The sequence below is a fragment of the Hymenobacter elongatus genome, assembly GCF_004745955.1.
Classification (GTDB): Bacteria; Bacteroidota; Bacteroidia; order Cytophagales; family Hymenobacteraceae; genus Hymenobacter; species Hymenobacter elongatus.
Genome location: NZ_SRLD01000003.1, coordinates 1 through 57,671, shown reverse-complemented (window position 1 = coordinate 57,671; position 57,671 = coordinate 1). Strand labels below are relative to the sequence as shown.

The 57,671-nt window shown below is 56.5% G+C and carries 49 protein-coding genes and 1 pseudogene (1 of these 50 running past the window's edge); 33 read left to right on the top strand and 17 right to left on the bottom strand.

The window, feature by feature from the left end:
- The 5 genes from E5J99_RS02560 to E5J99_RS02540 all read left to right on the top strand — a co-directional run.
- On the top strand, nucleotides 1–1,198 hold the 3' portion of the coding sequence (locus tag E5J99_RS02560) for a hypothetical protein (RefSeq protein WP_135496149.1). It extends 260 nt beyond the left edge of the window; 1,198 of the gene's 1,458 nt are visible here — the last part of the coding sequence; its start codon lies off the left edge, out of view; the stop codon is at nucleotides 1,196–1,198.
- Between the two features lie 211 nt (nucleotides 1,199–1,409).
- On the top strand, nucleotides 1,410–2,087 hold the full coding sequence (locus E5J99_RS02555; protein ID WP_135496148.1) for a hypothetical protein: 678 nt from the start codon (nucleotides 1,410–1,412) through the stop codon (nucleotides 2,085–2,087).
- 326 nt (nucleotides 2,088–2,413) lie between these two features.
- Nucleotides 2,414–4,654, top strand: coding sequence for a prolyl oligopeptidase family serine peptidase (locus E5J99_RS02550; RefSeq protein ID WP_135496147.1), 2,241 nt, complete (start codon nucleotides 2,414–2,416; stop codon nucleotides 4,652–4,654).
- A 79-nt stretch (nucleotides 4,655–4,733) separates the two neighbouring features.
- Complete coding sequence (locus E5J99_RS02545; protein WP_135496146.1) at nucleotides 4,734–4,973, top strand: hypothetical protein; 240 nt, start codon at nucleotides 4,734–4,736, stop codon at nucleotides 4,971–4,973.
- Between the two features lie 223 nt (nucleotides 4,974–5,196).
- The gene (locus E5J99_RS02540; RefSeq protein WP_135496145.1) at nucleotides 5,197–5,724 is read left to right on the top strand and encodes a GNAT family N-acetyltransferase; all 528 of its coding nucleotides are present in this window, start codon (nucleotides 5,197–5,199) and stop codon (nucleotides 5,722–5,724) included.
- Here E5J99_RS02540 and E5J99_RS02535 read toward each other — a convergent pair.
- From E5J99_RS02535 to E5J99_RS02510, 6 genes are all read right to left on the bottom strand, one after another.
- Nucleotides 5,658–6,911, bottom strand: a complete 1,254-nt coding sequence (locus E5J99_RS02535; RefSeq protein ID WP_135496144.1) for a sterol desaturase family protein — start codon at nucleotides 6,909–6,911, stop codon at nucleotides 5,658–5,660. The two genes, E5J99_RS02540 and E5J99_RS02535, sit on opposite strands and share 67 nt — an antisense overlap.
- Nucleotides 6,912–7,027: 116 nt before the next feature.
- Entirely contained in the window at nucleotides 7,028–7,330 is a 303-nt protein-coding gene (locus E5J99_RS02530; protein WP_135496143.1) for a DUF4286 family protein, read from the bottom strand.
- Between the two features lie 157 nt (nucleotides 7,331–7,487).
- Nucleotides 7,488–7,937, bottom strand: a complete 450-nt coding sequence (locus tag E5J99_RS02525) for a DUF6526 family protein (protein WP_135496142.1) — start codon at nucleotides 7,935–7,937, stop codon at nucleotides 7,488–7,490.
- A gap of 105 nt (nucleotides 7,938–8,042) precedes the next feature.
- Nucleotides 8,043–8,402, bottom strand: coding sequence for a hypothetical protein (locus E5J99_RS02520; protein ID WP_135496141.1), 360 nt, complete (start codon nucleotides 8,400–8,402; stop codon nucleotides 8,043–8,045).
- Nucleotides 8,403–8,468: 66 nt separating this feature from the next.
- The gene (locus tag E5J99_RS02515) at nucleotides 8,469–9,737 is read right to left on the bottom strand and encodes an MFS transporter (RefSeq protein WP_135496140.1); all 1,269 of its coding nucleotides are present in this window, start codon (nucleotides 9,735–9,737) and stop codon (nucleotides 8,469–8,471) included.
- A 38-nt stretch (nucleotides 9,738–9,775) separates the two neighbouring features.
- Entirely contained in the window at nucleotides 9,776–10,741 is a 966-nt protein-coding gene (locus E5J99_RS02510; protein WP_135496139.1) for a cation diffusion facilitator family transporter, read from the bottom strand.
- Between the two features lie 1,167 nt (nucleotides 10,742–11,908).
- Here E5J99_RS02510 and E5J99_RS02505 point away from each other — a divergent pair.
- The 3 genes from E5J99_RS02505 (at nucleotide 11,909) to E5J99_RS02495 (ending at nucleotide 14,821) form a co-directional block, all read left to right on the top strand.
- Nucleotides 11,909–12,343 carry a hypothetical protein gene (locus E5J99_RS02505; RefSeq protein ID WP_210114396.1) on the top strand — a complete coding sequence of 145 codons (435 nt, stop codon included), beginning with the start codon at nucleotides 11,909–11,911 and terminating at the stop codon, nucleotides 12,341–12,343.
- A gap of 526 nt (nucleotides 12,344–12,869) precedes the next feature.
- Nucleotides 12,870–13,895: a hypothetical protein gene (locus tag E5J99_RS02500; protein WP_135496137.1), complete on the top strand. Its 1,026-nt coding sequence runs from the start codon at nucleotides 12,870–12,872 to the stop codon at nucleotides 13,893–13,895.
- Between the two features lie 155 nt (nucleotides 13,896–14,050).
- A complete protein-coding gene (locus tag E5J99_RS02495) occupies nucleotides 14,051–14,821 on the top strand; it encodes a hypothetical protein (RefSeq protein ID WP_135496136.1) in 771 nt (256 codons plus the stop codon).
- Between the two features lie 146 nt (nucleotides 14,822–14,967).
- Here the strand turns inward: E5J99_RS02495 and E5J99_RS02490 are convergent, their stop codons facing one another.
- The 6 genes from E5J99_RS02490 to E5J99_RS02465 form a co-directional block, all read right to left on the bottom strand.
- Nucleotides 14,968–15,636 carry a hypothetical protein gene (locus E5J99_RS02490; protein ID WP_135496135.1) on the bottom strand — a complete coding sequence of 223 codons (669 nt, stop codon included), beginning with the start codon at nucleotides 15,634–15,636 and terminating at the stop codon, nucleotides 14,968–14,970.
- Between the two features lie 650 nt (nucleotides 15,637–16,286).
- The gene (locus tag E5J99_RS02485) at nucleotides 16,287–16,775 is read right to left on the bottom strand and encodes a hypothetical protein (RefSeq protein WP_135496134.1); all 489 of its coding nucleotides are present in this window, start codon (nucleotides 16,773–16,775) and stop codon (nucleotides 16,287–16,289) included.
- Between the two features lie 275 nt (nucleotides 16,776–17,050).
- Nucleotides 17,051–19,513, bottom strand: a complete 2,463-nt coding sequence (locus E5J99_RS02480) for a TonB-dependent receptor (protein ID WP_135496133.1) — start codon at nucleotides 19,511–19,513, stop codon at nucleotides 17,051–17,053.
- Between the two features lie 170 nt (nucleotides 19,514–19,683).
- Nucleotides 19,684–20,247, bottom strand: a complete 564-nt coding sequence (locus tag E5J99_RS02475; RefSeq protein ID WP_135496132.1) for a hypothetical protein — start codon at nucleotides 20,245–20,247, stop codon at nucleotides 19,684–19,686.
- Between the two features lie 30 nt (nucleotides 20,248–20,277).
- The gene (locus E5J99_RS02470) at nucleotides 20,278–22,629 is read right to left on the bottom strand and encodes a TonB-dependent receptor (RefSeq protein ID WP_167851945.1); all 2,352 of its coding nucleotides are present in this window, start codon (nucleotides 22,627–22,629) and stop codon (nucleotides 20,278–20,280) included.
- A 182-nt stretch (nucleotides 22,630–22,811) separates the two neighbouring features.
- Nucleotides 22,812–23,162: a hypothetical protein gene (locus tag E5J99_RS02465; protein ID WP_135496130.1), complete on the bottom strand. Its 351-nt coding sequence runs from the start codon at nucleotides 23,160–23,162 to the stop codon at nucleotides 22,812–22,814.
- A gap of 578 nt (nucleotides 23,163–23,740) precedes the next feature.
- On the opposite strand from E5J99_RS02465, the gene E5J99_RS02460 reads away from it, so the two are divergent.
- From E5J99_RS02460 to E5J99_RS02445, 4 genes are all read left to right on the top strand, one after another.
- Nucleotides 23,741–24,253, top strand: a complete 513-nt coding sequence (locus E5J99_RS02460; protein ID WP_135496129.1) for a hypothetical protein — start codon at nucleotides 23,741–23,743, stop codon at nucleotides 24,251–24,253.
- A 158-nt stretch (nucleotides 24,254–24,411) separates the two neighbouring features.
- The gene (locus tag E5J99_RS02455) at nucleotides 24,412–24,810 is read left to right on the top strand and encodes a hypothetical protein (protein ID WP_135496128.1); all 399 of its coding nucleotides are present in this window, start codon (nucleotides 24,412–24,414) and stop codon (nucleotides 24,808–24,810) included.
- 155 nt (nucleotides 24,811–24,965) lie between these two features.
- Entirely contained in the window at nucleotides 24,966–26,798 is a 1,833-nt protein-coding gene (htpG, locus tag E5J99_RS02450; protein WP_135496127.1) for a molecular chaperone HtpG, read from the top strand.
- Between the two features lie 255 nt (nucleotides 26,799–27,053).
- Complete coding sequence (locus E5J99_RS02445; RefSeq protein ID WP_449549180.1) at nucleotides 27,054–27,977, top strand: toxin-antitoxin system YwqK family antitoxin; 924 nt, start codon at nucleotides 27,054–27,056, stop codon at nucleotides 27,975–27,977.
- A 107-nt stretch (nucleotides 27,978–28,084) separates the two neighbouring features.
- Here the strand turns inward: E5J99_RS02445 and E5J99_RS02440 are convergent, their stop codons facing one another.
- Nucleotides 28,085–28,444: a YraN family protein gene (locus tag E5J99_RS02440; protein WP_135496125.1), complete on the bottom strand. Its 360-nt coding sequence runs from the start codon at nucleotides 28,442–28,444 to the stop codon at nucleotides 28,085–28,087.
- Nucleotides 28,445–28,667: 223 nt separating this feature from the next.
- Between E5J99_RS02440 and lipB the strand changes: the two genes are divergently transcribed.
- The 10 genes from lipB to porN all read left to right on the top strand — a co-directional run bounded on the left by lipB (nucleotide 28,668) and on the right by porN (nucleotide 38,932).
- Entirely contained in the window at nucleotides 28,668–29,465 is a 798-nt protein-coding gene (gene lipB / locus E5J99_RS02435) for a lipoyl(octanoyl) transferase LipB (protein WP_135496124.1), read from the top strand.
- A complete protein-coding gene (locus E5J99_RS02430; protein WP_135496123.1) occupies nucleotides 29,462–29,878 on the top strand; it encodes a hypothetical protein in 417 nt (138 codons plus the stop codon). Before lipB ends, E5J99_RS02430 begins: the two co-directional genes overlap by 4 nt.
- 68 nt (nucleotides 29,879–29,946) lie before the next feature.
- Entirely contained in the window at nucleotides 29,947–31,014 is a 1,068-nt protein-coding gene (locus E5J99_RS02425; protein ID WP_135496122.1) for an MraY family glycosyltransferase, read from the top strand.
- Between the two features lie 15 nt (nucleotides 31,015–31,029).
- The gene (locus E5J99_RS02420) at nucleotides 31,030–32,211 is read left to right on the top strand and encodes a DUF4271 domain-containing protein (protein WP_135496121.1); all 1,182 of its coding nucleotides are present in this window, start codon (nucleotides 31,030–31,032) and stop codon (nucleotides 32,209–32,211) included.
- Between the two features lie 74 nt (nucleotides 32,212–32,285).
- Nucleotides 32,286–33,116, top strand: a complete 831-nt coding sequence (locus tag E5J99_RS02415) for a uroporphyrinogen-III synthase (protein ID WP_135496120.1) — start codon at nucleotides 32,286–32,288, stop codon at nucleotides 33,114–33,116.
- Between the two features lie 141 nt (nucleotides 33,117–33,257).
- Nucleotides 33,258–34,250 (top strand): PorP/SprF family type IX secretion system membrane protein, encoded by a 993-nt coding sequence (locus E5J99_RS02410; RefSeq protein ID WP_135496119.1) that lies wholly within the window; start codon nucleotides 33,258–33,260, stop codon nucleotides 34,248–34,250.
- A 237-nt stretch (nucleotides 34,251–34,487) separates the two neighbouring features.
- Complete coding sequence (gene porK, locus E5J99_RS02405) at nucleotides 34,488–35,492, top strand: T9SS ring complex lipoprotein PorK/GldK (RefSeq protein WP_135496118.1); 1,005 nt, start codon at nucleotides 34,488–34,490, stop codon at nucleotides 35,490–35,492.
- A gap of 70 nt (nucleotides 35,493–35,562) precedes the next feature.
- Complete coding sequence (gene porL, locus E5J99_RS02400) at nucleotides 35,563–36,363, top strand: type IX secretion system motor protein PorL/GldL (RefSeq protein ID WP_135496117.1); 801 nt, start codon at nucleotides 35,563–35,565, stop codon at nucleotides 36,361–36,363.
- A gap of 56 nt (nucleotides 36,364–36,419) precedes the next feature.
- Nucleotides 36,420–38,000: a type IX secretion system motor protein PorM/GldM gene (gene porM, locus E5J99_RS02395; RefSeq protein WP_135496116.1), complete on the top strand. Its 1,581-nt coding sequence runs from the start codon at nucleotides 36,420–36,422 to the stop codon at nucleotides 37,998–38,000.
- Between the two features lie 47 nt (nucleotides 38,001–38,047).
- On the top strand, nucleotides 38,048–38,932 hold the full coding sequence (gene porN / locus E5J99_RS02390; RefSeq protein WP_135496115.1) for a type IX secretion system ring subunit PorN/GldN: 885 nt from the start codon (nucleotides 38,048–38,050) through the stop codon (nucleotides 38,930–38,932).
- Nucleotides 38,933–39,038: 106 nt separating this feature from the next.
- On the opposite strand, the gene uvrC is transcribed toward porN, so the two are convergent.
- The 3 genes from uvrC to porW form a co-directional block, all read right to left on the bottom strand.
- Nucleotides 39,039–40,847, bottom strand: coding sequence for an excinuclease ABC subunit UvrC (gene uvrC / locus E5J99_RS02385; RefSeq protein WP_135496114.1), 1,809 nt, complete (start codon nucleotides 40,845–40,847; stop codon nucleotides 39,039–39,041).
- Nucleotides 40,848–41,010: 163 nt separating this feature from the next.
- On the bottom strand, nucleotides 41,011–43,344 hold the full coding sequence (locus E5J99_RS02380) for a penicillin-binding protein 1A (RefSeq protein ID WP_135496113.1): 2,334 nt from the start codon (nucleotides 43,342–43,344) through the stop codon (nucleotides 41,011–41,013).
- A gap of 9 nt (nucleotides 43,345–43,353) precedes the next feature.
- Nucleotides 43,354–46,377: a type IX secretion system periplasmic lipoprotein PorW/SprE gene (gene porW / locus E5J99_RS02375; RefSeq protein WP_135496112.1), complete on the bottom strand. Its 3,024-nt coding sequence runs from the start codon at nucleotides 46,375–46,377 to the stop codon at nucleotides 43,354–43,356.
- A gap of 219 nt (nucleotides 46,378–46,596) precedes the next feature.
- On the opposite strand from porW, the gene E5J99_RS02370 reads away from it, so the two are divergent.
- The 8 genes from E5J99_RS02370 (at nucleotide 46,597) to atpG (ending at nucleotide 52,570) form a co-directional block, all read left to right on the top strand.
- Nucleotides 46,597–46,836, top strand: a complete 240-nt coding sequence (locus E5J99_RS02370; protein ID WP_135496111.1) for an AtpZ/AtpI family protein — start codon at nucleotides 46,597–46,599, stop codon at nucleotides 46,834–46,836.
- A 30-nt stretch (nucleotides 46,837–46,866) separates the two neighbouring features.
- Nucleotides 46,867–47,247: a hypothetical protein gene (locus E5J99_RS02365; protein ID WP_135496110.1), complete on the top strand. Its 381-nt coding sequence runs from the start codon at nucleotides 46,867–46,869 to the stop codon at nucleotides 47,245–47,247.
- A gap of 36 nt (nucleotides 47,248–47,283) precedes the next feature.
- Nucleotides 47,284–48,348 (top strand): F0F1 ATP synthase subunit A, encoded by a 1,065-nt coding sequence (gene atpB, locus E5J99_RS02360; protein ID WP_135496109.1) that lies wholly within the window; start codon nucleotides 47,284–47,286, stop codon nucleotides 48,346–48,348.
- Between the two features lie 51 nt (nucleotides 48,349–48,399).
- On the top strand, nucleotides 48,400–48,660 hold the full coding sequence (gene atpE, locus E5J99_RS02355) for an ATP synthase F0 subunit C (RefSeq protein WP_135496108.1): 261 nt from the start codon (nucleotides 48,400–48,402) through the stop codon (nucleotides 48,658–48,660).
- 139 nt (nucleotides 48,661–48,799) lie between these two features.
- Complete coding sequence (locus E5J99_RS02350; protein WP_135496107.1) at nucleotides 48,800–49,294, top strand: F0F1 ATP synthase subunit B; 495 nt, start codon at nucleotides 48,800–48,802, stop codon at nucleotides 49,292–49,294.
- A 120-nt stretch (nucleotides 49,295–49,414) separates the two neighbouring features.
- Nucleotides 49,415–49,978, top strand: a complete 564-nt coding sequence (atpH, locus tag E5J99_RS02345; protein WP_135496106.1) for an ATP synthase F1 subunit delta — start codon at nucleotides 49,415–49,417, stop codon at nucleotides 49,976–49,978.
- A 4-nt stretch (nucleotides 49,979–49,982) separates the two neighbouring features.
- A complete protein-coding gene (gene atpA / locus E5J99_RS02340) occupies nucleotides 49,983–51,566 on the top strand; it encodes a F0F1 ATP synthase subunit alpha (protein WP_135496105.1) in 1,584 nt (527 codons plus the stop codon).
- Nucleotides 51,567–51,676: 110 nt separating this feature from the next.
- Nucleotides 51,677–52,570, top strand: a complete 894-nt coding sequence (gene atpG, locus E5J99_RS02335; protein WP_135496104.1) for an ATP synthase F1 subunit gamma — start codon at nucleotides 51,677–51,679, stop codon at nucleotides 52,568–52,570.
- Nucleotides 52,571–52,917: 347 nt separating this feature from the next.
- Here the strand turns inward: atpG and E5J99_RS02330 are convergent, their stop codons facing one another.
- Nucleotides 52,918–53,496, bottom strand: a complete 579-nt coding sequence (locus E5J99_RS02330; protein WP_135496103.1) for a transposase — start codon at nucleotides 53,494–53,496, stop codon at nucleotides 52,918–52,920.
- A gap of 371 nt (nucleotides 53,497–53,867) precedes the next feature.
- Here E5J99_RS02330 and E5J99_RS21745 point away from each other — a divergent pair, with 371 nt between their 5' ends.
- From E5J99_RS21745 to E5J99_RS02315, 3 genes and pseudogenes are all read left to right on the top strand, one after another.
- Complete coding sequence (locus tag E5J99_RS21745; protein ID WP_245318673.1) at nucleotides 53,868–55,934, top strand: DUF7149 domain-containing protein; 2,067 nt, start codon at nucleotides 53,868–53,870, stop codon at nucleotides 55,932–55,934.
- Entirely contained in the window at nucleotides 55,861–57,447 is a 1,587-nt protein-coding gene (locus tag E5J99_RS21740; protein WP_317128816.1) for an Eco57I restriction-modification methylase domain-containing protein, read from the top strand. Before E5J99_RS21745 ends, E5J99_RS21740 begins: the two co-directional genes overlap by 74 nt.
- Before the next feature lie 40 nt (nucleotides 57,448–57,487).
- Nucleotides 57,488–57,671: pseudogene (locus tag E5J99_RS02315) on the top strand (hypothetical protein); the annotation flags it as partial.

Genomic DNA, 57,671 nt, shown 5'->3' with positions numbered 1-57,671 from the left:
CGATACCAACGGCTACCTGCGCTACAACAAGGGCGCGGCCGACTTCAGCATCCTGAAGGACATTTCGGAGCGCCAGAGTCAGGTGATGGAAAACGCGGTGCAGGCCAACGTGGCCACTCCCCTCTACCTGGGTTTGCTGGGCACGTTCCTGGGCGTGATTCTGGGCCTCGTGGGCATTGCCCGCAACGGCGTATCCGACGACGAGGCACTGACGCCCTTCCTGACCGGCGTACTCATTGCCATGGCCGGCTCCTTCGTCGGGCTGCTGCTCACGCTGCTCGGCAACGGCCTCGTGCGCAACGCCCACCAGCGCCTCGACCAGGCCCAGAACAACTACTACACCTTTTTGCAGGCCCGCCTGCTGCCCATCCTGCACTCCGACATGGCCGGCAGCCTGTCGAATTTGAAAGGCGTGCTCGACGCGTTCAACCAGGATTTCGTGAGCAAAGTCGTCCTCTTCGAGCCCGTGATTGGCACGCTGACGGAGAACGTAAAAGTGCAGCGCGACTTCCTGCTGCGGCTCAACGAAATCGGCTTCGACAAGATGGCCAACGCCAACGTGGCCGTGTTTGAGAAAGTGAGCCAGTCGGCCGAGCTGTTCGGGCAATTCGTGGGCTACCAGCAGCGGCTGAATGAGATGCTGGAAGACGGCACTGCTACCGCCCAGGCCGTGAGCAGCATCCTCGACCGACTCGTGGGCTTCGAGCGGGGCATCAACAACGTGGGCCAGTACATCGGCCAGCACGACAACCTGGTGCAGGCCCAGCTCGACTTCTTCCAGCGCCACCAGAAGGAAATGACCAACGTGGCCGCCCGCACCGAGCAGTACTTCGACGAAGCTACCGGCCGCCTCACCGACCTGATGCAGCAGCGCCTGAGCTTCCACGAGCGCGACGCCCAGCAGGCCTACGAAAAGTGGAGCCAGCATTTCCAGGAGCTCAACAAGGACAACGTCTTCGACCGGATTCGGCAGTACCTGGAGCCTTTCAAGAACCTCAACGCCCAGCAGGACGTGCTCGGTCGCGAAGTATCGGCCACCCAGCGGGAGCTGCTGCGCAAAATCGAGCTGGACTCCCAGATTCAGGCCAAGCTGCTGCTCGAATTGTCAAACCTGAATACGGTGCTGGTAAAGGCGACTTCTAAGAACCGTTTCCAGCGGTTTATGGACAGTTTGTTTGGAGGGGTGAAGCCGGTGTAATGATCTAAAAAACCCTCTGAAACGTCATGCTGAGCTTGCCGAAGCATCTCGCGTGCTGACGTTGGATTACTACTCAGACGTCAGCACGCGAGATGCTTCGGCAAGCTCAGCATGACAATACCGTTACAACGACGCTGTGCGAGATGCCTCGGTCTCTGCTTGATGCGCAGAATGCTCAGAATGACGTTCAGCTAGAACACCAATAAAAACCATGAACGACCCGCAAAACCGCTCTTCCAACGACTTCTTCTGGCCCAGCTACGTGGATCTGATGACGTCGCTCTTCGTGGTGATGCTGGTACTGTTCGTGTATAGCTTCAAACTGTTCAAGGAGCGCGAAAACGACCTGAAAAAAGCCAACGGGGAGCTGAAAGCCAAGGCCGAGGAGCTGGAGCAGATAACCAAGATTCGCCGCTCGTTGCAGCGCCTGGAAGGCACGTACTTTAAGTACGACCCCACGCTGGAGCGCCACGAGCTGCTGGTGCCGGTGCAGTTCAAGGCCGGGCGCGACGAGATTCAGGATGCCTATAAGCCTGCCTTGCTCCAGGCTGGCCGCACGCTGCGCTCGGTGCTCAAAACCATCAAAACCGAGCAGCCCGTGCGCTACCTCGTGATTGTGGAGGGCATGGCCGCGCGCTACGCCGGCAACAATGCCCGCAACCGGGCTGAGGAGCAGCTCACCTATCAGCTCAGCTACCGCCGGGCCCTAAACCTGCTCAACTTCTGGAAGCAGAACGGCCTCGACTTCAGCCAGGACCGCGGCGTGGAGCTCATCATCGGCGGCAGCGGCTTCTTCGGCACCGGCCGCTACGCCGGGGCCCGCGAAGGGCAGAACAAGCGCTTCCTGATTCAGGTCATTCCCAAGATTGGGCGCATGACGCAGCTGTAAGTAGTGGTTGAGGAGTAGTGGTGCTCGAGCAACAAGGCGTCCTGCCGAGCAACACGAGACACCTCGCGTGCAAATGTTGCCACAGTACCCGTCAGGCTTGACTCCCTATTTGTGCAATCCGGACTAGCAGTTTCGAAGTAATGGCCGCTGCTTACCGCAGTACGCGAGACGTCTCGTGTTGCTCGACAGGGCTGCTTTTTTAACCTCAATACAAGCTCCCGTCAGCATCGGTAAAGAGAGGGAGCAGAAACAAAAAGCTCAAGCTGTGCTTTTGCTGGGTTATGGGTTTATATTCGGGCCATTCTTTTTCCCGCCCTTCCTATCGTATGCGCAAACTATCCTACCCGCTGCTGGCCCTGACGACCCTGGCGGCTTGCCGCTCCACCCAACCGGCCAACGACGTTGCTGGTCGTCGGCCCGTTACGGAAATGCCTACCGCTGAAACCAATGGCCCCAGCCGCCGCACGGCGGCGGCGGCCGAGCTGCCCCGACTCACCGTGGAATACCCCAAAACCCGCAAAACCGACCATACCGACGACTACCACGGCACGCCCGTCACGGACCCGTACCGCTGGCTCGAAGACCTCGACTCGCCCGAAACCAAAGCCTGGGTAACGGAGCAAAACAAAGTGGCATTCGGCTACTTGGAGAAAATTCCGTTCCGCGACCAGATGAAGGCGCGGCTCACCAAGCTCTGGAACTACGAGCGGTTCGGCGTGCCGCAGGTGGAAGGCGAAAATCTATACTTCTCTAAAAACGACGGCCTGCAAAACCAGGCAGTGCTCTACACCCAGCAGAATGGGCAGGAAGGTCAGCCGGATGTGCTGCTCGACCCCAACAAGTTTTCGGCCGATGGCACTACCGCGTTGGCTGGCACCTATTTCTCCAACGACCACCGCTACATGGCCTACGCCACCTCCGGCGGCGGCTCCGACTGGCAGAAGCTGAAAGTGGTGGACCTCAAAACCCGGCAGCCGCTCAAAGACGAGCTGCAGTGGGTGAAAGTATCGGGCGCGGCCTGGGCCAAAGACGGCTTTTACTACAGCCGCTACGACGCGCCCAAGGCCGGGCAAAACCAGCTGTCGGGTAAAAATGAGTTCCACAAAGTCTATTTCCACAAGCTAGGCACGGCCCAAAGTGCCGACAAGCTGGTGTATGAGGATAAAACGATGCCCCTGGGGTTCCGCACCGTGGGCACTACCGAGGATGAGCGGTTTCTGGTGCTCTACCTCACCGATGGCAAAGCCGATGGCAACCGCCTGCTGGTGCGCGACCTCACGGACCCGAAGCAGGCCACTAAGTTCACCACGCTCATGTCGAGCTACGAGTATAACACCTCGGTTGTCGGCAACGTGGGCGGGCAGCTGCTGGTGCTGACCAACTACAAGGCTCCGCGCTACCGCATTGTGCTCGTCGACCCCAAAAAGCCGCAGGAAGCTAACTGGAAAGAAGTGGTGAAGCAGGGCGAAAACAAGCTGGAAAACGTGGAGCACGTCGGCGGCCGCTTGTTCGTGACCTACCTGAAGGATGCCAGCAGCCAGGTGAAAGTGTACAGTGAGCAGGGCGAATTCCAGAACGATGTGGTGCTGCCGGCCATCGGCACGGCCTCGGGCTTCGGGGGCCGGCGCGATGCCAAGAGCGTGTACTATGCCTTCACTTCTTTTGCCTACCCCACCACCATCTACCGCTACGACCTCGAATCGAAGCAAAGTACCGTGTTCCGGGCGCCGAAAGTAGACGTGAACCCGCAGGACTACGTGACTACGCAGGTATTCTACGCCAGCAAGGACGGCACGAAGATTCCGATGTTTATCGTGCACAAGAAGGGCGTGAGGCTGAACGGCCAGAACCCGACGTATCTGTATGCTTACGGGGGCTTCAATATTTCCCTGACGCCCGGCTTCAGCGTGGCCCGTATGCTGTGGCTCGAAAACGGCGGTATCCTGGCTATTCCCAACCTGCGCGGGGGAGGCGAGTACGGCGAAGCCTGGCACCAGGCCGGCATGACGCCCAACAAGCAGAACGTGTTCGACGACTTTATTGCCGCCGCCGAATACCTCACGGTGCAGAGCTACACCGATGCCCAACACCTGGCCATTGCCGGCGGCTCCAACGGCGGCCTGCTCGTGGGCGCTATTATGACGCAGCGGCCCGAGCTGGCGCACGTGGCCTTTCCGGCGGTGGGCGTAATGGACATGCTGCGCTACCAGAAGTTCACCATCGGCTGGAACTGGGCACCCGAATACGGCACTTCCGACAACTTTGAGCAGTTCAAAAACCTCTACAAATTCTCGCCTCTGCACAACCTGCGGGCCGGCACTACCTACCCGGCTACCATGATTACCACCGCCGACCACGACGACCGGGTAGTGCCCGCGCACTCGTTCAAATTCGCGGCTACGCTCCAGGAAAAAAATGCCGGCCCGAACCCCCAGCTGATTCGGGTGGACGTGAATGCGGGCCACGGCGCGGGGAAGAGTACGGCCCTGCAGATTCAGGAGTGGGCCGACGTGTGGTCGTTTGCCTTCCACAATATGGGCGTCAATCCGTATCCGATGGGGCGCTAAGTCCGTAGGAGGGTTTCGCGACCCGCTTCGTATCTTGCGGCCCCAAAGTCCCAAACGCCTGTCTTATTTCGGCTTACATATGAACAAAAAGTTCCTGCTCGGTCTGCTGACCGGCGCTTCGCTGCTCACGCTGTCTGTTACCTCCTGCAAAAACCCCGATTACGAAACCAGTGATGACGTAGCCACCGAGGCGTTGCCCCCCATTCCGGCGGCTCCCGACACTACCGGCGGCAAAACCGCCACCCAAACCCCGGCCACCCGCGAAATTAACGCCGTGAATGCCACCGAGGACATCAAGAAAATGCAGCCTCAGATGTAATTTCCGCCTTCGGGCTTTCTTGCCAACGCCCATCTGCCCACGTCTGAGCAGGTGGGCGTTGGTGTGTAAGGCGATGGTGTGTTGCAGTTGACGGTCATTCCGAGCTTGCCGAGGAATCTCGCCTGGTGTCATTGAGTTGGTAATCAGACGTCAGCACGCGAGATTCCTCGATAAGCTCGGAATGACGTTCTTTTATAGTTCCCCACCCCATAAAAAAACTCTTATGTCAACCATCACCATCCGGCGCGGCAAGGCCGACGATTTGGCCCGCGTCCACGAGCTTATCGTAGAGCTGGCTATTTATGAGCGGGCTCCCGACGAAGTCACCAACACGCTGGTCGATATGCACCGCGACGGGTTTGGTCCGGACCCGATTTTTGGCTTTTTCGTGGCCGAAACTGCGGAGCAGGGTATTCTGGGTATTGCCCTGTTTTATACGGCTTACTCCACCTGGAAGGGGCGCATGCTCTACCTCGAAGACTTAGTGGTGACGGAAGCCGCACGCGGCACGGGTTTGGGCAAAAAGCTCTTCGATGCTGTGGTGGCCGAAGCCCGGCGCACGGGCGCTTACCGCCTCAAATGGCAGGTGCTGGAGTGGAATGAGCCTGCTATTGGCTTCTACAAAAAAATCGGGGCCAACCTCGATCCGGAGTGGTTCAACGGCAATATGACGGCCGAGCAGCTTCAGGCATACGCGTGCGAAGCGGCGGTGGTAGCAGCAGTGGAGGCAAACACTTTTCGGAACGAGTAGACCCACACGAGCGACCCCGCCAGCCACGCGGTGCCAGCCGCTGCGGCCGGCAGAAACAAGGCCGACTCGCGCAGGGCAAACAGCAGCAGCGCCAGCGAAGCGGCCATCCGCACGGGTTCGAGCAGGTAGCCCAGGCGCTTGGCTTCAAACAGGGCTCCGCAGGCTACGGCCGCCCACATGCACCAGCCTGCCACGAGGTAGCGCGTGGCGGGCTCCATGTTTTTCTGGGTGAACATGAACACGGCCGCCACGCCCATGAGCACCACGTAGTGCATCAGCACGTAGAAATTGACGGTGCGTGGGGCGCTGGTGGTGTATTTCTGCGCGGTGGCCCGGTCTACTTCGGGTATCTGGTGGGGGCCGCCCAATTCGGCGGGACGCCAGCCGGGCTTGCCAAACGTCACCCGGAGCTTGTTCCAGGTGCCGGGCGTTTCGCGCAGCTGGTCGCGTAGCTGGAAGTAGTGCCCAAAGTTGACCCACAGCGGATTCCAGGAGCGCACGGGCGTGGTGATACCGTATACCGGCGTCTCTTCCTCGACCTGAAAGGTGCCGAACAGCCGGTCCCAGATAATGAAGGTGCCCGCGTAGTTTTTGTCGATATACTTGGGGTTGCGGCCGTGGTGCACGCGGTGGTGCGAAGGCGTATTGAGCACCCATTCCAGCGGACCCAGCTTACCAATGAACTCAGTATGAATCCAGAACTGGTAGAGCGTAACCAGGGCCGAAACGTAGACGAAAAACTCGGTTTCGAAGCCCAGAATGGCCAGCGGCAGATAAAACAGAAAAGTGAAAAATCCTTGCAGCGAGCTTTGCCGCAACGCCACCGATAGGTTATAGTCCTCGCTTTGGTGGTGCACCACGTGGCCGCCCCAGAAAAAGTTGATTTCGTGGGAGTAGCGGTGGGCAAAGTAATAGCACAAATCGGCCAGCACAAACAGCACGATACCCCAGGCCCAGGTGCGCGGAATCTGGAACAGGGCCGCATGCGTGTAGAGCAGCTCATACATTCCGATAACGCCCACCTTGAGCAGCACGCCTGAAATCTGGGACGTCATGCCGCAGCTGATGTTGGTAATGGCATCGTGGAAACGGTAGCGCTCCGTGTGCTGCATCCGCTCGACGAGCAGCTCCACTCCGATGAGGGTGAAGTAAATCGGAATCGATAAGACTATCGGGTTGAGGCTCATAACGGGTAGCAGTGAAGGCGAGTAGTTCAGGCTTGGGAAGAGAAATATACTAAAAAGGGGACGTTCCGGCCGGAACGTCCCCTACTACAGCACCCGACGCGCGCCGGGCGTTCGGCTTAGCTAATTACTTCCAGCATTGTTCGGAACGAGACGTAGCGCCCCGCGAAATGCTTTTCCATTTCGGCCCGCAGAGCAGGTGCGGCTAGGCGCTGGTACTCTTCCAATTGCTCCATGCTCACGCAGTAGTATTGCGTGGCGTAGGTAATGCCGTCGTCTTCTTCGTTGAGCAGGCGGCACAGCTGGCTTTTGAGGAAGAAGCCGGTGGCCAATACTTCCGGAATATGCGTCTCGCGCATGTAGGCAAGCCATTCTTCCGCAATTTCCGGTTCGAGGCTTGTCGTGACGTTGTACAGAATCATAAAAAGAAGGAAACTAAGGGACTGAAGGTCTTGAATTGCGAAGGTGCCAAGTGTAGCGGCTAGGTTGTCGGTTGCAGCCTGGCACCAGCCTACGCAAACACAAAAGTCGGCGGAAAAATCCAAGCTCCTGCGTTTTCCGGCCCACGGAGGCCGTACATCAGACGCGCATCGAATCGAATTGGAAATCCTGAATCCGGGCCTGAATGTCTTTCGGGCTAAGGTTTTCCTTGGCGGCAGCTTCTACCAACGCCGGTAGCTCCGCGTCGCCGGCAAAACGCAGGGACAGAATCTGCCGGAGCTGCAGCTGGGCTTCCCAGGCGCGCAGGCTCTTGCCGGTCAGCTCGAAGTAGCGCTGGCGCACCTCCAGCCGAATCAAACGGTCTTGCAGCGTGAGGGCATAGTGCTGCCGCAGCATAATCAGCGTGCCCAGCCCCACCACGGCCAGCAGCATGACGGTAAACCACAGCCGTGAGATTTCAGAGTCGTCGCCGGCCACGGCTAGATAGCGCCGGATGCCGTAGCCGGCCAGCAGCAGTGCTGCCGGTAGCAGCACGAAATGGTGCCACGCATACAGCATGGGCGTGTTTTTGGTTGGTTTTGGGGCCATACAGTGGTGTTAAAAGAAAGAGTAAAGGACACAAAAAACTCCGACCCGTGGGCCGGAGTTTCCAAAAATGCTACAACGGGGGCTTGGTGACGGCCGCCGGAATGCTTAGCCCATTTTAGAAGCCTTCTTGGCTTCGCGGGCACGACGCTTTTCGTCGCGGGCTATTTTCTGGGCTTCTTTTTCTTTGCGCCGCGACGCTTTGGCTACTGCCTGCTGCTCTTTCAGCTGTAGCTTCTGCTGCTTGAGCTGCTGCTGCTGATCCTTTATCTGGGCCTTAGAGTCGGTGACGGCCCCACGGCTGGCGCTGGACTCCTGCTTCTGCGTGTTCAGGGCGGCTTTGGCGTCGATGGCGCGCTGCTGCTGCATTTGCAGGCGCGCCTGCGCCGTGTCGATAGGAGTGGTTTGGGCTTGCGTTTGGCTAATGGACAGAGCGGCAAAGGCAAGTATGGCGACGATCTTTTTCATGGCTATGTGTGGTTACAGGTTTGGCCTATAACGGCGCGCAAGGGGCATAGTTGGTGATTTTGCCGCTTATTCTTCCAGATAGTCCAGGTCTTTGCCGTAGCTCTCGGGCAGGGTGCTCACGGCCCAGAAGGCTATCAGCAGCGACACAACCCCGATAATGGCCGCGCTGCCTACGATGCCCAGCGGCTGTCCACCCACCTTCAGCCCCGAAAGCCCTTTGAACAAAGGCACCAGCATCACCACCGAGCCGCGGGCAAAGTTGGGCGCTGTGGTAGCCACCGTCGCCCGCAGGTTGGTGCCAAACTGCTCGGCGGCCACCGTCACAAACAGCGCCCAGAAGCCCACCGTGAAACCCAGCACGAAGCATACCGTGTAGAAAGCCGTGGGCGACGCGCCGCGAATGGCAAACAGATACACGCCGCACAGTACCCCGCACAGCACCAGAAACAGCTGCAGCGCCCGGTTGCGGCTGCGCAATAATTGGCTGAGCGTGCCGCTGGCAAAGTCGCCGAAGACGAGGCCGAAGTAGCACCAGAACACGCCCAGGCCCGCCGTAACCGGCCCGGTGATGCCCAGCTCCCGGCCAAATTCCGGTGCCAGCGTAATCAGAATGCCGACCACGAACCACAGCGGCACGCCGATGAGCAGGCACTTCACATAGCGCGCCAGGCGGGGGCCGTTCGTGAACAAGCTCAGGAAATTGCCCCGCACCACTGCTGACTGCTTCACTTGCTCAAACATGCCGGACTCGTAAACGCCCACCCGCAAGGCCAGCAGTGCCAACCCCAGGCCACCGCCCACGAAGTACGCGTTGCGCCAGCCCAGGGCCTCACCCACCCAGTAGGCCAGCATCGCGCCCGATACGCCGACCGTGGCCACAATCATGGTGCCGTAGCCGCGCTTTTCCTTGGGCAGCGTTTCCGACACCAGCGTGATGCCCGCCCCCAATTCGCCGGCCAGCCCGATGCCCGCAATCAGCCGTAGCCAGGCATATTGGTCGATGGTTTGTACGAAGCCGTTGGCCAGGTTCGCCAGAGAATACAGCAGAATAGAGCCGAACAGCACCGACAGCCGCCCGCGCTTGTCGCCCAGGATGCCCCACAGCACGCCGCCCAGCAGCATGCCGCCCATCTGCATATTGATCAGAAACAGACCTTGGTTGGTGACCTGCGTCGCATCCGTAATGCCCAGGTCGTTGAGGCTTTTGACCCGCACGATGCTGAACAGAATCAAATCGTAGATGTCGACGAAATACCCCAGGGAGGCGACGATAACGATGGCGCTGAACAAGGAAGCGGTTTTGGGTGGAGTGGTAGGAAGAGTGGGAAGGGCCATGGAGGAAGAAAGCGCGGAAAGGAACTTAGGCCCGCATATTACTGAGATTTCCCTGATGTTGGGGCCACCACAGCTGTTTCCAGGTCGCAGCAGCCGTGGTGGCCCGCCACGGCGGTATCGTGCTCAATCTGTACGGTGCAGTGGCCGATCTGGAACTCGTGTACCAGGTCGTGCTGAAGCTTTTGGAGGAAGTTGTTAGAATTGGCGCTACCGCTGGGGCGCACGAGGTGGGCCGTGAGGGCCGTTTCCTGGGTGCTGAGGGGCCACACGTGCAGGTCGTGGACATCCGTGACGCCGGGCTGGGCCAGCAGGAAAGCCCGCACTTTGTCCAGGTCAATGCCCGCCGGCACGGCTTGCAGGCTGAGCTGCACCGTTTCGCGCAGCAGGCCCCACGAGCTGTACCCAATCAGGGTCAGAATGGCGAAGCCGATGGCCGGATCGAGCCAGCGCCAGCCCGTCCAGAGCACCAGGCCGCCGCCCACCACCACGCCGGCTGATACCAGCGCGTCGGTGAGCATGTGCAGGTAGGCTCCGCGCACATTCACGTCGCCCTTCTGCCCGCTGCTGAACAGCCAGGCCGTGAAGCCATTTACCACGATGCCCAGGCCCGCCAGCAGCATCACCATCGTGCCGTTTACCGGCTCGGGGTGGCGTAGGTGGTCGATGGTTTCCCACAGAATAGCGCCTAGCGCCCCATACAGCAGCGCCGCATTTACCAGTGCGGCCTGAATAGTAATGCTCTTATAGCCATACGTATAGCGGGCCGACGACTGGCGACTGGCCAGTAGCGTAGCGCCCCAGGCCAGGGCCAGACTCAGCACGTCGCTCAGGTTGTGGCCCGCATCGGAGAGCAGCGCCGAGGAGTTGGCCCACAGCCCGCCAATTACTTCCGCTATTACAAAGGCAATGTTGAGCACGATGCCCACCGCAAAGGCCCGCCCAAACTCGGCGGGCGCGTGCGTGTGGTGGTGGCCGGAATGGTCGTGCGCGTGCGAGGAAGCCATAGAATGCAACGGGTAAAAAAGCGGTTGGCAGTAAGCTACGTACCTGCTGCCAACTGCGGTTTAGTCGCAAAGGTGCCCGCTAAAGGTACCTGACTATCGTCCGAACCTACCTGGCCCCCGTCCAGAGTCACTACTGTCGCTTCGGAAGGCAAGCAGGTAGGTTCGGTAACGCGTGAGCAACTAGTAGCATGACGTTCTTATCAGGGCTGGCCCGGCTTAGTGCCTGTTGGGCAACAGGTTGACTGGCTGCTTCTCACCAACCAGCAAGTGCTTTGCGCAAGCGTCGGTGAAACACGGCTAGCTCCACCGGGTAACGAGCCAGCAATGTTTCCAAAGGCTCTGCACTACTGGCGTCAGACACTATTTCTGCCTCTTCAAACCCCGAGAGGCAGCAGGCTAGCCCAACGGGGGTAGGAGTTAGCTGAACCGTGTATCCAAGCCGCCAAATAACTCTGTCATGCACCGAGTCTACTGCGTTTGAGTGCCCCGGCGAGAAAAAAACAGAATCCAGATAAGCCCAGTTGGGCAGCCCTGCAAAGTCGGTGTTCCCGGCAAAATGCGCGGGCTTTGCTGTGGTTAGCTTGGCCAGATACCACCGCCGAACAAGGGCTTGCTGCTGCTGCTGCTGCTGGCTTGGTGTCGGCATCGGCCAAGGTATCATCCCGGCAAACACTATTCGGCCGGTCGTTGCGTCACGTGGCCAGGGTAGCCCCTGCTGCGGCAAGCCTCTGCTGGGTACTACAACCAACAGGAAACACAGGAAATAAAGTAGGGGCCAGCGGAAGCTCATATAGGGAGAGGATCATCGAATACCTGAAGCTATTGGGAATCCTCTCAGAAAACGGGAAATATAGCACGCTAAGGTTTAGAAAGCAGCCATTGAGACTGCAGTTTTACGTGTTGCAGACGAACGCTTGTAAAAGGTAACAAGCAAGAAAAAGACGTTTCTTAGTGCCTCGGTTAAGAAATAACCCAGGGCCCGATAAGGACCGATAACGGGCCCTTATCGGACTCCATCTGGTGGCTGTTTAAATCACCGTTTCGCTGAACTTAAGCCGGTAGGGTCCTACCATGTACCTTGGCCACCGTGAACGCGCCATCCCCAGCTCCCCTTTTCAACACCCCCGTCCCGAGTTTATGAAGCAGGTGTTGCTAGTTTTGGTGGTCTTGTTTCTCTTGGGAATAGGCTTTCTGTTCCTGGTCTTCCACGAGGGCGAGCGCGTGGTCGGCGAATTCCCTGTGCCCCACCACCCAGGGTTGACCTTCACGGTGTATCAGGACCAAGAGTTTGACAGCTCGACCGGGGTGTACTACGACCTGCGGCAAGGCAACCGGGTGCTCTCCGAAAAACACATTTTAACCGGCACACTGGATTATGAGGACGCGCAAGACTACACCGCGCACGCGGCGGATAGTCTCGTGTACCTTAGCTACGTGAAGCCCCACCAGGTCGTCGCCATCTACGACCTACACACCAAGTACGGGTTTCCCCGCTCGTCGCCCAGCGACACGATGGACCTGTTTAGGCGCGGAGCCGCGTTGTTGAACCGCTTAAAACGACACAACCCGCGAATCATCGGGGCACGCAGGCTTAGCGACTAATCACGACAGGCACGAAAGCCGTCTACCCACCCAAAACGCTCCTTTCCCTGAACTCCTGGCAGCTGGCCAGCACCAGGTGCCAACGGGCCGCTGCAGCGCGGGGCGAGTTTACGGAACCCGTCTACGATTCAAAGTTTACGAAACGCCTTGGAGGGATGAGTTTCGTAGACTCGGAACCAAGTGCTTTTGCGGGCCTATGAAAACAGGGTTTTGGGGGCAGTGGGGAAGTGCCAAAAGCCCAGCCGCTTTCTGGGTTTTGTTCCTTAACATAAAATTGGTTATAAGCGGGGTCTGGAAATAAGTAGTAGTTAGGGGAGTAGTCACCCATAATTAAAACTAGGATTTTTTCACGTTTCGTATATTATTATTTATCCCTTCCACCAAAATATCTAGCTTTGCTCCTGCTCTGCCCTTCGTAGCAAAGCACTGCCCTTCCCTACCCCTATTGCAACGTTGTGAACTCCCTACCAAGGCCATTCGGGCTTTGGCCAGCTTACCAGTTTCTTCCACACACAACGTTTGCTTTATGAAAAACCTTACCCCTTTTGCCCTCGCTATCAGCGCAGCAGGCTTCTTCACCGCATGTCAGAAAGACAATAGCATTGAACCCAGCCACACCGCAACAGTGCAACAAGCTGACGCTCGCCAAGCCAGTGGCGGATACAGCGTGCGAAACGGTCGGCTAGTCTTCGCCAATCAAGCAGCATTCCAAAAGGTTGTCGAGCACCTGAATGCCAATAAAACAAGTTTGGCAGCGTGGGACAATGGCAATGGCGTAACGTCCCTGAAAGAAAAGTATGCAGCCATCGATAAGCGCCTTGCAGCCTTGGACGCTAAGTTTGAGCAGCTTTCCGCCGCCGAGCAAGCGTTAGCACAGCAGGAAATGACGGTGTCGGAACGCGTGGAAAAAGGTGCCATTCTGTGGGTGCCTGACCCTGTGTTTGCTAGCATCTTGAACGCCGAAGGCGAGTTTCAAATTGGCGACGAAGTACACCACCTCACGCAAAGAGATGAGTACATCGTAAATGCTAGTGAGCAAGCTGTACTGAAAAGACAAGATTGGAAAAACCCCGCTGTGCGCACGTTTTCAATACAGTATGGAACTAACAAAAAGACGGAAGGGACAGCGCAACGCTCCGGTCAATTTACAATGTGGTATACAGATTATACTGAAAGGGATATTAATGGCAACACCTTGCCTAAAACATATAATGGACGGCCGACACGGCTATGGGCATCTCAATGGAATGTAGTATGGGCTGCATATGCCTCGCACGGCGTGAGAAGTCAATATGAATACAAATCAAGATTTGCTGGCTGGCTAGACAATGACTGTTCAGAAATTTATGTCAAAGGAGAATCTGTCATCATTCGGCCGAACGACGATTCAAGAACCGAACAGTACGTAACTAACGAAGATATTAAGTATAATGACGACGTAGTGGAGGCTACTCTACAATCGCATGCTAGTGTAGAATTTATGGAAATTGTATGGAGCAATTCCACTCATAGAGCGGTATACAAAGGTGCAACTGCACAGCTTTCTTTGTAAAAATTCCCAGTAAAGTCTCTTCATATGATAGGCTCGTTCGATACCTTTAATCAGATGGTATTGACGGGCCTATCTTTTTTGCCTATTGGGACTTACGCTTCTGAACATGCGAAGGAGCAGTCCTTATTTCTGTATTCACTGACATCTTCATGTGTATGAAAACGGGTTTAATAAGACTGAGTATAATCGTTTCTATAATCACGCTGAAAAGTGGTTCATGCGTAGCTCAGTCTATTGGCGTCCTGCCTTCCACTCGTGGCTTACCGCTCAGAGGCATGGCTTTTGGCGTATCATTAGTGGGCAACATCAATTTTTCTGCGCAAGCCTATCCAGCGAAAGGTGCCCGTTTTCAAAAAAACAGTTATCCCTTTCCTACAGGTGAATTATTAGCTTCCTATACTTGGCCGCACGGATGGCGCCTAGAAAGCGGACTTGGTTTCGGAAGTGTAGCGGCGGTCACAATTGATGCCCGCGAACAATTTGGTCGGGCAGCCACGGTTTCCTTCGGCACGGTTCAAGTACCTCTTCGCTTATATCATTATTTGTCGCTTGGCTCCAAAAGTCGTTATAGTGTTAGCCCACACATAGGAGTCCAAGTAGTTAGCCTCTCAACGGGCCAGAAGACATCGGCCCGATACCCTATATACCCTGGCAAACCAGATTATGGGTCTCAGAGCAAGTGGTTCCGTTCAGTGCAAAACCATACTCTTACATATCAAACGGGATTGAGTATCAACTATATATCTCCTAAGTTAGAACTGAACGCCTTCGTACGCTATACCAATTCCTTTGGCAATCCGGTTGCAGCCGAAGGAAAGTGGGAATATGACTTGCAGGGCGTGGAACAACCCCCTCTATATTCCACCAGTAGATTAGAGAATGTAGCAGTAGGTGTAGTTGTACGCCGAACCTTTTTTGCCCGCTAAGATTCCCTGACGAGGTAGCACAAGAGTTAACTTAGTAAGACAAACCTGCTCGTTTTTCGGGTTCAAAAAGGCTTGGCGTTGTTTTTCGTTCCTACTCTTGTGCTACCCCTATCGGGCGGATTCACACGGTAGGAGGCTATGCTCGCTTAGTTTGGAGCATCCGGGCGAACTGCTGAAGCGATATATTTCGGGAAATAGGGCGCACTCTTGGGGAATTTCTTCCGGTAGGCTTGCACCTGGTCGTAGTAGAAAGTCCCCTCTTTCCGCAGCCGCTCATTGCGTTGCTGATACTGCGCGGTTTCGGCCTGGGCTTGCGCCAAATCGGCCTTGGGCACCCGCGAGAAATGCCCGGTGATAAGCATCGTGAGCAGCACCAGCACGACGGGGCCGAACGTAAAGCCCACCGTCGAACGCCAGTTTTCAAACACGTTCAAGGGCACCTGCCGGGGGATGCGTTGCGCCGTGGCCTCCAAGCTGGCTTCGGCCGCTTTCAGGGCCGCTAGCCGCTCGTCCAGCGCACTCGTCAGGGCCTTTTGCCGGTCGTCCAGGTAGTTAATCAGCTTATAGCCCGTGTCCTGAAATACCTTCGTCTGCTGCTCCACCTTCCCCACGAGCTGCTTCGCCACGGCCTCGCTGTTCACGTTCAGCGTCAGGGGTCGGTCCCGTTCGGCCAGTTTCACCAGGGCCTGCACCTGGTCGTCGGTGGCCGGCAAAGGGCGTTTGTTGTAGGCGCGTAACTCTTGGGCAATGCGCCCAATCTCGGCCATCAGCGTAGCGACGCCGTTGCCGGGGGTGGTGGGGGGAGTAGGATTCATGAGATAAGGGGGTTAATCGCCCATTTCAGGGTGCTGTTAAACAAATAGGGAAAAACCTCCGAGTCAGTAGCCAAATAGTGCGGGCGCTCGTGATTATAGTGTCAAAACGCTATAACAGCATCGAAAAACCGATAGTCTTACATGTCCCGTAAAGCACTCGAAGGAGGGGAGCGAAAAAGAACGTTAAGCCGATAGATTTTCTTTTCGTCTGAGTAATATATTGTAAGTCAGGGTAATAGTTCCAATATCCTGACATCTGTACGGCCGAGTCGGAGGTTTTCCCCTGTTTGTTTAACAACACCCAACTCACCCCTTTGGGCTATTTCGTAAACTTTGAATCATAGACGGGTTTCGTAAACTCACCCTGCGCCACAGTGGCCAGTTGGCCACCAGGTATGGGCTGATTCCTACCGTTCACCGAAAGGAGCCTTTTCTCAGTCGAGATAGGTTAGCCCGCTTGTCAGGCTCAGGAAATGGTCAAAATTCTCCTGTCTGACATTAGACTTGTTCCTAAATTAGGAACCGATGCTAAAATTTGGCTGTCATGCTGAGCGCAGTCGAAGCATCTCTACCGCTTCGTCCAAGTCGTGCAACGAAGCGGTGGAGATGCTTCGACTGCGCTTAGCATGACGTTCTTTTTTCGTTTCGCTTTATTCAGGAACAAGTCTATTGTATAATAATAACACCACCCTTCCATCGGAGTACACCTTGGAAACCCTGCCAGCTTGGCCACCCTTCAACGTGTTTTCGTGGTACTTCCTCTCGTCCCAGTACGGGCTCAGCCGTTCATCAATCTCTTTGTTGTCAACCTCTCGTATCGTGGGTTTCCGGAGCTGGCTCTTGTTTTTATAGGCTGCTTGGATATAGATTATTTGTTTCTTATCGTACTCAAAGACAAACACATTGCCGGAGCTTTGCCAATTTTTTAAGTTTTTAGGCAGGTCCACCCTGAACCGGGTAGTTAGGAAAACTTCGGTATGGGCGACTGCATTGACGCGGGATTTATACACAAATTGATTGTGGTCTTCGAGATAGACGAAGTCCATAAAATCGGCATGAATGTTTTGCCCCCTATCTAACCTGGCACAGGAGGCAGTCAAAAGAATGGCCGGCATGAGCAGGAAGAAGACTTTTTTCATTTACTGTTAACCCTTGTCCTGACGGCGCCCAAGGAGGACGCCATGCCCAAAGGGGGATATGGCAAAGATGCCCGCTGGTGCCTAATTCCATAACGCTACGCGTTCAGCGAAACGGTGGTTTAAATAGGCCGCTAGGCCCTTTTACATGTTGTAAACGGTCGTCTGCAACACGTAAAACCACGGGTTCAAAGGTCGTTTCCTGAGCCTTAACGTGCTGTGTTTTCCGTTTTCTGAGAGGACCCCTATTGGCGCCGATCTGAATTCCAAATAGGCTCTTAGTTAAACGCCAAAGGCACTACCAGCTTCACGCTCACATTACGGCCCATATTGAATACGCCCGTGCGGCCGTTGCTCACATTGTAGGCCGCGTATTTCAGGCGGCTCAGGTGGCTCTGGTAGCCCACGTCGAACAGGTTATTGGCCGTCAGATACAGCGAGAACAGGGTTTTGGTATCGGCATTCACCACATCGGAGCCCAGGCCCACGTTTACGAGGGTGTAGCCAGGCGTGCCGGTTTCGGTTTCAAAGGCTGAGAAGAATCGGTCTTGCCGGAAGGTATGCTCCAGGCCGGCGCGGGCGTAGAGGTTGCCGAGGCGCGAGCCGCCCAATTTGCGGAAGTTCACGCGCACCGTCGACTGGAGCCGGTCGGCGGGAATGAAGGGCAGGTACTTTTGGCCCGCCGGCTGGTTGAACTGCAGGGCGCGCACCATCGAAAACGAGTTTTCGAAATGCAGCCAGTCGAGCGGGTGGGGGTGAATATCGAGCGTCACTTCGCCGCCGGCCAGCCGGGCATTGCCTTGGGTGTACCGGAAGATCGGGTCGCCGTCTTCACTCACCGCATCGGCCACGCGCTCCGGGAAAATGTAGTTCTGAATCTGGTTGCGGAAGCCGTCCACGCTCAGGCTGAGGTGGTCGGTGGTGTAGCTCACGCCGCCATCGAGCTGCAGGCTGGTTTCGGCCTTCAGCTTAGCATCGCCCAGCTCGTAGCGAATGGTGCCTTCGTGAATGCCGTTGGAACCCAGCTCGGCAATATTGGGTGCCCGGAAGCCCCGCGACACGTTGGCCTTGAGCAGCAGCTTCTCCGTGACGCTGTACGCGCCCCCAATGCTGCCCGACACATTGCGGAAGTTGCTGGTGAAGCCCCCGAATTTCTCCTCGCCTTCGCCCGCCGGAACCGGCTGCTCCGTACCGGCATCCAGATACAGCGCATCGGCCGTGATGCGGCGCATATCGTAGCGCAGGCCGCCGCTGAGGTCGAGGTTGCCGAAGGTTTTCTTGGTCACGGCAAACACGCCGCCATCGAGCAGGCGGTAGGCCGGAATCAGGAATTCGACGCCCTTGTTCATATTTTCCTGGCGCATTCCACTCAGGCCCAGCGTGGTACTCCAGCCGTTCATTTCGGGCAGAAAGTAGCGGGCGGCATAGTCGAGGGTGCGCAGCTGGAAGTAGAGCGACGGTTCTTCGGGGGCCAGCACGTCGCCCAGCTCGCGGCGCAGGTTCTGCTGCCAGCCCACGTTCAAGGTCACGCGGCTTTGGCCTAGTATAAAGCTGTTGTCGGTGCCGATGCGCAGGTGGTTGATCTGCTGCTGGGGCACCTCCAGGCGGTAGCCGCGCAGGTCGGCGTCGGTTACGGGCGTTTCGGCCACGGCGTCGCCGCCCACGTTTACCAGGCGCAGAAAGCGGCCGGTTGCCTCATCCCGCTCGCCTTCCACCAGTCCCAGCTTTTGGTTGAACGAGTTGAACGTCAGGTGCGAATAGCCCCAGCTTTTGTTCAGGCCCACGTAGCCGTTGCCATCCAGCTCCCGAAAGCCGGAGTTGTACACGCGTCCGTCGTAGCGGTTCTGGTAGTTGCCGGCCACTTTGCCACTGCCGCGCACCAGCCAGTTGAAGCCGTTCAGGTTGCCGGCATTCATTAAAGAGTAGCCCTGTAAATTATTGTTGGTCTGGTGATTGGCTGCTAATGTGCCCAGTATTTTGCCTTCCTCCACCGGGTCGGGGGCCAGGAAGTTGACCACGCCCGCCATACCGTCGGAGCCATACAGCAGGCTGCCGGGGCCTTTGATAATCTCGGCCCGATCAATGGCGTACTCGTCGATTTCGATGCCGTGCTCGTCGCCCCACTGCTGGCCTTCCTGCCGGGCTCCGTTGTTCAGGGTAATCACCCGGTTGGAGCCCAAACCCCGGATAACGGGCTTGCTGATGGCCGCGCCCGTCGTGATTTGCGCAATGCCGGGCGTGTGCGCAATGGCGTCTACGGCATTCGAGGCGGCAGCCTGGTTGAGCTGGGTGCGGTCTACCACCGTGGTTGGTACCGGCGAGCGGCGCATTTCCGTGGAGGCCGACACGCCCGTGACAATCACTTGGCCGATTTCGGTGGCGGCCGTGGTCAGGGCAATATCCAGCGGCTGGCCCGCGCCGGTATCCACGGTTTTCACCACCGTGTTGTAGCCCACAAAGCGCACCTGCATCAGGAAGCGGCCCCTGGGTAGATTGGTAAACCGGAACGAGCCGTCGGGGCCGCTGCTGGTGGCTTGCTTCAAATCCGGAAACACCACCGTAGCACCGGGCAGCGGCTCTTTGGTGGCTTCATCGACTACGCGGCCTATCACCGGCTGGGTGGCCGGGGCTATGCGGCCGGGGCGGCCGGGTGGCAGCGGCGCGGGCACGGGCGTTTGGGCCAGCAGGGGGCCAGGGCAGGTAAGAAGGAGCAGGAGGGAAGCCCAGGAAGAAGGAGACATAATGACTACAAAAACGCCGTAGCGCATGAACGGAAAAGCAGGGGAGAAGATGCAGCCCGGAAACAAGAAAACACCGGCCAGCAGCCGATGTCTTCGTTTAACTCTCCAAAACCAAACCAATTGGAGACGTCAGGCCCGGTCGAAACCAGGCCTTCCTACCGGGTTTTGCCTTAGCGCACGGCCGTCGGGAAGGTCACTTCCACGTCGGTGTCGCCGGGGGCAAACGTGCCATTTTTTGTGCCGGGCTGGTGGCGCAGCGTAATTTTGAGGGTGCCCGTGGTCGTGGCGGCGTTGGCTGCGCCCGCTACCACGCGGGTTTCCAGGCCCAGCTCCAGGCCTTTGGCGTCCTTGTCGGTGCGGCTGATGGTCAGGTTCACGTTGCTGGGCTCGAAGAAGAAGATGTGCTCGTCGGCCTCCGCTTTGATTTCATCGGCCGTGTTAACCACCGGGTTTTTCGTCTCGTCGAGTACCACCAGCTTGCCGGTGTACGTCTTGCCCGCAGCCAGCGTGAGGGTCCCGATAACTGGGGCCACGCCCCCGTCGCCGTCCGGGTCGCGGTACTGCACCGTCACGGGCGTGCCGCCGCCCACCGGCGTCAGCTCGTAGCGCACCGTCGTGATTTGCTCGTTGTCGTCGTCAGGCTGCGGGTCGTCGTTGTCTTTGCTGCAGGCCCCGAGTAAAGGCGCAACCAGCAACAGGGCCAACCAGGATTTCTTGATCAAAGGATGTGTCATGGGTGAAAAGGGAAAAAAGGAAAAGAAGAATTACTTGCGTTTGTGGGGCAGCTCCAGCGGGATATGCACCCGCAGGCTCAGGTTGCGGCCCATTTCGTCGGAGAAGTAGCGGTAGCGGTTCAGGTAGTCGCGGTAACGCTGGTTGAGTAGGTTGGAGCCCGCCAGGCTCACGGCCAGCGGCAGGCGGCCCCAGCGCACCGTCGTCCCGACTTCCGCATTGAGCAAAGCGTAGCCGGCCGGTGGGGCCAGCAGGTCGCGGGCTTCGTAGTTGGCGGGCACCCGGGTCTGCCGCGCCACGGCATACACGCCGGCCTGGGCGTAGCGCCCCGTCAGCCGGCCCCGGTCGTGGCTCCAGGTGTAGCGCAGGGTGGTTTCGAGCCGGTCGGCGGGCATCAGAATCTGCCATTCGTCGGCGCGGGTGTCGCGGGTGCGCACCACCGAGCCCTTGGCCGACACAAGCCAGTCGGCCGCCAGCTGGTAGCTGCTGCTCACATCGAGGCCGCGAAAAGTGGCGTCGGTCTGCACATACTGCCAGCTGATGTGGCTGCCGCGCACGGTTTGCACCGGCTCGGTCAGCGGCACCTGGTAGATGAAGCCCAGAATCCGGTTCTGATACACCGTTACCTCACCGTTGAAGCGTGGATTGGCGTGCCAGTTTACGGTCAGGCCGGTATTCAGCGCGGTTTCGGGTGCCAGGGGCGTGGCTCCTGGTACCAGGTCGTTGCCCAGCTCAAACATACCGTTATGCACCCCTTCACTGAACCGCTCGTTGGCCGCCGGGGCCCGCCGGGTCAGACCCGTATTCAGGCTAAAGGTGAAGTGGGCCGAAGGATCGTAGGTAGCCCCCACCGAGGCGGCTGGCGTGGTGTACCGAAAGCGGGACCGGTCTACGAAAAAGGCACCGCTGGCGTCCCGGTCGCCGCGCTTCACGGCCAGGTCACGCTGGTCGAGGCGCAGGCCACCTTCCAGCAGCCAGGCACCCTGCTGCCATTTTTCAATCCAGAAAGCACCGCCCACTATATTGGTGTAGTAAGGAATAAACTGCCGGCTGCCGTCGGCGTAGCGGTTGTGCTGGTAGGTGCCCGCCAGGCCCACGCTGCCCCGAAAGTGGTGCCAGGGCTTGTGCTCCCACAGCAGCTCGGCGGTGCTGGTGCGGTTGGTGTAGCTCAGCTCGGGCTTGTCGAGGCTGGCCAGGTTGTCGTTGCGGGGCCGGAACTTGTCGTACTCGTCCCGAAAGTCCGTTTGCTGGGCCAGCGTGAGTTGCAGCTGGCCCACCGCGCCGGTCTGCACGAAGCCGGTGAGCTTGGCTACGTCGTGGCGCACCTGCTGGTAGGCCCGGTCAATGTCGTAGGTGAAGTCGGTGGTTTCCAGGGGCTCCGGTCGGGCAATTGCCAGCAGCAGATCGGTCTTGCTTTCCGCGTGCGAGGCCGGCAAAATGCCGATGCGGGTGTTGAACTGGCTGTAGAAAACATCGAGTCCATACGTTGGCTTGCGCCAGCCCACGGCCCCGGAGAAATTCCGCTCGGCAAAGCCCGAGTTTTTCAAATAGTAGTCGGGCGTGCGCATGGTGCCGGCCCGCCGTAGGGTGGCCTGGGCGCGCCAGCTAAGGGCCGGCAGCCGGCGTACGTTGCCATCTAAGGTGCCCGAGGCCGCCCCCAAGCCGTTGTTGCTCATGCCCACCAGGGTAAGCTCGGCACCCGTTCCGGCCGAGTCCCGCAGCGGTTTGGGCTCCACTAGCACCACCCCGCCAATAGCGTCGGAGCCGTACCGTACGCTGGCCGCACCCTTCACCACGGTCAGGCGCGAGGCAATGAAGGGGTCAATTTCCGGCCCGTGCTCCACGCCCCACTGCTGGCCTTCCTGGCGCACGCCGTTGTTCAGAATCGTGACGCGGTTGGAATGCAGGCCATGTATCATGGGCTTGAAAATGCCCGGCCCGGTCTGAATGGCCGTTACGCCCGCCAACTTTTGCAGCGCCTCGCCCAGGGCCTGACCCCGGGTCTGCTGCAGGGCCTGCCCGGCCAGCACCGCCGTGGGCTGCGTGGTGGGCGCGGCCGTGCGCTGACCCTGTACCACGGCGCTGTTTAGCAGAATGGCATCGGGGTGCAGCCGAAAGTCGCGGATAACGGCTTCGGCCACGCGCACTTCGGCCACCTCGCCGCTGTAGCCGAGGTAAGAAACCTGCAGGTGATACAGGCCTGCGCACAGGTGAAAGTGGTAGTTGCCAGCCACATCCGTCGGGGTAGCCTGCTGGGTTTCCAGCACCACCACCGTAGCGCCCGGCAGCCCCTGTCGCGACTCATGGTCGATGACGCGGCCGCTTGCGGAGAGCGTGCATTCAGACGGCTGCTGGCTAGCCTGCGCCACTGCGGTGGCTGCCATCAGCCACAGCCATAGTGCGCACGCTGCCCTAACAGCTGCCAGGAAGCGAAAATCCATAAAAAAGGGGAAAGCTAGTGGGTAAAACCACTGCTGGGTATCGGCTGGCTCAATGGCCTGCGGCTACCTATAGCCTAAACCCCAACCCCGTGTGAAAACATGGATTGCGGGCCAGCAGCAGCTCATTACACGAAAAGTTGTCCCAGGGCTGGCGGGCCGCGCAGGTTGGCGGTAGTCGGGGCCGTAGCCAGCCATACCGAAGCGCCCGATGCGGCAACCGGGGCCGCATAGCTTATAGATAGCGCAAATTCCAGCGGCAAAGAAGCCTGGAAGGGCACGTCGTAGAAATGGTCGACGGCGCAGTGCTGGTGCTTAGCCGACACCACGGCTTTGGTTTTGCCAGGAACCGACGACTCTGTTACTTCTTCCGCCGTATGCTGGTGCGCGTGCAACGCCAAGATCCATGCATCTGGTACCAGCACCCGCGTGAAGCAGAGCAGCAACAGAATAGCGACCTGGGAGCGTAATGCTTGCATTTGCAACAATGTGTCAGAAGCCTGGCTTCAAAGATAAAATAAATTTTCAATCACCAGAGCAGTGGGCGCAACATCGATAGACTGACCTACGCAGGACTTGGTGTAAACGTAACTCTCCGGTAATACACTGGAAACAACCCGAACTGATCTTTGCCCTGCTTTAGCGCATCCCTCTACCAAGTTGTAGGAATGTTAGCCAACTGATTTGAGATACGCCCCATCTCTTTGCTACTACCTGTTGTTCAGCATCGACTAACATGATTTAGACGCTAAGGGTGATGTGTCAGAAGTTAGATGGTCCATTATTGTTTTAGTACACTAAACGGAGAGGAAAAATCAATAATTTGAGCACCTAATATTGTTAAAAAAATATAAATTTTGTACAATGTTATTTCTGGCCCGTGAGTTTCGTTTCTTCAGGCAATAGTTGAGCAATGGTATAAATATATTTTTGAATAGGGGGAAGGAAAGGTTAAACTAGTAGTAGCTATCAATAACCGAAAAGTTATAGAAGTATCGTGTTAAAAAAGCTATATTTGCTCTTCTGACAACCCGAAGTACTTGTTGTCAAGGGTAGTATGAACAAGCCTGATTCTCTTTTTCTTCATTATGACAAGGGGTTGCGTCTGCTGCGCTGGCAGTGGCACGGGGCCATGAATGCCGCGCAGTTCCAGCAGGCGTTGTATTATTTGATAAAACTATCAGATAGTCAGAAGATTAGGCGTTGGTTGGTGGATACTACTGGTATGCCTATCGTGGGCACTGATGAGCAGGCATGGCTGAGTGAAACCTGGCTTCCGTTGTTTGCTAAATTACCCGTGAAAGATATAGCCATCATTCTGCCGGCCAGCCTGCACAATCAGTTGGTTGTGGAAACAGTCCTGTCTGATGGGCAGCGCTATGAGTGTGGAGAAATTCAATTTTTCTCCGATGTTACTGCTGCCCTCGACTGGCTGACAAATTCTTCGGGCAGAGGCGCTGAGCTGGAGCAAGAATGGGAATCTTATCAGGTTAGCGAAGTGGAAAAGTATAATAAAGGGCTGCCGCACGGCCTGCGAATAGCCAACTTAGATTTCCCCTATACGTTCTAAATCCAGCCTACCTGGCACCACGTAGATTGTCTCGCGCGGAGCGAGGGTCCATTTTGTGCCGCTTATCATTCATGATTCTAACAGACTTCACTTGCCTACGCATTCAGCACGCTCCTGAACTGCAACTACTACGGTATCAATGGCAGCAAACGGGTAACATGACCTGCTTTCGTCCAGCCCTGAAGCACATCGTGGACTTAGTGCAGGATTGCCAAGTGCATCACTGCTTGCTTGATTTGCATGGCTTGCCTGATATCAGCATTGAGGACCAAGTGTGGCTGACAATCAATTGGTTGCCGCGCATCCTGCGCCAGTATGCCCGGCAGGTGGCATTGGTGCTGCCTGCTGCTCATCATTACAATCAGATGGTGGTGGAAGGGCTGCTGAAGATCGGCCGCCCGTTTATTACGTTCGAAGTACAGTTCTTTTCGGATACCCATGCCGCCCTCGACTGGCTCACCAACTCTACCGAACAAGTAGACAAGCTGGAGCAGGAGTGGAGTGCCACCCAACTGCACCACTCGGAGCTGGGAATAGGTGAGCGAAGCACCGTGTGAGAATGAGCAACTTGCTAGAATAGCGGTAAGCGCTGCCAAAATGGCGGTAAAGTAGTCGTGGAACAGGTTTTGAAACGGGCAGCAAGTAGAAGTGCCGCAGCTGAAAGCTGGCGTTTCGTCCGAATTCTTATTTCAAACCCTTTGCCCAACGTGCTATGCAAGAGAAAGGTAACATCTCGATTCATACCGAGAATATCTTCCCCATCATCAAGAAATTCCTGTATTCCGACCACGAAATCTTCCTTCGGGAGCTGGTTTCTAACGCGGTAGATGCCACCCAAAAGCTGAAAAGCTTAGGGCAGCTAGGAGAATTCAAGGGAGAGCTCGGCGAGCTGAAAGTGAAGGTGAGCGTGGACAAAGAAGCTCGTACCATCACCATTTCGGACCGGGGCCTGGGCATGACGGCCGAGGAAATCAAGAAGTACATCAACCAGATTGCCTTCTCCGGGGCCACCGAGTTTGTGGAGAAGTACAAGGAGAAGGATGCGGCGGCCAAAGACCAGATTATCGGGCAGTTCGGCCTGGGCTTCTACTCGGCCTTCATGGTCGCCGATAATGTGGAGATCTTCTCCAAGAGCTACAAGGAAGAGACTGAAGGGGCCCACTGGATTTGTGATGGCAGCACGGAATTCACCCTCGAAACTACTGACAAAACGGACCGGGGCACCGATGTAGTGCTACACGTAGCGGCCGACTCGGATGAGTTTCTGGAGCCGGCTCGGTTGCGCACCATCCTGACCAAGTACTGCAAGTTTCTGCCCATCGAAATCGAGTTTGAGGACGCGGTTATCAACCAGACGCAACCCATCTGGGTGAAGCAGCCCTCCGAATTGACGGATGAGGACTACACCACGTTCTACCAGGAGTTGTATCCTTTTTCGGAGCCGCCCCTGTTCTGGATCCACCTCAATGTGGACTATCCGTTCAATCTGACCGGTATTCTTTACTTCCCCAAGGTGAAGGACGAGCTGCAATTCCAGCGCAACAAAATTCAGCTGTATTCGCGGCAGGTATTCATCACCGATGAGGTGAAGGATGTGGTGCCGGAGTTCCTGATGTTGCTGCACGGCGTCATCGACTCGCCTGATATTCCGCTGAACGTGTCGCGCAGCTTCCTGCAGGCCGATGCGGCGGTGAAGAAAATTAACACCTACATCACCAAAAAGGTGGCTGACAAGCTGGCCGAGCTGTTCCGCAAAGACCGTTCGGGCTTCGAGGAAAAGTGGTCCGACATCGGCATGTTCGTGAAGTACGGCATGCTCTCCGCCGACGACAAGTTTTACGACAAAGCCAAGGATTTCGTGCTGGTGCAGAACACCGCCGGCAAGTACTTTACCTTGAGCGAGTATCAGGAATTCGTACAGGCTAATCAGAAGGACAAGGCCGAGCAAACCGTAGTGCTCTACACCACCGACGCTGAAGCTCAGCACAGCTTCGTGCAGGCTGCCCTCGACCGGGGCTACGATGTGCTGAAGCTCGACACCGTACTCGACTCGCATTTCATTGGGCAACTAGAGCAAAAGCTCGAAAAAGTGACCTTTAAGCGCGTAGATGCCGATACGATTGGGAAGCTCATCGAAAAGGATGAAACCATCGAAAGCGTACTGAGCGACGACGACAAGACGAAGCTCCAGGAGCTATTTGCCAAGGCTATCGGCAACGAGCATATGCATGTGCAGGTAGAGGCCTTGTCGCCCCAGGATGCGCCGGTTATCATCACGGTGCCCGAGTTCATGCGCCGCATGAAGGATATGCAGCGTGCCGGCGGCGGCGGCGGCATGCAGATGTTCGGCTCGTTGCCCGACAGCTACACCGTGAGCGTAAATGCCAACCACCCCGTAGCCCAGCGCGTGCTCAGCGCCACCGACGAGGCCAGCCACCAGTTGGCCCGCCAGGCCTTCGATCTGGCCTTGCTGGCCCAGGGCATGCTGAAAGGCGAAGCCCTGACGGCCTTCGTGAAGCGTAGCGCCGACTTGCTGACGGCATAACAGGAGTCCGGTATTCCACCGGGTAGCTTACAGCGCCTGCATTCGCCGAAACCACCGTTCATCTAACGGCTTTCGGCAAATGCAGGCGTTTGCTTTGCTGCTGTAGTAGTAGTGGAGCGTGGCGCGCTGCCCCGCTTGCCGGTTTCGAAGCGCTTTGCCAGCGTGCGGCACTAAATCCCTATATCTTTACGTTCGACCCTACGAATTCTGTCTGCTTCGTTGATGCGCCCACTCCGGTTCTCTTTTCTCCCTGCCTTGCTCGTGCTGCTGCTGGCCGGCGCGTGCAGCAAAAAAACGGTTTCCTTCAACAGCAAGCCCGAGCAGCTGGGTGGGAGCACGCTAGCTACCGACTCGCTCACCACCGCCCGCGACACGACCAGCGCTCCTTCGCTGGATACCAAGCGCCTGGCCATGACCAAGGAGCAGGAGCGGGCCGCGAAAGAAAAGGAGAAGTCTGGTCAGCGCAAACCCAAAAAGAAGAAGAATGTCTTTCTGGGAGAAAGGATAAAAAAGAGCTTCACGAAGTCGGGTCCCAAAGGCCGCAACCAGGTTATTGAGCAATTTTATTACCTCAAGACCTTCCAGCAGCCCAATGAGTACGCGCCGGCGCTGTACTACTTCAATCCCAAAAAGCGTAAGATTTTCAAGTCGACGGCAGAGCTGAACCCGGCCACGGATAAAATTCTGCACGGTCCCTACAAGAAGCTGCAGGGCGGGAAGGTGGTCGAAACCGGCTACTTCGCGCTAGGAACCCGGCACCTGCGCTGGGAGCGGGTCAACAAAGACAACGTGCTGCTCAGCAAGACTCACTACGAAATGGGTTTCCCACGCGACGCGGCCGTTACGTACTATGATGCGGAGCGCAAAAAGATCAAAGAGGTGATTCCGTACGTGGCCGGCAAAGTGGAAGGCGACTACGTGAGCTACCTCGAAAACGGCCAGCGCAACTGGGACGGCCAGTTCGAAAACGGCAAGAAAATCGGCATCTGGACCAAGTACTGGGGCTTTCGCAACCGCCGGCACTACGAATACCAGTATGGCGAGTCGGGCTACGATCCGGAAATAGCGGAGCCGGAAATGGTGAAAGAGTATAACCGTAACGCGGTGCTGGTATATGATAAGGAGAAGGGCCTCGACAAGCGTGATGCCGTCACGGACCGTCCGGGAGCCAAAAAGTAGCAGACTAAGTTAGGTGAAAAGCCTGCCCTGCCCTGGGTAGGCTTTTTTATGGCCATCAGCCAAGTGTTTTGGCTATGTTCAGCTATAACGTTCGAAGAAGGCAGACTCTAGTAAAAAGCATCCTCAAAATGCTCGATATGAAAGCCTGTGCTCGTCAGGCGCAAGGCCAGGATATCGAAGCGGATGTCACCCTGCCAGTCGACGTCCAGTTGGTACTGCTCAGCCGCCAGCCGAAACAGCTGCCGCTTACGCTCGGTCACGAACTCCTCCGGAAACCCGTACTGCGCCGAGGAGCGGGTCTTCACTTCCACGAACACCAGCAGCTCCTGCCCACGCCGCACAATGAGGTCTACCTCGGCCCGTCGGTGGCGGTAGCCTTGTGTCACGATCGTGTAGCCTTGCTCAGCCAGAAAGGTAGCAGCGGCCTTTTCGCCTGCTTGGCCGAGCTCGTGCGCCGCGTGAGTCATATAACCAGCAGAAGAGGAGGTTGGGTGGAGGTTGGGGCTAAATCTAGTACCTTTGCGCGCTTTCTGTGTTATTCTTAAGCCTTTTCAGAGCCCGTTGGTTGAATAAGAGGACGCCGGTTGCCAAGTTGCTTACTTCCCTCCAGCAGATCCACTTGGCCACGAGCGGTGCCACGCCTCGTGTGCTGATAACGGTTCTGCGGTTTGGCTTTTTAACAAGTTTGCTATGTCTGTGTCCAGCCCTACGCCTTCCCACCAAGCTCCCGGCAGCCGCGCAGCTACCGTTGCCGAATCAGGTAGCAACCCACGGGTTATCGTTGAACAGCTAGGTTTAGCCGACTACGAAGCCACCTGGGCCTATCAGGAAGAGTTGCTGGCTGCTACGCTAGCCATCAAAACGCGTAACCGGCAGGCGGTTGATGAAGGGCGCACGGTAGAGCTTACCCCGAATTATCTGCTGTTGTGTCAGCATCCCCACGTCTACACGCTGGGCAAAAGTGGTAAGCCGGAGCACCTGCTGCTCGATGCAGAAGGCTTGGCGCGCCACGGCGCTACCTTTCACCGCATCAACCGCGGCGGCGACATCACCTACCACGGCCCCGGCCAGCTGGTCGGCTACCCGATTCTGGACTTAGATAACTTCTTCACCGATATTCACCGCTACCTCCGCCTGTTGGAGGAAGCCGTAATTCGTACCCTGGCCGACTATGGGTTAGCAGCCGGACGCATTGTGGGGCTTACCGGCGTGTGGCTCGATTTTGAAGCGGGTGCTCCTAATCCACGTAAAATTTGTGCGTTGGGTGTAAAGTGCAGCCGCTGGGTAACTATGCACGGGTTTGCCTTCAACGTTAATTCCGACCTGTCGTATTTCGGACACATCGTGCCCTGTGGCATCGTCGACAAAGCCGTGACCTCGCTACAGCAGGAGTTAGGCCATGCCGTGCCGATGACAGAAGTCGAGCAGCGTTTAGTACCACATCTGGCGGCCTTGTTTGAAGCCGATTTTATAGTTGAGCAATCATGAAAGAGCATATCACTTTCGACCCGGTAGAAGGCGTATCTATTGCCGTAGTTCCCGATGAAGCCGCTGCTACCGAAGAGGGCAAGGCCGGTTGGCAGGTGTACCTGCTCAATCACAACCCATATCCGCTCAGCAACGTCATCATTAGCTCCAACGGCTACGGAATCCAGAGCAATGGGGAAAGCGTACGAACCTCTACTTTGCGCCATGTCTTGTTGGAAGTGGCTCCGCAGGTGGCCATTCCCATCGAGCCCATCGACCCCGACCTTTTCCACCTCAACAACCAGTACTGGGTGAGTTATTACCGGGGTCCGCAGATTTTCGATAAGAAGTTCATCTTCGTCCCCGACTCAATCGTGCCCGCCAACCTGATTCAAATTGCCTTGCTCGGCCGTGAAGGCGTGCTGCATAGCTAATCATCTAGTCGCAAAGAGTTCCGAAATAATAGTTCGGGGCTATTTGCTTAATTTTGAGCCGATACGTAATGAATGCACTCGGAATTCAATTGGGCCTGTCCTTTCTCTGGGCATTTTTGGTAGCACTCTTTGCGGTGCCTTCCATTATTTATATTGCTCACTTAAAGAACATGCTGGATACGCCCAACGTGCGTACCGTTCACGAGTCGCTCACGCCGCGCCTCGGAGGCGTTGCCGTTTTTGCGGGTTTCATGTCGGCCCTCACCATCTTTGCCGACCTCGGCAATGGTATTCAGCAGCTCCTGGCGGGCTGTATCGTACTGTTCTTTGTAGGTCTGAAAGATGATCTGGTCAGTATTTCCGTTTCTAAAAAATTCGTGGGGCAGCTGTTGGCCACCGGCGTCGTCATGATTATGGCCGACATTCGCGTGACCAGCTTTCAGGGTATCCTGGGCATCCACGAGCTGCCGATTGGGGTGAGCTACGCCTTCACTTTTCTGGCTATTGTAGGCATCACCAATGCTATTAACCTCATCGACGGCTTGGATGGCTTGGCTGGTACTATCGTCCTGATCATCACTAGTACGTACGGCTACTATTTCGCCCGCTACGGCGGGGCCAGCTATGGCAACTACGTCTTCGTTTCCATCTGCTTGATTGGCGGTATGCTGGGCTTCCTACGCTACAACTTTCATCGGGCCAGTATATTTATGGGTGATACCGGCTCCTTGGTATGCGGCTTCATTGTCTCCATTCTCACCATCCAGTTTATCGAGATGGGCCTGAAAGTAGGCGGGCCTTTTGCTACTTCTTCTCCCGCTGTGGCTATCGGCATCCTGTTTGTCCCCCTCTTCGATACGCTACGGGTTTTCATCGTTCGAATGATGGCAGGCCGCTCCCCCTTCTCGCCTGATAAGAATCATGTGCATCACCGTATTCTGGCCATGGGTTTCCAGCAGATCAGCACCGTCATGCTGCTGGGGTTACTGAATCTTGTTGTAATTCTTTTCGTTATCAATTTTGCTGCTCTAGGCAATACTCTGATAATAAGTGCGTTGGTTGTGTTTTCTGTCCTGATAAGTGTCTTTTTAGGTGTCTATCAAAGCCGTAGTGCGCAGCAGCGTGTGGCTTCCTAGGCCACACGGTAGCTCATGAGCAGCACGCAAAGTCCCAAGCATCACCTGTGTTGGTTGCTGACTATACTGTGGCTGCTTTCTTCACCGGCGGCTTCAGCAGCAGAGTACCGACCCCTGCCTCCCACTGCCAAAGGTGGCTTGTCAAGTGATTGGCTGATTCATGACGCGGCCCGCAATCGGCTGATCCTTTATTTGCCTAACTACCATACCCCAGCGCAGGCCTACTATCAATGGGTCAGTATCCGTCCTGGTCGATCGTTTTCCATCACCTTCGCCGCTCCGCAAGACCTAAGTATTTTTATCGACAACAGACTGGTTTTTAGGGCTAAGTCTTCGAATTCGTACGTGCTTGATTTGGCGAAGCTACTGCCAACAGGCACATCTACAGGACCACACTTACTATGCGTGTGGCAACCAGAAACTCCCCCTAGCCTCGCCACGTTTGCCAATGCCTTGGCCCCCGTCCGGGCAGCTAAGAATCCGGCCGCGTCCTTAGCTGTGCAGCCTGTGCCACGCGGGCATCAGGGGCAAAATGTTTTCTTATGTTTTCTCCTTCTCATTGGGCTCCTATACGGGAGCATCCGGGCTGCTTACCAACCTGGTTTTGCCCGCATCTATCATTTCGAAGGCTTATGGGGAAAACAGGCAAACGACCAGGATTTTCTGACCAAACCCACTGTTACCTGGCTCAATCTGCTGCTGGTGATGGTATTTTCCTTGTCCTTTGCTCTCCTTTTAGTTGCGATTCATACCAATATTCAAAGCATCATTATTCTGCGACGGCTCTTCGATGTGCCCGAATCCGCCATTATCGTGCGCGTGCTGTTCTATGCCGCGCTGATAGCAGCTTTTGTGCTAGGCAAATACCTCTTTCTGGAAGTGATGGGCTATATCTTTGATATGACCCAACTCGTGATGGTACAGTACCGTGAGTTCATGCGCACCATTCTATTTATGGGGCTTTTTCTCCCCGGCGTGATGCTGCTGTACCTAGGCCTGAACCAGACTTTACCCGAAACTGTGCTGTGGGTGTCCAATGGGGTGGTTTCCTTGATGTTGATCGGTACTGTGGTCCGAATTGGTCGTACGCTCCACCGACGGTCGTCTCTCTTCAATCTGCATTTGTTTTCGTACCTTTGCGCCACAGAAGTGATTCCCTTGATCATTCTGCTCAAACTGATTGTGTTTACGTACTAACCAGGCTGTGGCAGAGGCTCTTCCATCACCCCAACGACATCTTATTGCCCTAGATTTACCCTTTTTTCCACTTTATGGCCGAGAGCACAGACAAACCGGGGACGGGCCGTCATGCCAAGCGTATCTCCAGCATTCTGGTCACCCAGCCTAAACCCGCCAGCGACGTCTCTCCATACTTTGCTATTGCTGAAAAGTATGGCATCAAAGTCGACTTTCGCGAGTTTATTCAGGTTGATCCGGTTGCATACAAAGACTTTCGTAAAGAAAAAGTCAACATAGCGGAGCATACTGCCGTCATCTTCACCAGCCGCAATGCGGTAGATCATTTCTTTCGCATCTGCCAAGAGGCGAAACTGGAGATGCCGGCTGAAATGAAGTACTTCTGCATCTCTGAGCAAACCGCTAACTACTTACAGAAGTATATTGTGCTTCGCAAGCGTAAGTTGTTTGTCGGGCAGCGCACTGCGGCCGATCTATTCGACGTTATCAAAAAGCATAAAGGCGAAAAGTTCTTGTACCCATGCTCGGACATCCGAAAGGACGATATCCCCGAGTTTATGCGGGCCAATAATTTTAAGTTCACAGAAGCAGTCATTTACCACACCGTGGCTAGTGACCTTTCCGACTTGTCGGATGTGAAATACGACTGCATTGCTTTCTTCAGCCCTTCCGGCATCAGCTCTTTATTCATCAACTTCCCTGGCTTTGAGCAGAACGGTACGCGTATTGCAGCATTTGGCCCTACCACCGCCAAAGCTGTTCTCGATGCCGGTCTCGAATTAGATATTGAAGCTCCCCAGCCCAACGCCCCTTCCATGACGGGAGCCATTGAGGCATATATTCGCTTGCATCATGGGCCGGATGTGGGAAAAGAAAAAAGTAAAAGCGGTAAGCAGAGCGCCTAATACGTACGACAAGCGGAAGAACTCTTTCAGAGCTTTTCCGCTTGTTCTTTTCAGGTTTGTTGCAGAGGGTTTTTTGCATACATTTGGAAATGCCTACTGTGGCTTCTTTGGGCCTTAACAGACGAAAAGTCAATCAGTTATATGAAAAGAGCTATACTTTCTATATTGCTGACCGTAGGGCTATTCGCTCCTGTTCTGGCCCAGCAGCAACCTCAGTTTAGCCATTATGGCTTCAACGGGATGTATTTGAATCCCGCCTATGCTGGCATCAAAGCCCAGGGCGAGATTACTTCACTAGGCCGCTATCAATATCTTGGCTACAGTGGCACGTTCGACGCTGGCGGTTCCCCCCAAACGTACGCTCTTAGTGCATCTATTCCAGTAGCCGCTATTGGCGGAGGCGTTGGGCTGAGCGTTTTCCGGGATAAAATAGCCGAGTCCAGCATTACCAACGTTCAGATTTCCTATTCTAAGCACATAAAAGTGGGAGATGGCAAGCTGGGTATCGGCGTTCAGGGAATTCTGAACCACCTCGGCAAAGGAGAATACCGTCCCGCTGATGAGCGGCCCGATAACAGCGTGCCTCGCAATGGTACCGACCAAAAGTTAGACGCTGGAGTTGGTGTGTGGTACGAATCCGATAAGCTGTATGCCGGTCTGAGCGCGAATAATTTGCTACGTTCCGAATACCGTTTCAAGAGTGTAGGAGGAGAAAACAGCGCCAAAGTAATCGGGGAAAACCACGCGTACTTCACGGCTGGCTACAATGTTGATGCTACTTCGTCCGTTGTCGTGACTCCTACTGTGTTGGTAAAGATGGTGTTGCCTGGCAAGTTCGGCGACAATGATAAATTCAGCTTCAAGAACAACTCTTACGAGGGTGGTGTTCGGGCCACTATCAACGATAAATTCTGGGGTGGAGTAGCTTATCGGTACGATGAGTCTATAACAGGCTTGTTGGGCATGAGCTTTGCTAAGGACAACGCTTTACGCTTTGGTTATGCCTTCGATCTTATTGCATTTAACCAAGACGCCCGTGCATTCAGCTCCCACGAAATCATGCTCTCCTACCGCTTGCCCAAGCCGGGCATGGCCACCCGTCCAGCTGTCCGTACGCCTCGGTATAGCTTCTGAATTTAGGGTATTACGAACGTTTTCAGGGTAGTTGATTATGTGGCTGGTGAATTTTGCAGGGTTTTACACTAACTGACTGCCTTACATCGTTTAACCGGCATCTACGTTTGTTCGTAGACAAAAGTAAACCATTGGGCGACAGTCTTGCGAACGAATGTAATATTCACTAGATTTGCCGGCTCGTTAAATTGTAATCTTTAAGGGTATCGCTGCTTGAACAGTCTTTTTTTTCTTAACATGAACAAGTCTCTCGTATTGCCTCTCGTAGCCCTCTCGGCTCTGTTTTTGGGAGGCTGTGGTTTCGGCAAAGGACCGCAAGGCGATTTGGTCGGAGCGGAGGACCGCCCCGAGTTCAATCCGCAGGAAGTGCCCTTTGGTATGGTGCCTTGCCCCGGTGGAACGTTCCACATGGGTCAGACCGACCAAGATATATCGGCCTCAATGGTCAACATGAACAAGCAGGTAACTATTGCCGGCTTCTACATGGACGAGACGGAAATCACCAATAACGAGTATCGCCAGTTCATGAATGCCATCCGGCAGGATTCGATTGACGTGCTAGGGGAGGAATATGTAATGACCGAGCTCTACCCGGATACAACCGTTTGGGTTCGCGACTTTACATATCACATGGGTGATCCGCTGATGGAGTATTATTATACACACCCAGCATTCGATGACTATCCGGTGGTAGGTGTCGATTGGTTTGCTGCTAAGTATTTCTGCAACTGGCGCACAAAGAACAAGAACGCGGCTAATGCCGAAGCCGGCCTGGCGCCGACTCCAAACTTTCGCTTGCCTTCCGAGGCCGAGTGGGAATATGCTGCTCGCGGTGGCCGCGACTTGGCTACGTATCCCTGGGGTGGTCCTTACCTACGGAACTCGAAGGGCTGCATGCTAGCTAACTTCAAGCCCGGTCGTGGTGACTATGCCAGTGATGGATATGCTTACACGGCTCCGGTTGGTGCTTTCTTCCCGAATGACTTCGGTCTGTATGATATGTCGGGTAACGTTGCCGAATGGTGCGATGATGCCTACATGGAAGCTTCCGTACCAGTAGTATGGGATATGAACCCTACCAACCCCGACGATAATGAGCCGCGCAAAGTGGTACGCGGAGGTTCTTGGAAAGACATTTCCTACTTCTTGGAAACGGGTACTCGTAACTTCGAATACCAGGACTCGGCGCGCTCGTACATCGGCTTCCGGACTGCCATGATTCAGATTGGTTCAGCTCTCTAAAAGAACCTTCTCGTAGGTATTCTCTCGTTTCACATCGTCACTCAACAAATTCTTTCAATTTCAAATTAAAATGGCAGCAAAAGGCGGTAGTTTCTTGTATGATGTGGTTATGCCCAAGGTGTATGGCATCGGGGCCGCAGTTGTAATCGTTGGGGCTTTATTTAAAATTCAGCACTGGGACTACGCTAGCGAAATGCTCATCATTGGTCTTGGCACTGAGGCACTCATTTTCTTTCTAAGCGCATTCCAGCCTGCGGCACACGAGCCAGATTGGTCTTTAGTGTACCCAGAGCTTAACGACGGCTACGATCCTTCCACTAATAGTCTTGCTGCTGATAACAACAGTAAAGGCTTAACCAAGAAATTGGATGATATGCTGAAGGATGCAAACGTAACGCCGGAGGCCATTTCTTCCTTAGGTGCCGGGTTGAACCGTCTTTCCACGACCACGCAGCAACTCTCTTCGCTGGGCGACGCAACTAATGCTACTGACGAGTACACGACGAAAGTTCGTACTGCTGCTCAGTCGCTGGAGCGAATCAATGACGCTTACTCGAACACGGTAGAAGCACTGACGGCAATGTCTAGCGCTACGGCTGATGCTCGTGAGTATCACTTGCAGGTTCAGAACGTAACCAAAAACCTCGGTGCGCTGAACGCAGTGTATGAAATGGAGTTGCAGGATGCCAACACGCACCTCAAGTCTATGAACAAGTTCTACGGAACCTTGAGCCAGGCTATGGAGAACCTAACCGAAGCCGGCAAGGAGACCGACCAGTTCAAACAAGAGGTAACGCAGTTGACCAGCAACCTGGGTTCTTTGAACCGGGTGTATGGCAACATGCTGAATGCCATGCGTGCTACCAGCTAGTTCTGGCAGCGACAACGATAATTTCCGTCCAATACATTTAGATTAGGCACGACACAATGGCGGGAGGAAAAGAAACTCCAAGGCAGAAGATGATTGGCATGATGTACCTGGTACTGACTGCGCTTCTGGCCCTTCAAGTAAACTCAGCAATACTGCTCAAGTTCAAGTTCCTCGACGATAGCCTTTCAGCTATCAACAACAAGGTGTCGAAGTCGAACGATGGCACGGTAAAGGGTATTCAGGCCCAGGTGGAGAAAAACCGCAACCAAGCGTCTGACCTAGCTGTGCTGAAGCAAAGCGAAGATATTCGCAAGACCACGCAGGACGTAATTGCCTATTTGGGCACGGTACGTGAAAAACTCTTGACTGCCACTGAAAACAAGGGCAAGAATGAGTTCAAAAACATGAGTGCTGAAGACAAGGTCGCCAGCACCATGCTGGGTGGCAAGCGTGATGGAGTAGCTTATGAAATGAAGACCAAGCTGAACGCTTATTCTTCCTACATCCAAAAGTTTGTGCCTGGTGCAGCTCCTCTGGCACTCGATGCCAAGGAAGATCCTATGGTAACCGACAAAGAGCAGCGCAACAAGAATTTTGCTGAGCTAAACTTCGAAAATACTCCGGTGGTAGCTGCATTGGCTACTTTGTCTCAGAAAGAGGCCGAAGTGCTGAAGTACGAGTCGGACGCTCTGGCGGCTCAGTCAGCTAAGGTTGGTGGCAACATTATCGTGTTTGACAAAGTAGGTGCTTTTGCCAGCGCGGAGTCGAATACGGTAGCTGCCGGCACCAAGTACAAGGCCGAGCTTTTCCTAACAGCCTCGGCTACAGGTTTGAAGCCTTCCATGACCTTGAATGGTAGCCCGCTGTCAGTTGGTCCGGATGGTAAAGGCAAAGTTGAGTTCACGGCTCGCCCGGGTTCATTCGATGCTGCCGGAAATGCGAAAGCACAATGGACGGGTACTATCCGCTTCAAGCAGAACGGTCGTGATACCACCTTCAAAGTGACCGTGCCTTATACGGTAAGCAAGCCCGTAATGCAGATTCAGTCGGCTTCGGTGCAAGCCTTGTACTTCAAATGCGGTAACAAGCTTAGCGTGCAGGTGCCTGCTTTGGGTGCTCAATACAAGCCAGGCTTTTCAGCTTCGGGTGCTTCTGTAATCACAGGTGCCAAAACGGGCGACGTTACGCTGATACCTAACTCGCGTGAGGTAACGCTGAATGTAAGCAGTGGTGGCAACGCTATTGGTTCGCAGGTTTTTCAGGTGCGCCCAATTCCGAAGCCAGAAATTAAGTGCATCGTCGGCGGCCGTGAGGCCAATGAAAAGCAGGGCACACCGATTACAGCTGTTCGTAACATGAGCCTGAAGGCAGTGCCGGATGCTGGTTTTGCCACCTTCCTACCCGAAGATGCCCGGTATCGGGTTACTCGCTACGAAATAACGCTTGTTCGTGGTAAGCGTCCGGCGTTGCCGACTCGCACCATCAACGGCCCGGAAGCAAACCTGTCGGACGTAGTGAACTCGGCCCGTGAAGGCGACCGTCTTTACATTGAGGTGAAAGAAGTTCGCCGCTTAAACTTCCAAGATCAGCAGGAAGAGGTTAACGTGTCGAAGCAGTTCAATATTCCGTTGCTGTAAACGTTACTCTTCTGAACCAACTGCAGCGCTTTTTTGATTACCACGGTATGAACAAATTTCTTTCCTTCGCCGCTTTGGCGGCCAGCCTAACGCTGTCGGTGTCCGCATCGGCCCAGGAGCAAGCTACGACTGCCAGCAGCAATGGCTCGTATCGTCCAATCCCTAACTCGGACATCATGTTCCGGAAGACGATTTGGCGTGCGGTTGATCTGCGTGAGAAGCAGAACAAGCCTATGTTCTCAGAAGGCAAGGAGATTAGCCGAGTCATCATGGAAGCGGTAAAGCGCGGTGAGCTGCAAGCGTACCGCAACGACTCGCTGACTACCACTTACACTCCCGCCGAAATATCGAGCCGCATGTCTTATGTTGAGGCAAGCGCTGGTCTGAGCGAAGAGGAAAAGGCGGCTGGTTTCAGCGAGCAAAGCTCTGATGATGACTGGGGCGGAGGCTCAGGCAAGAAGAAGGGAAAAACTGCCGCTAAGCCTAAAGCTCCCACTGCACCGCCGAGCTACGAGTACCGTTACAAGGACTTGTTCCAAATGGAATTGAAGGAGGATATGATCTTTGACAAGAAACGGTCACGGATGTATCACGATATCAAAACCGTAACGCTGCTGGTTCCTTCGACGCTAAGCACTAACGTATCGGGTATTGAATCGCCTATCGGCACATTCAAGTACAGCGATTTGGTACGTGTATTCCGCGCCAATCCTGACAAGGCCATCTGGTTCAACTCGCAAAACGATGCCCAGCATAAGAACTTGGCTGATGCTTTCGAGCTGTGGTTGTTCAACTCGTATATCGTCAAGGTTTCGAACCCGAACGATTCACGTCTGGATGAAGTGTATGGTGGCCAGCAGCAAGGAATTCTGGCTGCTCAGCAGGCCGCTTCCGACCTGATTGAGTATGAGTATAACCTCTGGAGTTTCTAATCTTCACGAGTACTTTTAGGACTACTTAGGTTCTGTAGTTCGATGACAAACAGAAAGCCCCAACCAGTAATATGGTTGGGGCTTTCTGTTTGCCAATTGTCGATGGCTACGAAGCAGCTTCTTGCTGGGCAAAATGGGCCAGTAGAATGCGGGTTTTGGCTTTGCCGACTTCGGCTACCAACTCGGCTTCCGTCAACTCTCTTATCTTTTTTACGGACTTGAACTTTGTCAGGAGCTTCTCGGCGGTGGCGGGCCCGAGTCCTTTCACATCAGTCAGCTCTGTTTTGAGGGTTGCGGCGTCGCGGCGGCTGCGGTGGAAGGTGATGCCAAAACGGTGTACTTCATCGCGCATGCGTTGAAACAAGCGCAGGGATTCGCTTCTCTTATCGATGTAGAGCGGCAGCGGGTCGTTGGGAACGTAGATTTCCTCCAGGCGCTTGGCAATGCCGATAACTGGAATCTGACCCCAGAGGTTAAGATCTTTTAGTGCTTTGACGGCCATACTGAGTTGGCCTTTGCCGCCATCCACGATAACGAGTTGCGGCAATGACGCTCCTTCGTCTACCAAGCGGCGGTAGCGGCGGGTAACGACTTCGTACATAGAGTCGAAATCGTTGGGGCCAATAACGGTTTTGATGTGATAGTGCCGGTAGTCTTTCTTGCTAGGCTTTGCGTTGCGGAAGCAGACCATGGCAGCCACCGGATTATCGCCCTGGAAGTTCGAGTTATCGAAGCACTCGATGTGTTTGGGTAATTCGGTGAGGCGCAAATCCTTCTTGATCGTTTCCATTATCCGGACCTCGTTGAGGTCTTTGGAACGGTCGTTCATGCTTTCTTTCTCCTTGCGCAGGTACAGCACATTTTTGATAGACAGCTCCAGCAGCTTGCGCTTATCGCCAATCTGAGGCACCGTGACTACTGAATTAGCAATAGGCAGCTCCGGTATAGCGATGTTGACCAGAATTTCCTTGGACTGGCTTTCAAATTCCTCCCGCATCTGCATGATCAGCGGGGCCAGAATCTCGGCGTCGGTTTCGTCCAGCTTTTTCTGCACTTCCACCGATTGGGTCAGGATAATGGAGCCGTTCATCACCTTCAGATAGTTGATGAAGGCGCTTTTCTCGTTGGCTGCGATGCTGAAAACATCAATGTTGGACAACGAGGCATTAACTATCGTCGATTTGGCTTGGAAGTCGTCGAGGCGGTCGAGCTTTTGCTTGAAAGAGTGTGCCAGCTCGAACTGCTGATCTTGGGCGGCAGCCATCATCTTCTCCCGAAAATAAGCCTTCGGTACACTCAAATTGCCGCTCAGAATGTTGCGGATTTGTTGAATGTGCTGGTTGTAGGCTTCCTCATCGGTGAAGCCTTCACAAGGGCCTTTGCAGTTACCCAAATGATACTCCAGACACACTTTAAACTTCCCAGCCGCCACGTTTTCGGGTGAGAGGTTGTAGGTGCAGGTGCGCAACGGATATAGCGCCCGAATCAGCTCCAACAGGATATTCATGGCCGTCAGATTGGCGTAGGGGCCGTAGTAGCGGGAGCCGTCGTTGATTTTATTGCGCGTGGGCAGCAGCCGCGGAAAACGCTCGTTGGTCAGGCACAGGTACGGGTAGGTTTTGCCATCCTTCAGCAGGATGTTGTATTTGGGCTGGTTCTGCTTGATGAGGTTGTTCTCCAGCAAGAAGGCATCGGACTCACTGTCGACGATGGTGAACTCAATCCGCTTGATGTTGCGGACCAGCTGCTGTGTCTTTTTGTTGTGGTCTTGTTTGGTGAAGTAGCTGCTCACCCGCTTGCGGATGTCTATGGCTTTGCCGACATAGATAATTCCTTCGTCATCGAAGAATTTGTAGATGCCCGGACGGTGGGGTAGGTGCCGTATTTGTTCTTGCAGATGGTCTGTAGCAGCCATAAAGTAGAGAGGCGAGAGCGAGGATGTATGTAACTTACAAAACAGGCCGGAGGTTGAGATAATTCGCCCTCACACCCCTGTCGTATGCCGGGCAAGCAAATAAAAAGTGGCAGGTGATTATCACCTGCCACTTTTTATTTGCTTGGACACACTGCTGGCCGGCTTAAATATCCTCGTCGTCGAGATCTTCCAGATCGGTTTGGTTGAGCTTCTGGTCGTAGGGAATGGTGTCGCGCTGGCCGCCGTAGTAGCGGCTGCAGTCGATTTCGATAGATAAGGGCTGCGCCGGCTTGGGGAAGGGGCCAGTACTGACACCGATGCTTTTATCGGCGTACACCTTACGCATAAACAGACCGTAGATGGGTAACGCCATACGAGCCCCCTGCCCGTAGGCTCCGGTGCGGAAGTGAATGCTGCGGTCTTCGCCGCCCACCCACATACCACACACAAGGTCGGGCGTGATACCCATGAACCACGCATCGGAGTAGTTGCTGGTGGTACCCGTTTTGGCCCCGATTTCATACGGAAACTTAAAACCCGTCTTCAGGATAACCGAGGTGCCGCCGGGCTCCGTGGTCGACGCCTGCAGCATATAAGTCATCAGATACGCAGTTTCTTCGCTCAACGCCTCCCGGGTCTGGGGCACAAACTCGCGCAGGACATTGCCGTTTTTGTCCTCGATGCGCGTCACCATCATCGGGGCCGTCCAGACGCCTTTATTAACGAAGGTGCTGTAGGCTCCGCTCAGCTCATAGATGCTCACGTCGCTGGAGCCGAAGCCAACGGCGGGTACGGCTTCAATAGGCGAGGTGATGCCCAAACGCTTGGCGTAGGAAACGACAGTTTCCGGTCCGAGCTTCTGCACCAGCCAAGCCGTAATGGAGTTCATGGAGCGGGCCAGGGCCTGCCGAATGGTGAACGTGCGACCCGAGAAGCCGCCCTCAAAGTTTTTGGGCGTGTAGGAAGCGCGGCCGGCTACGGGCGGGAAGGTAGTGGCTACGTCGGGCCGCTGGTAGCAGGGCGAGTAGCCTTGGTCGATGGCAGCGGTGTAGACGATAGGCTTGAACGTGGAGCCCGGCTGGCGCTTGCCCTGCTTGACGTGGTCGTATTTGAAGTACTTGAAATTGGCGCCGCCCACCCAAGCCTTTATCTGCCCATTGAGCGGATTCATGGCCATGAAGCCGGCGTGCAGGTAGCGCTTGTAGTAGGCCAGCGAATCGAGGGGCGACATGGTAACTTCCTTTTCGCCCTGCCAGGAGAAGACCATCATCTTGTATTTCTTCTTCAGATAATAGTTGATGGAGTCTTTGTTGCCATCAAAGCGGTTGGCGAGGGAGCGGTACCGCTCGGTGCGCTTGATGGACGTTTGCAGAAAGTTGGGTATCACCTTGCCGTTTTCATCGCGCCACGGCAATTGGCCTTTCCAATGCGCGTCGAACCATTTCTGCTGGAGCTTCAGGTGCTCGGCAACGGCAGATTCGGCATACTTCTGCATCCGCGAATCGACGGTGGTGTAGATCTTCAGGCCGTCGGCGTAGAGGTCATGGTCGGTTTCCTTGGCCCACTGCAGCAACGATTTGCTGACTTCGGCCCGGAAGTAGGGTGCAATGCCTTTGTTGGAGTTTTCGACGCTGTATTGCAGCACAATAGGCTTGGCAGCAGCAGCGGCATAGGCCGGCTCATCGATGAAGGCATACTTGCTCATCTGGCTCAATACCCAGTTGCGGCGGCGCTTCGAGCGTTCCGGATTGCGTACGGGGTTAAACCAGGAAGGGCCGTTGACCAAGCCTACCAGCAGCGCCGATTCTTCCAGCTTCAGGTCGCGGGGCTGCTTGTTGAAAAAGGTCTTGGCCGCTACGTTGATCCCGAAGGCATTGGACCCGAACTCAGCCGTGTTGAGGTACATGCGCAGGATTTCGCGCTTCGTGTAGTTGCGCTCCAGCTGCACAGCCACAATCCACTCTTTGGTCTTAATAATGAGGGTGCGCAGCCCGGGTACATGGTTCAGGCGGCCGTCGTTCAGGTCCTCGCGGGTCCGGAACAACATCTTGGCGACCTGTTGGGTGAGGGTGCTAGAGCCTCGCCGCACGCGCCCCGACACCATGTAATAGGGAATAGCCGCCAAGCCTTTGAAGTCGATGCCAGAATGGCCCTCGAAGCGCACGTCTTCGGTGGCAATGAGCCCGTCAATCAGGTTTTGCGGTAGGTCTTCGTAATCGACGGGAGTGCGGTTTTCGCGGAAGTACTTGCCCATCAGCACGCCATCGGCCGAATATACTTCCGACGCCAGCTCACTTCTGGGGTTTTCCAGCGTCTTGAGGTTGGGCATGCGCCCAAAGAAGTTCAGGAAGTTGACGCTTACGGCCAGGATATAGAGCATCGCGCCCAGCACGCCGCCTCCGAAGAAAAGCCAGAGAATACGGGTGAGGCTGCTGAAACGCCCCGGCCGCTGTGGTTTGCGGGAAGCTGTTTTGGACTTGGTGGCGGGGTAAGCCATGAAGGAGTACTACGGACGGTAAGTTTGCTGGTAGAAGCGCTGATACTCTTCCACATCCTTGCTTTGCAGCAGCAGCGGTAGGTTATCAATACCAATGATGAGGGTTTGGTAACCCGCGCCCCGCAATTTGCTCAGGGGCGACTGAGGGCCCCGCAGCTTCAGGGCATAGTTCTGGGCCACCTTGGCCCCCGGCAATGATTGTACCACCACCAAGTCCAGGGAATCGCCCAGCATCACCTGCTGCACCTGCAAGTTGCTGACGCGGTAGAAGCGGTTGTTGTACGTAGCCAGCTGCGTGGGCAAGGTCTGAACCGGCGCGGCAGCTTTGGGGAAAGCCAGCACCACGGCGTGTCCCGCGCTCAGGTTGTTGGAGTAGGGCGTTGCGGGCTTCGCCGGTGCCGACGGCGGAGTGGCTGGGCTTGCGCTGTTGGTGGGAACAGGTGTGCTGGTGACGGGCGCAGTAGTAGGAAGAGCGGGCTCCACGGCGCTAACCGGGGGCGCAACAGCAGGCTGAGGGGCCTTGGTGGCGGGGGCAGTCTTTTTCCCGGGTTTTGTCTTGCCTGGTGCCGCTTTATCTGGAGTGGTAGAGGCTGGTGGGAGCGGAACTATTGGGTTAGCCGCAGGCGTGGGAGCAGCTCCACTGGCCGGTGTCTCGTCGGCCCCGTAGAAAATGCGTAGCCGATTATCTACCTCGCCCGGCCGGAACATCGACACCGTTGGCTTGTCGGTCGAGGCTAGCGCCCCCGCTATCTGCCCTTCTTCGTAGCGCTTGTAGCTGCCGAGCAAGTCCCGGGCCTGGGCGCTCAATGGGCTTTCCGGATACTCCTGCTGGAACTTGTCGACGGCTAGCCTGGCCGTGGCTGGCGGCTGGGTCCGGATGATAAGTAAGGTGTTCAAATAAGCCACCCGGTCGTTAAGGTCACTCACCGGGTTTTGCTTTTTAGCCCGAGCCAGCACCGTTGCCGCCTTTTTGAACTCCTGTTTTTTGTAGAATGCAAAAGCCGAGTCAATCTGCACTGCCACCTGCTCGTTGGCAATGGAGGTGCGCCGCAGATATTCCGGGTCAGCTACCAGGCGAGCGTAGGAGGACGTAGGAAATTGCTGACGCAGGCGCTGGGCAAAGCCCTCTGCTTTGGGGTCGTTCAGGTCTTTGTAAATAAGGTACAAGCTATAGTAAGCCTCGGGCGAGTGGCTACTCTTCGGAAAGTTTGTAACCAGCTTTTCGTAGGTTTCGGCCGCCCGAAGGGGCTCTTTGAGCTGCTGGCTATAAATGCCGCCCAGGGCAAACAGCGCTTCTTCCACCAGCTTTTGCGAGGCCTGCATTTGTGCTTCCGTCAGCGGTAAGCTTTGGCGGTACGTGGCTGCCAGTTCCCGGGCCTGTACCGCTGGATCGACGGCCGGAGCCAGCACCGCGCCCGAAGATGGGTTGACGCTTGTGCTGCCAGCGCCCGCAATCGAGAGCGGAACGTTGCCACCCTGCGACGTAACCGGCGACGACGAGGCCTGACTGCTGAGACGCCAGTTGTCCTGCAGCTGCCGGTCGCCCCATTTGCGGATGAAGTCCGACTTGGCCGTGCTCAATGCTGTTGGGTTATCGAAGTACCATTGGGTGCCGCCCGCACCGTTGGCCAATGCCAGCGGATCGATATCCGGCTCGCCGGGCCTGAGTGAGTTGATGCTGCCACTGGTAGCCTGACGTTCCTGGCGGGCCGCCAGCTCCAGCCGCGCGGCCAGCCGGTCGGCTTCTTTCTTGCGCGCCGCTACTTCGGCGGTAGCAAACGTTAACAGCTGCGTGCGCAACGCCGCCGAGTCGAGCCGGGCCAGCGTTTGGAGGCTGTCCTGGGTTTCAACGATGGTAATTTGCTTGGCAAACTCCTTCAGTACTTCGCTCCGCTCGGCCGTGGCCGCATACTCCGGCACTTCGCGGGCCATGTTCTGCACGGTGCTGTCGTAGTAGGTGGCGGCCAACCGGTATTTTTGCAGGTTCTCGTAGTAGATACGGCCCGCTAACAAGTAGGTATAGGCCTTCTGCGCCCGGTTATTCGTGTTGCCTCTGGCCGCCTTGCGCAGCAGCCCCAACGAGGTGTCGTAGCGCTGCTGGCGGTATTCCAGGCGCGCCATCTCGTAGTATATCTTATCGGTATACTCCTTGTTCTTAGTGTCTTTGAGCAGCTTGGCGAAATACTTGTCCAGGCGGGCCCGGTCAGTGGCATTCAGGTCCGAAACCTGCCCCAGCATCAGTTTCGAGAAGAAATCCAGCTCGTAGGGCGGGTTCTTCTTCAGAATCTTATTGAGCTGCGCATACGCCTGCTTATCCTGCCCCGCGGCCTGATAGAGCTGCGCCAGAATGTAGCGCGTGCGCGACTGCTCGTTTTTGGGCGTGACATAAGGAACCGCTTTTTCCAGGTTCGCAATGGCCAGCTTCTGGTCGCCGGTAAGGAGGTAGTACTCCGCCCGGGTCAAAAACAACTCCCGGGCATTGGCCTCCACGCCTTTCTCTTTGTCCAGCAAATCGGAAACGGCCGCCGCATTCTCGTACTCCTTCAGCGCCAGAAAAGTGCGCATCAGCCAGATTAACGCCTCGTGCTTGGTGTTGAGGTCTTTGCTGGTCGTGTTAACGTATTTAAACGTCTTGCCCGCGTCCTCATATTCCTTCTTGTAGTAGCGCGCTTTGCCAATCAGCAAATAGCTGTCGTCGGTCCAGTCGCTGCCGGGGCGGTGCTGAATAGGAATCGACGCCTTCTTGACAATATCATCCAGGTCGGCGGTAATACGGCCCACGGTGGCATCATCCAGGGTCGGGAACAGCGGCAAAACCCGGTTGTAGTCGTTTTCGCGGGCTTTGTAGAGGGCATCTTCCGTGGCCCGCATCTTCTCGCGGGCCAGAAAAAAGCCATTGTCGCGGGCGACGATGTTTTCGTAGGCATGGCCCAGCACGGACTTGCGCTCCGAAGAGCAGGCCGTCACGCCCAGCAGCAACAGCAGCAGGACAGCAGGGGCAAGGAGCAGGCGGAAAAGCGGATACTTCGTCAAAGCAGATAGTAGGGTCGAGGCCTCAGATTGCAGATTGAAACGCGCACTCTCCGCTGATTCGTTCGTTCAGCCGGTTCACGCCGCTCCTACAACGTAGCGCTGTGGGTAAAATTACGGTTTTTCCGTAGCCGCCGTCGTTTGCTTGCGTATCGGGCACTCCGGGTAGCCGTCACTGCCCGGAAAATCAATACTTTCGCACCCCCCAAACCCGCTCCCGCCATGGCCGCTGCTCCTGCTTCACCCCCAGACCCCAACGAAACCGACCGGCTGCGGGCTTTTGCCAAATACTCCGGCCTGGCCTTTCAGATGCTGGCTATACTAGGCCTCTGCACCTGGGGCGGCCTCAAGCTGGATGAGTACTTTCACAACGACCAACCGTGGTACACCATCAGCCTGATGGTCTTTGGCCTGGTTGCCGCCACCTACCAGGTCATTCGCTCCCTTTCCCGCAACGAATAAGTAGTAGCAGTGCAGTTTCTTCGTAACTTTTTGATTTTCTGTGTCATCGTCTGGGCCGTCATGTATGGCCTGCAGATGCAGTTTGGGGTGGCCGTTATTCACCCCCTGGCCTACTATATCTTCGGCTTTTTTGCCGTGCTCACCGCCCTGACCTATTGGCTGACGGCAGTGCTGCTTAAGGCCAATCCGGACGGGTTTATGGTGGCTTTCTTCGGGGGTATGGTCCTGCGGCTGCTCTTGTCGGTAGCGTTGGTGCTGGTCTACCTATATAGAGGAGGTGCCAACGAAGGCCACGGCACCTGGACCTTCCTCGGGAGCTTCTTCCTTCTGTATTTCTTATTTGCCGGGTTTGAAATCTGGAGCATCCTGAGTAACTTGCGCCCGTTTTCAAAACCGGGTGAAAGCCAATAAGCAAGGTTTTGCGAGCACAACCCTAATCCTCTTTGAATGAAGCGTTTACTGATAGCTCTCTTTTGCATTCTTTCGCTTCCTGTGTTTGCCAACGAACCCGTCGCAACGCAGGCCGAAGCAACCGACAAGGAGGCCTTCAGCCCCAGCGAGATGATTCTGCACCACATCGGGGACTCGCACGAATGGCATTTCGCTACCCTCGGCGACGAAGAGCATGGCACCCATTTCACCATTCCGCTGCCCGTTATTGCCTACCAGCCTACCAAGGGACTGAGCGTATTCTCCTCGTCCAACCTGGCGCATGGCGAAGCCTATAATGGCCTGAAGCTGGAGCACGAACACCTCGTAGCCGAAGATGGCAGCAAAGTATACGACTTCTCGATTACCAAGAACGTGGCCTCGCTGTTGCTGAGCGCAGTAATTTTGCTGCTCGTGTTTACTGCCGTGGCCCGTGGCTACCGCAAAAACCACGGCAAAGCCCCCAAAGGCGTACAGTCGTTTTTCGAGCCGATCATCACCTTCATCCGCGACGAAGTAGCCAAGAAGTCTATCGGGCCGAAGTACGAGCGCTACATGCCGTATCTGCTCACCATCTTCTTTTTCATCTGGTTCAACAACCTGCTGGGCCTCATGCCGGGCGCGGCCAACCTCACCGGCAACATCGCCGTGACCATGACCTTGGCTCTGATGACGCTTGTCATCACCCTGGCCAGCTCCAATAAAAACTACTGGGCCCACATCTTTGCCACGCCCGGCGTACCGAAGCCCTTGCTGCTCATCATGATTCCGGTGGAATTGATCGGTGTGGTGGTAAAGCCCTTCTCCCTGATGATTCGACTGTTTGCCAACATCACGGCCGGTCACATTGTGGTGCTGAGCTTCATCAGTCTGATCTTCATCTTCCAAAGCATCTATATCAGCCCCGTGACGCTGGCTTTCGGCCTGTTCATCAACGTGCTGGAGTTGCTGGTGGCCATCTTGCAGGCCTACATCTTCACGCTGCTCACGGCCATGTACATCGGCGGCGCAGTAGAAGACCACCACGATGCTGATTTTCAGATGGGTGGCGGCGATGGTGCCGAGCCGGCCCACGCACACTAAGTATTTCTTACCCGATTTTTTCGTTTTTCACTTCTCTCTAATTTCTGTTTTATGCTTCTTTCTCTGTTGTTGCAGGTTGCGAATTCTGCTGGTCTGGCTGTAATGGGTGCCGGTATCGGTGCTGGTCTGGTTGCTCTGGGTGTTGGTCTGGGTATCGGCCGTATCGGTGGTAGCGCCATGGAGGCCATCGGCCGCCAGCCAGAAGCTTCCGGCAAAATCCAAACGGCTATGCTGATCGTAGCGGCTCTGATCGAAGGTCTGGGCTTGTTCGCAGTCGTAGTCTGCCTGCTGATTTCGTTCAAACTCCAGTAGAGGAGGCACCCCCAGGACAGCCCGCTGCGCATCGCTTCGGCGCACGGCGCGGCGGGCTGACTTGGCTTTTTTGGGTTGCTGGAAAGGGTGAGTTCACTCCTTTCTTCTCCTCGATACTCCCACTTCCTACTCTGAGTATATGGAATTGATAACCCCCAATATTGGCCTGATCTTCTGGCAGCTGGTGATTTTCCTCATCGTGCTGTTCCTGTTGGCCAAGTTTGCCTGGAAACCTATTCTTGGCTCCCTCAAAGAGCGTGAGGATTCCATCGAAAATGCGTTGCGCATGGCCGACCAGGCCAAGCTGGAAATGCAGCAGCTGAAGGCCGGCAACGAAAAGCTCATTGCCGAAGCTCGCATGGAGCGCGACAAGATGATGCAGGAAGCCTCCCAAATGGCCAACCAGCTCATCGAGCAGGCAAAGAACAAGGCCACCGAAGAAGGCAGCCGCATGATCATGCAGGCCCGCGAAGCCATTCAGAATGAGAAACACGCTGCGCTGACCGAAGTGAAAAACACGGCCGCGAAGCTCTCCATCGATATTGCTGAGCGCATCCTGCGTCGTGAGCTGGCTGATTCCGGCTCGCAGCAGCAACTCGTGGACTCGTACCTGAAGGATGTAAAGTTGAACTAGGTTATTGGGGTCTTAGGGCCTTGGGGTTTTGACGTAAGTTTTTACCCTTTGCTGTCTATCGGCTTGCGTCGAAAAACACAATCCAAGACCCAACGCCCCAAGCCCCTAAGACCCCAAAATATGTCTGAACAACGAGTTGCCTCCCGCTACGCCAAGTCCCTACTGGATCTGGCTGAGGAGCGTGGGACGCTGGAGCAAGTAAAAGGTGACATGGATTTGTTCCGCAAGACGCTGGAGCAAAACCGTGACCTGCGCCTGTTGCTGCGCAACCCCATCGTGAAGCACGATAAGAAGCTAGCCATTCTGCGCGCCATTTTCGGCGGCAAAGTGTCGGATATCACGGAGAAGTTTTTCGCCATCGTGACCCAGCACAACCGCGAAAGTGCCCTGGAATGGGTCGCTACCGAGTTTCAGAGCCAGTACGATGTGCGTCGTGGCATGCAGGTAGCCAAAGTGACTACCGCTTCGCCCCTGGCTCCTGCATTGCGCGAAGAATTGAACAAAGTAGTGCGCGAGCAGTCGGGCCTGCAAAACGTGACGCTCGAAGAGTCGATTGATGAGTCCCTCATCGGTGGGTTCATTCTCCGCGTCGGCGATAAGCAGCTCGACGAATCGGTGCGCACGAGCTTGCGCAAGCTGCGCAATTCTTTTAACGAGAACCCCTACCAACACCATATAAATTAACAACATGGCAGACGTGCGTCCGGATGAAGTATCCGCCATTCTGCGGGAGCAGCTGTCCAACTTCAAGACCGAAGCCGAACTCGAAGAGGTTGGTACGGTGCTTCAGGTTGGTGACGGTGTAGCCCGTATCTACGGTCTGGGCAATGCCCAGGCGGGGGAATTGATTGAATTTGAAAACGGCCTGCAAGCGCTGGTTCTCAACCTGGAAGAAGACAACGTAGGTGCCGTAATGCTCGGCGACTACTCGGCTATCCGGGAAGGTGCCACGGTGAAGCGGACCAATAAGATTGCTTCGATCAAAGTCGGGGAAGGCATCATTGGCCGCGTGGTCAACACGCTGGGCCAGCCCATCGACGGTCGGGGCCCTATTGCCGGTGACCTCTACGAGATGCCCCTGGAGCGCAAGGCTCCCGGTGTAATCTTCCGTCAGCCGGTAAACGAGCCGCTGCAAACCGGTATCAAGGCTATCGACGCCATGATTCCGATTGGCCGTGGCCAGCGGGAGCTCATCATCGGTGACCGTCAGACGGGTAAGTCGACGGTAGCCCTCGATGCTATCCTGAACCAGCGCGAGTTCTTCGAGCGGGGCGAGCCTGTTTTCTGCATCTACGTTGCCGTGGGTCAGAAGGCCTCCACGGTAGCCCAGATTGTGCAGTCGCTGACCAAAGGCGGCGCTATGGACTACACCGTAGTTGTGGCCGCTTCGGCTGCCGACCCGGCTGCCCTGCAATTCTACGCTCCCTTCACCGGTGCTGCCATCGGCGAATTCTTCCGCGATACGGGTCGTCCGGCCCTGGTGGTCTACGACGACTTGTCGAAGCAGGCCGTGGCCTACCGCGAGGTGTCGCTGTTGCTGCGTCGTCCTCCCGGACGTGAGGCATATCCCGGCGACGTGTTCTATCTGCACAGCCGCCTTCTGGAGCGGGCCGCGAAGATCAACGCTTCCGACGTTATTGCCCGCGACATGAACGACCTGCCCGAGAGTATCAAGCACTTGGTGAAAGGTGGTGGTTCGCTGACGGCTTTGCCGATCATCGAAACCCAGGCTGGTGACGTTTCCGCCTACATCCCAACCAACGTAATTTCGATTACGGACGGTCAGATCTTCCTGGAGACGAACTTGTTCAACTCCGGTGTGCGTCCAGCCATCAACGTTGGTATCTCGGTATCGCGCGTGGGTGGTAACGCTCAGATCAAGTCGATGAAGAAAGTGGCCGGTACGCTGAAGCTCGACCAGGCTCAGTTCCGCGAGCTGGAAGCCTTCGCCAAGTTCGGCTCCGACCTCGATGCTTCGACCAAGCTCACCATCGAGCGGGGTCGTCGTAACCTCGAAATCCTGAAGCAGCCCCAGTTTTCGCCCGTGAAGGTGGAAGACCAGGTAGCTATCATCTACGCGGCTACCAACGGTCTGCTTGACCTGGTGCCGGTGGATAAGGTGCGGGCGTTCGAAACTGAGTTCCGCCAGGTGATGCAGTCGCGCCACCCCGAGGAGCTGAAGTCGCTGAAAGCCGGTAAGCTCGACGACGGGATTACCAACGCCATCCGTCAGGTTGCCAAAGACCTGTCGGCGGTATACGCTAATAAGTAGTTTCTTCTGTTATCCTGCGCTTGCGAAGGATTTTATCGCAGGTGAACGAGTAGTTCTCGCGTGATAAGGTCCTTCGCAAGCGCAGGATGACGGGATAAATAAAACAATACATGGCAAGCTTAAAAGAAGTCCGCAACCGCATTGTATCGGTGCAAAGCACGCAGCAAATCACCAAAGCCATGAAGATGGTGGCGGCGGCTAAGCTGCGTCGGGCCCAGGATAACATCCTGCGCATGCGCCCCTACGCGCAGCGGCTCAATAGCATTCTGAGCAACCTGACCAGCCAGATCGGCGACGATGTGGTGAGCGACTATGGGGTGCAGCGCGAGGTGCGCCGTGTGCTGATTATCGCCATTACGTCGGACCGGGGTCTGGCCGGCGCATTCAACAGCAACATCTTCAAAGGGGTGAATGCACTGATTGCGGAACGGTATGCTGCGCAGGCGGCGGCCGGTGCCGTTACGGTGCTGGCTATTGGCAAGCGGGCTCACGAGTACTTCTCGAAGCGCGGCCCGGTGCTGGGTAACTACACCCACGTATTTAGCCAGCTCTCGTTTGATACGGTGCGCGTAGCGGCCGAGCAAGCCATGGAAGGTTTCCGCACGGGGCAGTTCGACGAAGTAACGATGGTCTACAACGAGTTCAAGAACGTGGCCACGCAAGTGGTACGGGCTGAGCAGCTGCTGCCGCTGGTAGCCGCCGAGGCTCCCGCTGCTTCGGCCGCTGCTTCGAACGTGGACTACATCTTCGAGCCCTCGCAGGAGGAAATCGTGCAGACCCTGATTCCGCAGTCGTTGAAAGTGCAGCTCTACAAGGCCGTACTGGAAAGCAACGCTTCGGAGCACGGTGCCCGCATGACGGCCATGGACAAAGCCACGGAAAACGCCGGCGAGCTGCTCAAGTCGCTCAAGCTGACCTACAACCGCACGCGCCAGGCGGCTATTACCACCGAGATTCTCGAAATCGTGGGTGGGGCCGAAGCCCTGGCGGCCAGCCGCGGCTAAGAAAGCTGTTAGAATTTGTGAAAAGGCCCGCTTCCGCAAGGAGGCGGGCCTTTTTTGCATGCTACCGAAGTGCCCCGGTCGGACGGCACCGTCCCTGCGGCCTAGAGTTGTGTCTCTACGTCGTTCGCATGTTGTTGGTCCCGCGGCAGCCCCGCTCGTTCAACGATTGAGACGCGAAGGGTCGCGTCTCTACGTCGTTCGCATGTTGTTGGCCCGGCGCGGTTCCCATCGTTCAACGAGGAGATGCGAAGGGTCGCGTCTCTACGTCGTTCGCATGTTGTTGGCCCGGCGCGGTTCCGCTCGTTCAATGACGTGTCGTTGTGCTGGCGTACGGGGGGGGCGGGGGATTAGCGGTAGAGGCCCTCACCGTTGTCCCATTCCTGCTCCCAGCGGGTGGGATTGGTAAGGATGTAGGCACGGATGCGGGTCAGCTCTTCGTCGGAGCGCACGATTCGGTCGTGGAAGCGGGGCTGCCAGGCGAAAGGCAGGCCCTGGGTGCGGGCGAAAGTGGTGACCCCGGACTTGAAGCCGCGTACGACGGCAGCCAGGTTTCGGCATTGGGGGCCAAAGTGGTTTTCGTAGCTGAGCGGTGCCTCGGAAGGTTCTGGTTGGTCGAAGAGAACCAGGCCGTGAACGTGGTCGGGCATGAGTACGAAGGAGTCGAGGGTCGCGAAAGGAGCGAAGTAGGGGATGCTGGCCCAGCCGGCCAGCACGCGCTGTCCCAGGATGGTCGGCCGGACGAAGGCGGCGTCCCAATCGCCGGCGGGCACGGCCACGGTGCCCAGGTAGGGCTGCCGGCCCTGGGTGCAGATGGTAATAAAGTAAGCGCCGCTTTGGCGGTAATCGTAGCCCGGCCGGCGGGTGGAAGCGATGCGGTATGTATCCCGGAAGAGGTCGGAGGCAGCCATGCGGGGAATATAGTACATAAGGCAGGCAAGACAGCGCTTCGCCCCCAGAGCATATCATAGCTGCCCGGAACCGCGCCGGGCCAACAACGTGCGAACAACGGCAACCGCGCCGGGCCAACAACATGCGAACGACGTAGAGACGCGACCCTTCGCGTCTCAATCGTTGAACGAGCGGGGCTGCGCGGGACCAACAACGTCAGCAACGATTGAGACGCGAAGGGTCGCGTCTCTACGTCGGGCAACGAGGGGAACCGTGCCGGGCCACCAATATCAGCAACGATTGAGACGCGAAGGGTCGCGTCTCTACGTCGGGCAACGAGCGGGGCCGGGCCAACAGCGGCGCGGCGCGGTACGGGGGTTTGGGCGGCGGCCCGTACCTTGTAGCCTCTATGCTACAACCCCAATTACTCTCGCCCGATACTGCCACCGCCGCGCTGCGCCGCCTCAAGCCCACCCCCGAGCAGCTCGCCGAATTTCGGGGGCATCTGGCTGAGATGTTCCGCCACCTCGACCCCAACAAGATTGAGCGGCACGGCGAAACCCATATTCTTGACTTTCTGCGCAGCGTGAGCCGGCCCGCCGAGGGCGGCACCCGCTACGGCAACGTGCACGGCAAGCGCGACCTGGTGCTGCACCTCGGCGACACGGCCGACTCGCCGGTGGGCGTGGTGCTGGAAGTGAAGGGCCCCAAGAACCCCAAGGAAATGCTGGCCCCCGACGACCTCAACCGCAAGGCCTTGCACCAACTGCTGCTCTACTACCTCGAAGACCGCACCGACGACAAAGCCGACGACTTCCGCCGCCTCATCATCACCACCGGCTACGAGTGGTACGTGTTCGACGCCACCGACTTCAACCGTCTGTTCTGGAAGGACAAGGCTTTCGTGAAGGACTTCCGCGACTGGAAGGCCGGGGCCAAGGCCAGCTCCGATACTGACTTCTTCTACAAAAGCATTGCCGGCCGCAAGCTGGCCGCCCTGGACGGCGAGCTGCGCGTGGCCTACGTAGACCTGCGCCCCGGCCTGCCCGCTACGCCCGCCGCCCTCACGGCCCTCTACCGCCTGTTTCACCCCGCCTACCTGCTCAAGGAGCCCCTCACCGGCCGGCGCGACCCCAACACGCTCAACCAGGAGTTCTACCACGAGCTGCTCTACCTCATGGGCCTGCGCGAGGACAAGCAGGGCGGCGTGCGCCGCATCGGGCGCTGCCCCGAGGGCGAGCGGCAGGCCGGCTCCCTGCTCGAAAACACCCTGCGCAAGCTCGAAACCGGCCACGGCCTCAACTACGTGCCCGAGGCCGACCGCCTCCGCTACGGCGACACCGCCGCCGCCCAGCGCGAGGGCGTGGCCCTGGCCCTGTGCCTGATGTGGGTCAACCGGCTGCTGTTTCTCAAGCTGCTGGAGGGCCAGCTCGTGCGCTACCACGAGGCCGCCCACGCCGCCGCCTTCCGCTTCCTGCACCCGGCCCGCCTCTCCGACTACGACGAGGTGCTCACCCTTTTCTTTGAGGTGCTCAACCGTGCCCCCGCCGACCGTGCCCCCGACGTGGCCGCCCAGTTTCCGGAGGTGCCCTACCTCAACTCCTTCCTCTTCGAGCCCAGCGACCTGGAAGGCCAGACCTTCGACATCAGCGGGCTGCGCGATGGGCTGGGGCTGGCCCCGTTTCCGGGCTCGGTGCTGCGCAAGGTCGGGGCGCCGGTGGTGCCGCCGGCCAAGGCCCACACCAGCGCCGCCCCCCCAGTGGGCCGCGCTGCCCTATCTGCTGCACTTCTTCGACGCCTACGACTTCGCCACCGACCCTACCACCTCCCACGCCGCCGCCCCCGGTGCCGCGCCCACGGCCCGGCCCCTGCTCTCGGCGGCCGTGCTGGGCCTCGTGTTCGAGAAGATCAACGGCTACAAGGACGGCTCGTTCTACACCCCCGGCTTCGTGACGATGTACATGGCCCGCCAGACGCTAAGCCGGGCCGTGGTGCGCCACTTCGCTCAGGCCCCGCAGTTCGGGGAGCTGGCCGGCTGCGAAACGCTGGAGGAGCTGCTCGATGCCGTGGCCCCCGCCAAGCGGCCCCAGCGCCGCCTGTATGCCGCCCACTTCAACACTCTTACCGTGCTCGACCCCGCCGTGGGCTCGGGCCACTTCCTGGTGAGTGCCCTCAACGAGCTGCTGGCCCTCAAAAGCCGCCTGGGCTTATTCCTGGACGAAGACGGGGCCCAGCTGCCCTACACCCTGGAAGTGGAGCACGACGAGCTGGTGGTCACGGATGCCGACGGCCTGCCCGCGCCCTACCGCGTGGCCACCTTCGACGCGGCCACCGGCCAGCGCACCGTAGGCCCCGAGCGCACTCGCTTGCAGCAGGCCTTGTTCCGGGAAAAGCGCGCCCTGATGGAGCACGCCCTGTTCGGCGTCGATCTGAACCCCAACTCGGTGCGCATCTGCCGGCTGCGCCTCTGGATTGAGCTGCTCAAGCACGCCTACTACAAGCCCGGCACCCAGTGGCGCGAGCTGGAAACGCTGCCCAACCTCGACCTGAACGTGAAAACCGGCAACTCCCTGCTGGCCCGCTTTCCCCTCGATGCCGACCTGTCGGAAGTATTCCAGAAGGGCACGTTCTCGCTGCGGGAGTACTGGGGGGCCGTGCACGACTACTTCAGCAGCCGGGGGCGCGACGACAAGAACAAGCTGCTGGGCTTCTTTCAGCAGCTCAAAGAGCAGTTTGCGGCCGTGCTGCACAAGAAGGACGCCAAGCGGGAGAAGCTCCGCTTGGCCCGTAACAAAGTCATTGTCCTCAGCACGCAGACTTCGCTCATTCCCGAGACGAAGAAGCAGGAAGAAGCCCGCTACTTTGAAATGCGGATGCTGGAACGACTGGCCGACCAACTCCAAGCCGAGATTGAAGCCCACGAGCAGGGCACCCTCTACCGCGACGCCTTCGAATGGCGCTTCGAGTTTCCGGAGGTGCTCGACGAGGCCGGCCGGTTTCGCGGCTTCGACGTGGTGCTGGGCAACCCGCCCTACATCCGGCAGGAAGAGTTTGCCGCCCTCAAGCCCCACTTCAAAAGCCGCTTCGGCCACGTCTTTGCCGGCACGGCCGACCTCTACGTGTACTTCCTGCAACTCGGGGCCGAACTGCTGGCCCCCGGTGGCGAGTTGTCGTACATCGTGCCCAATAAGTGGCTGCGGGCCGGCTACGGCGCGCCGTTGCGCGGCTGGCTGGCCGCCAATCAAACGCTGGTAGAGTTCGTGGACTTCGGCGACTTGCCGGTATTTCCCGAAGCCACCACCTACCCCGCCATCGTGGCCCTGCGCCAAGGTGTGCCCAAAGCGGAAAGTGCCTTCCGCGCCGCTGCGTTGCCGGAGTTGCCGTCTCTTGGCTTCGACGCCTATGTGGCTGGCTTAGCTAAAACAGTTAATCAATCTGGTCTGAAATCCAGTGGGTGGAATTTAGCTGAAGTCGAAGCGCAGGATATATTGGATAAAATGCGTGCGGCCGGCAAACCATTGGTTGAGTACATCAATGGAAAGATGTATAACGGTGTTAAAACAGGTTTTAATGAAGCCTTCGTTCTTGACGCAAATACCCGGCAAGCGTTGATAGATGCTGACCCCAATTCAATTCAGTTTATTAAGCCATTCCTGGCGGGGCGTGACGTGAGACGCTATCAACAGCCCGACTCTGAAAACTATCTTCTTTACATCGACTGGGGTTTTAATCTGCCAAAGTTTCCTGCCATTGAAGCCCACCTGCTGAAATACAAAAAACAACTTGAGGCACGCGGTGAGGCCAAAGCAGGCCGGTATCCTTGGTATGCGTTGGAGCGTCCAAGACCAGAGACGCAACAGGAATTTGAGAAGCTTAAGATTAGCTGGCCAGGAGTTAGCAAGGAGCCTTCGCCTTTTGCTTTCGATACACGAGGCTTTATTGGCAATGATAACGTCCAGATAATTGTCACAGATATAGCAGATTCGTGAACGGTGTATCTTACGGCGAGGTTTGGTCGTAAGTCCCAGGATGCAAGCTTATTCACTGGATTTACGCACGCGCGTGGCTGCGGCGTGTCAGCACCCCGGGGCGCGGCAGGCTGCGGTGGCCGAGCGCTTCGGCGTGAGTGTGCCGTTCATCAAGAAACTGCTGCGCCGCCAGCGGCAGACCGGCTCGTTAATGGCCAAGCCGGCCAGCGGCGGGCGGGCCCGTT

Bases quoted from the DNA above. Each gene is read 5' to 3' on its own strand.
- E5J99_RS02555 (WP_135496148.1), top strand. From the start codon at position 1,410: ATGAACGACCCGCAAAACCGCTCTTCCAACGACTTCTTCTGGCCCAGC.
- E5J99_RS02550 (WP_135496147.1), top strand. From the start codon at position 2,414: ATGCGCAAACTATCCTACCCGCTGCTGGCCCTGACGACCCTGGCGGCT.
- E5J99_RS02545 (WP_135496146.1), top strand. From the start codon at position 4,734: ATGAACAAAAAGTTCCTGCTCGGTCTGCTGACCGGCGCTTCGCTGCTC.
- E5J99_RS02540 (WP_135496145.1), top strand. From the start codon at position 5,197: ATGTCAACCATCACCATCCGGCGCGGCAAGGCCGACGATTTGGCCCGC.
- E5J99_RS02535 (WP_135496144.1), bottom strand. From the start codon at position 6,911: ATGAGCCTCAACCCGATAGTCTTATCGATTCCGATTTACTTCACCCTC.
- E5J99_RS02530 (WP_135496143.1), bottom strand. From the start codon at position 7,330: ATGATTCTGTACAACGTCACGACAAGCCTCGAACCGGAAATTGCGGAA.
- E5J99_RS02525 (WP_135496142.1), bottom strand. From the start codon at position 7,937: ATGGCCCCAAAACCAACCAAAAACACGCCCATGCTGTATGCGTGGCAC.
- E5J99_RS02520 (WP_135496141.1), bottom strand. From the start codon at position 8,402: ATGAAAAAGATCGTCGCCATACTTGCCTTTGCCGCTCTGTCCATTAGC.
- E5J99_RS02515 (WP_135496140.1), bottom strand. From the start codon at position 9,737: ATGGCCCTTCCCACTCTTCCTACCACTCCACCCAAAACCGCTTCCTTG.
- E5J99_RS02510 (WP_135496139.1), bottom strand. From the start codon at position 10,741: ATGGCTTCCTCGCACGCGCACGACCATTCCGGCCACCACCACACGCAC.
- E5J99_RS02500 (WP_135496137.1), top strand. From the start codon at position 12,870: ATGAAAAACCTTACCCCTTTTGCCCTCGCTATCAGCGCAGCAGGCTTC.
- E5J99_RS02495 (WP_135496136.1), top strand. From the start codon at position 14,051: ATGAAAACGGGTTTAATAAGACTGAGTATAATCGTTTCTATAATCACG.
- E5J99_RS02490 (WP_135496135.1), bottom strand. From the start codon at position 15,636: ATGAATCCTACTCCCCCCACCACCCCCGGCAACGGCGTCGCTACGCTG.
- E5J99_RS02485 (WP_135496134.1), bottom strand. From the start codon at position 16,775: ATGAAAAAAGTCTTCTTCCTGCTCATGCCGGCCATTCTTTTGACTGCC.
- E5J99_RS02480 (WP_135496133.1), bottom strand. From the start codon at position 19,513: ATGTCTCCTTCTTCCTGGGCTTCCCTCCTGCTCCTTCTTACCTGCCCT.
- E5J99_RS02475 (WP_135496132.1), bottom strand. From the start codon at position 20,247: ATGACACATCCTTTGATCAAGAAATCCTGGTTGGCCCTGTTGCTGGTT.
- E5J99_RS02470 (WP_167851945.1), bottom strand. From the start codon at position 22,629: ATGGCAGCCACCGCAGTGGCGCAGGCTAGCCAGCAGCCGTCTGAATGC.
- E5J99_RS02465 (WP_135496130.1), bottom strand. From the start codon at position 23,162: ATGCAAGCATTACGCTCCCAGGTCGCTATTCTGTTGCTGCTCTGCTTC.
- E5J99_RS02460 (WP_135496129.1), top strand. From the start codon at position 23,741: ATGAACAAGCCTGATTCTCTTTTTCTTCATTATGACAAGGGGTTGCGT.
- E5J99_RS02455 (WP_135496128.1), top strand. From the start codon at position 24,412: ATGACCTGCTTTCGTCCAGCCCTGAAGCACATCGTGGACTTAGTGCAG.
- htpG (WP_135496127.1), top strand. From the start codon at position 24,966: ATGCAAGAGAAAGGTAACATCTCGATTCATACCGAGAATATCTTCCCC.
- E5J99_RS02440 (WP_135496125.1), bottom strand. From the start codon at position 28,444: ATGACTCACGCGGCGCACGAGCTCGGCCAAGCAGGCGAAAAGGCCGCT.
- lipB (WP_135496124.1), top strand. From the start codon at position 28,668: ATGTCTGTGTCCAGCCCTACGCCTTCCCACCAAGCTCCCGGCAGCCGC.
- E5J99_RS02430 (WP_135496123.1), top strand. From the start codon at position 29,462: ATGAAAGAGCATATCACTTTCGACCCGGTAGAAGGCGTATCTATTGCC.
- E5J99_RS02425 (WP_135496122.1), top strand. From the start codon at position 29,947: ATGAATGCACTCGGAATTCAATTGGGCCTGTCCTTTCTCTGGGCATTT.
- E5J99_RS02420 (WP_135496121.1), top strand. From the start codon at position 31,030: ATGAGCAGCACGCAAAGTCCCAAGCATCACCTGTGTTGGTTGCTGACT.
- E5J99_RS02415 (WP_135496120.1), top strand. From the start codon at position 32,286: ATGGCCGAGAGCACAGACAAACCGGGGACGGGCCGTCATGCCAAGCGT.
- E5J99_RS02410 (WP_135496119.1), top strand. From the start codon at position 33,258: ATGAAAAGAGCTATACTTTCTATATTGCTGACCGTAGGGCTATTCGCT.
- porK (WP_135496118.1), top strand. From the start codon at position 34,488: ATGAACAAGTCTCTCGTATTGCCTCTCGTAGCCCTCTCGGCTCTGTTT.
- porL (WP_135496117.1), top strand. From the start codon at position 35,563: ATGGCAGCAAAAGGCGGTAGTTTCTTGTATGATGTGGTTATGCCCAAG.
- porM (WP_135496116.1), top strand. From the start codon at position 36,420: ATGGCGGGAGGAAAAGAAACTCCAAGGCAGAAGATGATTGGCATGATG.
- porN (WP_135496115.1), top strand. From the start codon at position 38,048: ATGAACAAATTTCTTTCCTTCGCCGCTTTGGCGGCCAGCCTAACGCTG.
- uvrC (WP_135496114.1), bottom strand. From the start codon at position 40,847: ATGGCTGCTACAGACCATCTGCAAGAACAAATACGGCACCTACCCCAC.
- E5J99_RS02380 (WP_135496113.1), bottom strand. From the start codon at position 43,344: ATGGCTTACCCCGCCACCAAGTCCAAAACAGCTTCCCGCAAACCACAG.
- E5J99_RS02370 (WP_135496111.1), top strand. From the start codon at position 46,597: ATGGCCGCTGCTCCTGCTTCACCCCCAGACCCCAACGAAACCGACCGG.
- atpB (WP_135496109.1), top strand. From the start codon at position 47,284: ATGAAGCGTTTACTGATAGCTCTCTTTTGCATTCTTTCGCTTCCTGTG.
- atpE (WP_135496108.1), top strand. From the start codon at position 48,400: ATGCTTCTTTCTCTGTTGTTGCAGGTTGCGAATTCTGCTGGTCTGGCT.
- E5J99_RS02350 (WP_135496107.1), top strand. From the start codon at position 48,800: ATGGAATTGATAACCCCCAATATTGGCCTGATCTTCTGGCAGCTGGTG.
- atpH (WP_135496106.1), top strand. From the start codon at position 49,415: ATGTCTGAACAACGAGTTGCCTCCCGCTACGCCAAGTCCCTACTGGAT.
- atpA (WP_135496105.1), top strand. From the start codon at position 49,983: ATGGCAGACGTGCGTCCGGATGAAGTATCCGCCATTCTGCGGGAGCAG.
- atpG (WP_135496104.1), top strand. From the start codon at position 51,677: ATGGCAAGCTTAAAAGAAGTCCGCAACCGCATTGTATCGGTGCAAAGC.
- E5J99_RS02330 (WP_135496103.1), bottom strand. From the start codon at position 53,496: ATGTACTATATTCCCCGCATGGCTGCCTCCGACCTCTTCCGGGATACA.
- E5J99_RS21745 (WP_245318673.1), top strand. From the start codon at position 53,868: ATGCTACAACCCCAATTACTCTCGCCCGATACTGCCACCGCCGCGCTG.
- E5J99_RS21740 (WP_317128816.1), top strand. From the start codon at position 55,861: ATGGAGCACGCCCTGTTCGGCGTCGATCTGAACCCCAACTCGGTGCGC.